Below are 57671 nucleotides of genomic sequence, written 5' to 3'. Positions count from 1 at the left end.
AGGGCTCTAATGCCCGCGACATCATCGATGAGATTCAGCTCCGGCTGGACGTGATCGAGGCGGAGCTGCCCGACGGGCTTGAGATCTTCGTCCCCTACAACACCAACAACTTCCTAAATGCCTCCATCGAGAAGGTCGTCGAGACCCTGGCCGAGGCCTTTCTGCTCGTCTTCATCGTAGTGTTCATCTTTTTGCAGGACTTCCGCTCGACGCTCATCCCCGCCATTGCGGTGCCGGTATCGATCATCGGCACCTTCTTTTTCCTCAACCTCTTCGGCTACTCCATCAACCTGCTGACGCTTTTCGCCCTGGTGCTCGCCATCGGAATCGTGGTCGACGACGCGATCGTGGTCGTAGAAGCCGTGCACGCCAAGATCGACGAGGGCGAGAACGACCCCCGCAGGGCGACCGAGCACGCCATGGAGGAGATTTCCGGCGCCATCATTTCGATCACTCTGGTGATGGCCGCGGTATTCATCCCCGTCACCTTCGTGCAGGGGCCGACCGGTGTTTTCTACCAGCAATTCGGCATTACCCTGATCGTGGCCATTATGATCTCGGCCGTGAATGCGCTTACGCTGAGCCCGGCCCTCTGTGCCCTCTTCCTGAAGGGGCACGAGCAGAAGGAGGGGGTAAATAAGAAAAAATTTAGCCAGCGTTTCTTTGCCGCCTTCAACCGGGGCTTCGACGCGACGGTCAACCGCTACGGCCGTTCGGTGCACTTTTTGTTCCGCCACAAGTGGATCACGGTGGTCATCCTGCTGGCGGCCGTCGGCGGCATCTGGTGGTCGGCCGGCCAGGTTAAGACCGGTTTCGTCCCGAATGAGGACCGGGGCATCATCTTCGTCAACGTCGAGCTGCCCGCCGGGGCCTCCATCGACCGTACCCACCAAGTCAACGTGGAGCTGTACGAAAAGATCAGCAAGATTCCGGGCGTCCTGCGGGGCTCGCTGGTGGAAGGGCGAAGTTTTCTGGGCGGCGCCGGCAGCAACTACGGGCTGGGCTTTATCCGACTAAGGGACTGGGACGAGCGGACGGCCGATTCGGTGTCCATCAAGACCATCACGGGCAAGATGTTTGCTGCGGCGGCTACGATTCCGGAGGCGAGTATTGTCTTCTTCGCACCACCGAGCATCCCCGGCTTCGGCCAGGCGGCGGGTGCGGAGGTGAACCTGCTGGACCGCACCGGCGGCAGCTTCGAGGAACTCGACCGGGTGAATCAGGACTTCATCGCCAAGCTTACGGAGCGGCCGGAGATTCAGTACGCCCAGTCGTCGTTCAATACCGTCTACCCCCAGTACGAACTCGAGATAAATACCGCGTTGGCGAAGGAAACGGGGGTGTCGATTAGTAGTATTTTCTCTACCCTGCAGGGGTACATCGGTAGTCTGTTTGCCTCCGATTTTTCCCGCTTCGGAAAGCAGTACCGCGTATACATTCAGGCCCTGCCGGAGGATCGCGCAGACGTATCCGACCTGGATAAAATCTACATCCGCACCGGTAACGGCGAGATGGCCCCGATCACGGCCTTCGTATCGCTGAAGCGGGTGTACGGTCCGCAGTTCGTTTCCCGCTTCAACCTTTTTAATTCGGCCAAGATCACGGCGGCCACCAATCCCGGCTACAGCTCCGGTGATGCCATCGCGGCGGTGCAGGAAGTGGCCACTACCCTACCCGCCAACTACACCACCGCCTTTTCCGGGCTTACCCGCGAGGAGGTGAACGCGGGCGATCAGACCACGACCATCTTTCTCCTCTCCCTGGTATTCGTGTACTTCTTGCTGGCGGCCCAGTACGAAAGTTACCTCACGCCCTTCTCGGTACTGCTGTCGCTGCCACTCGGGGTGTTCGGTGCCTACATGACCACCCAGCTCATGGGGCTGGAGAACAACATTTACTTCCAGATCGCCCTCATCATGTTGCTGGGATTGCTGGCCAAGAATGCCATTCTGATTGTCGAATTCGCCGTACAGCGACGACGACAAGGTGAATCGATCGTCGACGCCGCCATCGACGGAGCGGAGGCCCGACTACGCCCCATCCTGATGACCTCCTTTGCCTTTATCCTCGGACTTACGCCCCTGGTCCTGGCCAGCGGTGTCGGTGCGGAGGGCAACCGATCGATCGGGACCGGCGCGGTCGGCGGGCTCCTGGTGGGCACCATCGTGGGCGTCTTCGTGATCCCCATCCTGTTCATCTTGTTCCAGTGGCTACAGGAGAAGATCATGGGCTCGCCCTTCCCGGTTCCCGCCACCGAAGCTGTTGTTGAAATTGAAGAAGAGTAGGCCAATGTCCGATACATCCCATTTGAAGTTCCTGCTCCTTCTGAGCTTTCCCATCCTCCTGACCTCCTGTTACACCGCTAAGGAGTACGCGCGGCCGGAAGCCGAGGTGCTTACGGCCGGCTACTACCGTACGGACAGTTTGGTACGGGACAGCCAATCGCTCGCCCTGGTCTCCTGGCGGGAGTTGTTTACCGATCCTTATCTGCAGTCCTATATTCAGGAGGGGCTCGATAGCAACATCGACATCCGCACGGCCGTCCGGCAGATTGCCATCGCCCAGGCGTATGTTGACCAGGTTAGGTTGAGCAACCGGCCCACCCTCGACGGAACGCTACAGTACACCCGCTCCCAGCTTTCGAAGAATAGTCAGTTCGGTGGATTTTTCAGTTCGCTCGATCAGTACCAGCTCAGCGGTACGCTGTCGTGGGAGGCGGACATTTGGGACAGGATCAAGAGTTCCCAGCGCGCGCAGGCCGCCCGGTATTTGCAATCCGTGGCCGCCCACCGGGCCGTAAAGAGTCGCCTGGTGGCTAGCATTGCGTCTACTTATTACGACCTGCTCGCGGTCGACGAGCAGCGGCGGATCACCGAACGGACCATCGCCAACCGGAAGAACAGCCTCGAAACCACCCGGGCCCTTAAAGATGCCGGCAGTGTCACCGAAGTGGGCGTGAAGCAGACCGAAGCACAGATCTACACCGCCCGCGCCATCCTGATCGACCTGAATTTGCGCGCCCACCTATTGGAGAATACGCTATCGCTACTTTTAGGGACTGATCCCCGGGAGTTTCCCCGGTCCTCCCTGGAGAGCCAGCTTCTTCCCGATGAACTTCGCACCGGCGTCCCCGCCCAACTGCTCGCCAACCGTCCCGACGTGGCGGCCACGGAGTATGCCCTCGTCGAAGCCTTCGAGCTGACCAACGTGGCGAAGGCTGATTTCTATCCCGCGCTTCGCCTATCGGCTACGGCCGGACTGCAGAGCCTGACCCTGGGCGATTTTTTTAACCCAACATCCTTCTTCGCTACGCTGGTGGGTGGGCTTACCCGTCCGCTCATCGACGGTCGGAACATTAAAACGCAGTACGCCGTATCCCAACTTCAGCGGGAGCAGGCCGTGCTGGACTTTCGCTCCGCCGTACTCAGTGCCGGCAGGGAAGTGACGGACGCCCTGTACTCCTACGAGGCCGCCGACGAAAAAATCGGGGTGAAGCAACAAGAATTAGAGGCATACGATCTCGCCACCGCGTATTCCGAGGAGCTTCTGGCTAACGGTTACGCTAATTACCTCGAGGTACTGCGGGCGCGGGAGAATGCTCTGGGCACCAGCCTCGACCTGGTAAATGCGAAGAACAACCGGCTACAGGCCATCGTGGATCTGTACGGAGCGCTGGGGGGTGGTTGGCGGTAAATCTTACATCTGAAATTTTAAATGTAAAATTTAACGGGCCGCTCAACTTTTAAACGTTAATTTTTATTGCGTGGCAATGTGAAAAATAAATCCCCGTTTTGAAGACAGTTATCAAGGTAGAACAACTTGTTAACGAGGCCCGGATTACGCCGCTTTTGCGGATGCAATCCAACGTTTTATTCAATTTCATCTCAAGACATCACCGGAGTTTTCCTTTTGGTCTTTCCGTTGCGGCTACTGGCTAGGTAGCAGACTGTTTTTGCTTTTAAAGAGACATTAGCAATACACATTACATCCGCTCCCCGGGAGTGGTGTACGCAATTTTGGCACAAGGTGGCTAGGTGGCAAAATTTTCAGCATGGTAAGATTTTACCTGATCTTCCTCCTTATTCAGGGGTGGACTGTCCTGTGTGGCAACAACATCCAGTTTGCGAATCTGATTGTCGAATACGAGGACGGCAATCCGGGTTCTGCCCTCCTTACCTTCGATCTTTCCTGGGAAAATTCCTGGCGAACCACTGCGGACCCCGCCAACTGGGACGCGGCATGGGTCTTCGCTAAGTACCGGACGCAGGGCGATACCGTATGGCACCACATCCTCCTTTCGAGCCCGCCGGCGGCTCCCACGGGCGCGGTGATCGACGTGCTGGACAACACGGGAGCGATGATCTACGCGACGGCTAGTAAGTCGGGCAACGCCAGTTACCAACAAACGCAACTGCGGTGGAACCTGACGGCCAATGGCTTAGAGAACATTGAAGGCCTGGACTTCAGAGTGTTCGGCGTCGAGATGGTCTACGTTCCCGCAGGTAAATTCAAGCTCGGGGGCATGAATACTGGAACAGAAGTGAACATGTTCCATGAGATTGCTCCAAGTTGGAAGCGTCCGGCTTACTCCGTTATCTCATCCGACGAGATTCCGGTAGGGAACGCCAGGGGACAATTTAATTTCGGCGTAGACAACCCGATTAGCGTACCGACGACAATCCCCGCCGCTTTTCCTAAAGGCTTTCGGGCATTTTACGCCATGAAGTACGAGTTGTCGCAGCAGCAATACGTCGACTTTTTCAATACACTGACCCCGTCCCAAAAGGCCCTGCGCGACATCACCGGCAGCACCGGAAAAGATACCGACGAAGTCCTTAACCGCAATGCCATCTCGTACGACGATCTCGCCGGGGGGGATGCCACTACCACCGCTCCCCACGTGCCGGTCGGCTACGTTTCCATCAGCGATATGCTGGCCTATCTGGACTGGTCCGGTCTGCGGCCCATGACGGAAATGGAATTTGAAAAGCTCTGCCGCGGACCCAACGGCCCCATTTTTGGAGAGTATGCCTGGGGTACCGACAAGATCGCGAATTGGGAGTTTACGCCTACCCTTCTAAACGGTTCCGGTGAATCACTCGTCAACCTCAACATAATCACCTTCGACGCGGGCAATGCCGGGTATAGCGCTACCACCAAATTGACGACGTCCGGTACTGGCCCGCTGCGGTCCGGCATCTATTCCGCCAGCCTTACGCTGGGCAGTACCCGAGTACTGAGCGGGGCCGGCTACTACGGTCATATGGAGCTTTCCGGCAACCAGGCCGAAGGAGTGATCAGTGTGAGCCATACCGATGGAACGGCTTTTGAAAATATCCACGGCAACGGCCACCTCCCCGCGAACGGATACGCCGACGTGCTCACGTGGCCACAGTCCCAGCACGGCGTTGGTACCCGGGGTGGTCACTACAACTCCTCCGCAAATCATTTACGGGTAGCCGATCGCAGCACGGTGGTCATTACGGACGACACCCCCGACGTCCGCTACGCCTGGCTGCAATTCCGCGGCGTACGCGGACTTTAATTTTTAACCATACACTATCAACATCATGTCACACATTTCCCCAATGGCGAAGTGCCTTCGCCCCTACGCATTCTTATTCATCCTTTTGATCTCCGCTCCCTCCCGGGCGCAGTATGTCGGCGGCTCCGGCAGTGGGGCCTCCTCCGGCGATTACAGCTCGAGTGCCGCAATGCCGCTTACGCTCCTCCAATTCATCGCGGAGGCAGAAGCTGATCGGGTCACCCTGCGGTGGTCTACGGCCAACGAAGTCGGTACCGACTACTTTATCGTCGAGCGCACTTCCGATGGCCGCAGCTACACCACCGTCGGGCAAGTTGACGCTGCGGGAATGTCCTCCTGGGGCGCATCCCTCGACTACCGCCTCTACGACCCCGCTCCGCTGCCGGGCAGCTCCCTGTACCGGCTCAAGTCGGTGGATCTGGATGGTTCCTTCACCTACTCCGAACTGGTTGAGATCGAGCGGGATGCAGAGATGCTTCCGCTGGCTTTTTCCATCCACCCCAATCCCAGCACCGGAAGTACCATCGGCATCGGCTTGACGGAGCTTTCGGACGGTGAGCCCATCCGCGTCGAGGTGCTGGACGCTGCCGGCCGTCGACTGGTCACCCGGAGTTTGCAGGGCAGTCCCGGCGAGTACCTGCAACTGCAACTGAGGGATCGCCTGCCCGCCGGCACGTACTTCCTGCGCCTGAGCCAACCCTCGTCCGGTGCACACACCAGCCGCCTGGTCGTGACACCGTTCGGGTAAACACGAATACCTATATTTTCACTGAGAGAGTTTGAGGAAAGGGAGAGTGTCACCACTTTCTCTTTCCATTTTTTTGCTCAGATCGCGCCGGCTCCGGCCTCCGCCACGGTCTGGTCGTCTTCCACCGTACTGCCGGATACACCAAGGGCACCGATGATCTCATCTCCCTGCTTGAGCACCACGCCGCCGGGGAAGGTGATAAGGCCGCCGTTGCTGTGCTCGATGTTGTAGAGGCTCTGGCCGGGTTGCACCAGCGGACTCAGGTCCTGAGTCCCCATGGTAAACCAGGCGGCCGTGCGGGCTTTTTTCATGGCGATGTCGATGGAGCCGAGCCAGGCACCGTCCATGCGGGCGAAGGCAACTAGATTGGCACCGGCGTCGACGACGCAGATATCCATTTTGGTATTGATCTCGGCGGCCTTTTTCTTGGCGGCGGCGATGACGGTTTCCGCCTGGGCGAGGGTGATGTTCATACTGACTACGGGTTATAAGGGTAATAATCGGGCACTTAAGGTACCACGAATTACCACCAACCCGGAAGGGGCAGTCGGTATTTTCCTAGTTGGCAGGGTTAATCGTGCGGTGCTTACAGCCGGAAGAGGGCGCACTGGTCCATCATCCCATCGAAGCTCAGGTCGCTGAGTTGTTCCAGCAGTTCGCTGCGGGTGGCGGCGACGGCGACAACGGAGTTGTTGTACACGGCGAAGTGGCGTTCCCGCACGCCGTTGGCCTTCAGTTCTTTCTTGATGGCGCGGGCGCTCAGCTTGGAGTACATCTGCATGTAAACGTCGTAGAGCTCGGGGTGCTTATCGAGGATTTTTTTGGTGTCGTCCTGGTGCTTGTCGCGGGTGGCGGCTGACTTCAGGTACTGCCGCAGCTGCTTTTCGGCGCGCTGGGTGGCGGGGCTGGCCTGTTTTTCCAGCATCCGGGGGTCTAGGGTTTCGGTAATTCCGCGCACGTCTTTGATCTGTTTAAATTCGTATTCAATATCGCTCCGGCTGGGGAGGTTGCCGTTCGCTTCGGCGACGGTGAGCTCCTGTACCACAATGCGGTCGTCGAAGGGCCGCAGTACGGCTTCCACGAGCACGGGCAATTCGGCTTCGACCGCGGCTTCGGGAGACTTGCAGGTGCCCACTACACCGTAGAGGGTGTAATCATCCATCAGCACGGCGTACTTCTTGTACTGCTTGACCAGGAAAAACTTCCCCTGCTTCACCGTACTGAAGTTGCGCACTTTGCGGCGTTGCTTTTCGCTGAGCCCGTCACCGGCCTCGCTGGCGAGAAAACGTTCGATCAGCTCCGGGTTACCGTACACCGATTGCCGACCGGCGAAGGCCAGCAGTCGCTCGTTGAGGTGCGTAAACTCCTCGCACGCGGCGGGACTAAGGTGCATAGGTAAAGTCATTAAACGGTCGATGCGGGCGGGGCCGCAGGTGCAATATTGAATAAACGGATAGCCGGCCCATTTGGTTAAGAACCGCGAAATTACGGTTTGGTGCACGCTATTCCTACGTCTTTTGGCCTATTTGGCGGGGAAATGGCCGAAGTAAGCGGTCAGTAGCCTCACCTGACACCCGATGGGGGGGGGGTAGCGGTTCGTGGCATCTTGCCGCGGTCATCATCTAGAACTAGAGCTCACCATCACCCATAAAGACCCCGGCAAGATGCCGGGAACCGCTAGTTCGTGGCATCCTGCCGGGGTCACGGTTCGTGGCTTCTAGCCGCGGTCATCATCGAGAATTAGCGTTCACCACCACCCGTAAAAACCCCGGCAAGATGCCGGGAACCGCTCACACCCGTAAACACCCCGGCAGGATGCCGGGAACCACTCCGCCCCGGCAGCATGCCGGGAACCACCCTACACTTACCGCTTCACCGCCACCACTTCGTACGCAACATCCGGTCCGGGAGTCACGCCAAAACGTGCGTTGACGGCATAGAGCGTAGCGCCTTTGCTGGTGACGGTGGTTGGAATGCGGAAGTCGGGGTCGGTAATCACATCCGTTATCCGACCGGAGCGATAATCTGGCTGCAGCCGTATTTCGGCAATCTTATTCTGAAAATTCTGGACGACGTACAGCGTTTTTCCCAGCAGCAGGATACCGTCTCCATTAGCGACATCACCGCCGTTAAGGTCGATACGGATGGCCGCACCGGTGGCGGGATCGACCTTGTACAGCGTGCCTAAAGAGGTGTTGACGACAATCAGGGCATCGCCATTGGGGGTAGCCTCGATCCCGTTGGCGTTAAACCCACCCGGCTGAAAATCGAATTCACCACCTAGCGTCAGGGCAGACGTTTGACCGGTCGGGCGGCCACGCTTATCGAGATCGACGACGTAGAGTACGGGCTTGAAGGAATCGGTAAAGTAGGCGGCGTCTTTCGTGACGATCACATCATTAACGAATCCACCAGTGAAGTCAAACCGTGCTACTTCGGTCTTGGTGCGGGTATCGAGCACGTAGGCGCCACCGTTCCCCCCTCCCGCTACGTAAAGGTATTTCGTCGACTGGTCAAATGCGAGCCCGACTGCCGGTCCACCGGCAGCGGGCGTATAGATGACCTCGCCTTCCCCGCTCTGGAAATTGCCCTGGTAAATGGACCCGTCCGCCAGGGATCCAACGAAATAGTCATTGCCGTCTCCGGCCACAATGCCTTCGGGTGCAAATCCGTCGGGCAGGGGAAGGAGATCGCTGAAGGCCTTCCGGAATTCCACCGATTGGTTCGTTAGATCGGCCTCCGCTTCGTGGTTACAGGCGGTCAGCAAAAAACAGGAAGCCAAAAGGAAAAGGGTGTACTTGAGTGTGTTCATGATCGGTAGTTGTTATAATATCGACGCCTCCGAATGGAGTCGATTAGTCCAAACGGGTGGAGTGAGTGATGGTTCGTGGCGGTTCGCGGCATCTTGCCGCGGTCACGGTTCGTGGCATCCTGCCGCAGTCACAGTTCGTGGCATCTTGCCGCGGTATCGGTTCGTGGCATCCTGCCGCGGTCACCATCGAGAATTAGCGCTCACCACCACCCGTAAAAACCCCGGCAGGATGCCGGGAACCATCACCACCCGTAAACACCCCGGCAAGATGCCGGGAACCACTACCACCCGTAGAGAGCCCGGCAGGATGCCGGGAACCGCTACCACCCGTAACAACCCCAGCAGGATGCCAGGAACCAGACACCAACCGTTAAACTCTCCTTAAATCACATCCCTCGCGCCGCGGTGGTGTTTTTGGGGTATGTCCCGTAGATCGAGCACCCTGACCCCCCTTTTATTACTGGCCGGTTTTTTGGTGGTGATCGGTGCGTGTAACCGTTTTTTCGGCGGGGTGACGGATGCGGTCGAGAACATCCTTACACCGCGAACGCCCAGGGAAGCCTTCGCCCACGACAGCCTGGAAATCGACCTCCCGGGCGAGCCCTTGGTCACAGGTTGGGATACGGCGTACCGCCGGGCCCTAACCGATACCCTCACCGTAGACCTGCCCTACCGCGAGCGGCTCCGCTATCCGGCTGCGGTTGAATTGTCGGCGATCTCCGTTCGCTTTTACCTTCCGCCGGGACGGCGGCTTACCGTAGCCGCGCGCCCGGATAGCCTGGGTGGTCCCGTATTCGGTGAATTGTTTGCGGTTGGGGAGGACGATGCCCCCGAACCCCGTGACGCGCTCCTCCGGTGGAAGGCGGATGCGCCGCAATTTTCCTTTGAAACTACCGCCCGCGGCGGCCAGCAGTTGCTGCTGGTGGTGCAGGCGGCACCCGGCGAACGGGGCACTTACGAGCTTACGTTGCGGTCCGACCCCGTGCTGACCTTCCCGGTCGCCGGAGCCAGTACACGCAACATTAAATCGTTTTGGGGGGACAGCCGCTCCGGTGGCCGGCGTACGCACCAGGGCAACGACATTTTCGCGCCCCGCGGTACACCCCTACTCGCGGTAGCCGACGGACGGGTATCCTCCACCAAAGTCGGGGGGCTGGGCGGCAAAACCGTGTGGTTACGCGACGGCGAGGGCCGGGGACTTACCTACTACTACGCCCACCTCGATAGCCAGCTGGTGCGAACCGGACAGTCCGTCCGCCGCGGCGATACCGTGGGCTTAGTCGGTAATACCGGCAACGCGCGCACCACCCCGCCCCACCTGCACTTCGGCATCTACCGCAACGGAGCGCGCGATCCCTACTCCTACCTCACCGGACCGGACGAAGCTGCCGGCACGGTCAGCTACCCCCTCACCGAAGCGCCGGACGCCGTTCCGGAACGGGGAAAGCACTACCTGCGGCGCAGCCCCGAACGGGATCGCTCAGTGGTGGTCCGCGAGCTTCGAAACACCGAACCCGTCACCGTGCTCGGAGCTACCGATCGGTACTACCGCATCAGGACGCTGGCGGGTGAAACGGGCTTTGCTAATTTCGATTGAGCCTGCACCTGCGTACCCGCCCAAAAAAAAACGCCGGCAGCTGCAACAGCTACCGGCTCCGGGGTCAAGTGGCTTTAAGGGAATTATTCGATTGACAAGGTGGTCTCCGTGCCCGTGAGCGAGAGCACCGTGGGTAGCGTGCCCGGTGTGAGGTAGGGCGAAAGATCGAAGGTGTAGGTCTCGGTGATGTAGGCCGCGCAAGTGAAGTCCCCGTCGGCGACCCCATCGTCGAAAAGCAGCCGGGCCGAGGTCTGGGTGGGATAACTTTCGGCCACCTCTCCGAAGGTAATCAGGTCGAGGGTCCAGCCCTGGCTGCCGCAACCGGAAGCGGAGATGGTTACTTCCAGACAGAGGTCGGTCACGCGGGCGGAATCCAGGTGAAAATCATCAAATTCCCGCTCTACAATTACGTCTACGATCTGAATGTCCGGTCCGCAGGCGAGGCGGAAGGCATTGTCATCGTCGTCGTTGCAGGCCGTGAGGAGAACTGCCGGAAGCAGCAAAAATGAGAGGAAAGGGTTCATGGCGATACATTTGGTTTTGTACCGAAGCCAGACGCCGATCCGGGCCCGGGCGTTGGGCCTTCATTCGTTAAAAAAACGCTAATGCGCGTCGTAGCTTTTTTTTACAGGCTATCCAGGATGCCCTTCTGCCGCTGTCCGAAGCTCAGGGCTTCCATCAATGTAGCGCTCATGACCTCCTCGAGGTTGCCGTAGGCGGCGGCGTAGTCCTGTTGGCTGCGGCGAACCACTTCCTGGGCTTCTTCGCGGCCGTAGGTGTGGGTGATCTCGCACTTCGGCTGCTTGCTGGGCAGTTGCTTGTAGGTCAAAAAGTAGTGGCGCAGGCGGTCGAGGATGGAGGGGGGAAGGTCGGTCACGTCGTTCCAGTTGCCGTAGACCTCGTCGTTTTCCAGTACGGCGATGATCTTGTCGTCGGCCTCGCCGCCGTCGAGCATGCGGAATCCGCCGATGGGTTTGGCCTTGACGATGATGTTTCCGTGGGTCACTTCCCGCTCGGTGAGCACGCAGATGTCCAGCGGGTCATCATCGCCCTCGATCCCCTCACGGCCGGTCTGTTCCATACAGAACTTGGCCACTTCGTCCTTACAGTACGTCTGGGGAATAAAGCCGTACAGCGCCGGCACGATATTGGAAAACTTCTGGGGCCGGTCGATGATCAGGTAGCCCGATTTCTTATCGACCTCGTACTTCACCGTATCGGAGGGGATGACCTCAATGAAGGCACTCACGATGCGGGGTGCCCGGCTGCTGATGTCGATGCCGTGCCAGGGATGGCTCTTGTACCGTAAACCGATCAGTTTCCAGAGTTTGTCGTAAGCATCAGGCACCATGGTAGGGTCATTTAGGATTTGTGCCGCAAAGGTACAACTTGGCGGGGGCGCGGGAGCAACGAACTGACCCCATTCCTCCCCCACGGTCTTTTCTCCCCTACGGTGACGGGTGCGGGGCTAGGCACCAGCCACGGGGAATTCCAAAAGCAATGCCTTCCATTTAAGCCACGGCTCCTGCGGCCCCGCAAAATATTTTTTTTGGTCTCGCGTAACGGATAAATGTTTAAACACATTAACCCATGATAACTGCCTTCCTCATCCTTTAATACCCATAGATCATGGCATCTCAACTTGAAGACGTGTTCACCGATGTTAAAACCAACGAAAACGGCGACGCGACCGCCGCGGCCGAAACTACCGCCACCCCCTTCGCCGAACCCGGTAGCGCCGGCCAGGAATTCGAACGCCTGATGGAGCTCGGCCTGGAACCCATCGCGGAAAACAGCGAACTTGACGAACTCGCAACGGAAGCGGACTTCGAAGAAAGCGCACCGGAGTACGACGACGTCAGCTCCGAAGAATCCGCCGGGAACGTACAACTGCCCGAAACCACCCAGGAAGAGAACCTCCTCGATGCCTACTACGGCAGCTACGATGCCTCGCCTACCGAGGCAATGCAGGGAATCGACGAAGTTGTGATCGGCGCCGACGACCGCATCCGCATCAACAACACGGCCAGCTTCCCCTGGCGGGTCCACTGCTCGCTGCGCATCGAGACGCGCACCGGCAAGTTCTACATCGGTACCGGCTGGTTCATCAGCCCGCGCACCATCATGACCGCGGGGCACTGCGTCTACCTCCACAACGAGGGCGGCTGGGCCAAGTCGATCACCGTAATGCCCGGACGTAACGGCGCAGCGATGCCCTACGGCGCCCACAAGGCCACGCACTTCCGTAGCGTCACCGGCTGGACCAGCAGTCGCCAGCGCGCCAACGATTTCGGCTGCATCATTCTGCCCAAGAACAACCGCGTGGGAGCCCGCACCGGCTACCTCGGCTTCGCGTACATGGGCGATTCTTCGCTGAAGAGCAAGTACGTCAACCTGAGTGGCTACCCCGGCGATAAGCCCGCCGGAACCCAGTGGTACCACGGACGCAGGGTGAAGGCCGTCAGCAGCCGCACCATTACGTACGAGATCGACACTGCCGGCGGACAGAGCGGCTCGGCCGTTTACCACATCAAGAGCGGTAAGCGCTATGCCGTAGGCATCCATACCAACGGACACAGCTCCGGCAACTCCGCTACCCGCATCACCAAGGGGGTATTCAACTTCATGAAGAGTTGGAAGTCCATGGGGAGCTGAGCAGGCGCATGAAACCTTTTCTGATCCTCTGGCTGGCGGTCGGTGGGTGGTGGGGCTGCACGCAGTCCGCCACTCCCCGGCCTCCGGTCGTTAACGAACCCACGATGGAATACTCCTTTGAAGGCCGCGTGGTCAATGGTGGGGGTGAGCCCCTGCCCGAAGTGGCGGTCACCATTCGCGACGCCCCGGCCAGCGTGCCGGACCTGGCCACCCTGACCGGTACCGACGGGCGCTTTACCCTGAATAACCTGCCGGCGGGCGATTACGTCCTGCGACTGGTGCCCCCTACCGGTAATACGGTCACCGCTGCCGTAAAGGTGGACGGCCGCGGGGGAGTCACGGATCTGCGGGTCGAGAAGTGAGGGTAGGCATAAGCGGAATTTTTCCGAAATTACCCCTATTCCACCGCCCGCACACGCTGTCCTATGTCTTCCGAACAATTCCGCAACCCCATCCGGGACGTCAACGAATCTCCCAACGATGATTTCGAAGGACTGAGCCCGAGGCAGGTGCATTTCCTGCTGAACGATTTCCTCGGCCGCGGCAGCGTAGTGAAGATCCGGGTCGATATGCCGTCCGACACGGTTGACCGGATGCCCCTGCCCGAGATGGTGCGTAGGCTGCTGTCTCAGCTTCAGCAAAAGGAGATCAACCTGACCCAGAAGGGCAACCTACCGGGCAAGCTGGTTAAGGAAATGTACGCTACCGGACTCCTTCCCGACCGGTATATTGAACAGGGGATTACCATTCTCCGGGGCGAAGACGACTACCTGGCCGCCCAGGTGGCGAAGCACCTGCCCCTGGTCCTGGGGTGGACCAAAAAACGCAACGGCAAGCTGAGTCTGACGAAGAAGGGAGAAAAGGCGCTGACCCTGCCCCGGGGAACGTTTTTCCAGCAGCTTTTCCAGGCGCACCTGCGCCGGTTCAATCTCGGCTGGTCGGACGGCTATCCGGAAAGCGGAGAACTGCAGTACCTCTTTCCCTACCTGGCGTACCTCCTGCTGATTTTGGGTCGAAAGGCTCGATTCGTCACCGAGTACGCGGAGCGCATGTCGCGGGCCTTCCCCATGCTGGAAGAAGCGTACGGCGACCTCACCTCCGTCATGGAGCTTCGTTTTTTCGATCGTTTCCTGTACTACTACGGACTAGTCCCGGAGCGCAACACCATTTTATCCAGGGAGCCGGCGCAACCCTTCCAACCCACGGATCTGTACCGGGCAGTTTTTTACCTCGACGGCGACGCGCGCCCCGCCCCGCCTTCGGAGGAGCAGGTGTACGAAAATCAGCTGAAGGTGGCCCTCTTCGACGCCGAGCGGGGCAGCCATACGCACATCTCCGACGATATGCCGCCGGAATTGCTCGACCAGTTCCAGGCCCAGATCCGCAGTTTTGAAGCGCAACAGGCGTCGGGCAACTTCGTGCCGGTACGCAAGCTCCTCGGTGACGCACCCCTCGTTGCGCCCCGGGACATTCCGGACGATGCCACCGCCCGCCGGGAAACGGTCCGTTTGCTGAAACTTCTCGAATCGGTAGGCGTGCTTACCGACGAGGTACCCGATCTCGAACCACTGCCCTACTATACTTTTCTGCACGACGTGCTGCTGGAGCACGAAGTAGTGCCCCCGCAAAAGGGCCAGCGCGTAATGCTCCCCTTCGAGCAGGTGTTCATGGAAGACTTCGACCCCATCGAGTCCATCACGGAATTCTTTTTGCTGCGGCTATTTGATCTGGAACAAGTCTTTCCGGCTGACATCCTGAACGGGGAGATGCGCCTCGACAATCAGGTAGTCGGTCCCGAACAGGCGCTGGCCCACTTAAGTGGCTGGCGGGCACAGTTCAGCGAGATCACCCCGATCGGTTTCGAACCCTTCGACGATCCCCGCCTTCCGCCACGTACCGCAACGGACGCCGTACAGTTGTTTGTCGTGGAGTACGAGGCCACTTATCCGGATGGACGCACCGAAAAATTTGTCGGCCCCGGCGTAGTAGAATTGGTCTACGATGGCGAGGAGTGGCGGGTATCGGGAGCGCAGTTCGCCGGCTTTCAGTTTTGATCGAGCCGCTGCGCTAGTTTTTTCAGGTAAGCCGCGGCGTTCCGCATGGCATCGTCCAGGTTTACGGCCACGCTACTAATTGATTCAATGGACCGCAGGGTCGGATGGATGGGATGGCCGGCGGGCAGGGCGTTGTTGCCGACCAGCAAAGCACAGGGTAGTTGGCGATCGGAACAACGATTCAGAATGCCACCTACTACTTTCCCCTGTAGCGACTGCCCGTCCAGTTGTCCTTCGCCGCTGATCACGTAATCGGCCCAGTCTAGATCTTTTTCCAGGCCAGTCAAATTCGCTATCGTTTTAAAGCCCGGCTGGAGGTTGGCCCCGAGGAGGGCAACCAGTCCGGCGGCAATCCCCCCGGCGGCCCCGCCGCCGGGCAGGTCAAGCACGGGAGTTGATGCATAAGTTTCCAGCAACCGGCCGAAGGAGCGCGTCCCCGCTTCGAGGGTTTCCACCGCGGTGGGGTCGGCACCTTTCTGGGTGGCGTACACGCGGGCGGCGCCGTTGTCTCCGCACAGGGTGTTCTCGACGTCGCACAGCAGAATGATGGATTTGCCCGGCCAGGGCCGTTCGACTGGAGGAACGATCTCGCGGATGGCTCCGAGGTTCGCGCCGATCGGTGGCAGCTCTCTATCCCGTCCATCTTTAAACCGGAAGCCCAAAGCATGGGCGCAACCTACTCCGACGTCGTGGGTGGCGCTTCCTCCAATGAGTAAATACACTTGCTCGACGGGTTGCCGCAGGGCGTGGGCCAGCAGTATTCCGGTGCCCTTCGTCGTGGTACGTGCCGGGTCTCGCTCGTCATCCTTCAGTAGGACCAGTCCGCTGGCCGTCGCCATTTCGATAAAGGCGGCTTCTTTGCCTAGTAGGTAATGACCGTTCATCGGACGGTCCAGCGGATCGGTGGTGGGGCACGGTACCTTCCGTAAATCCAGGTGCTCACCCAGAATCTCCAGCGTACCGTCGCCGCCGTCGGCCAGCGGGTGAAAGCGAACCTTGGCTTCCGGCCACTTCACCCTTATTCCTTCTCCGATGGCCGTGCAGACGGCGTGGGCGGAAAGGGAACCCTTGAATTTGTCGGGGGCGATGAGGATGTTCATGGGCTATGTTTAGTGGTGGCGTGTACGGCCACCCCTGCGAGTGTACGCAACTTTACGCCTTTTTCCGGAGGTACGGCTTGGGCGGGCGCGCGGGTGCCAAGTTGGAAGGAATAAAAGCCATCAAGTCAGCGAAATTTGGAATAGCATATGAAAAACCCTAACTTATTCGTGCTGCGACACGGATCACCGTATATACATGTATTTAATCTTAGTATTTCTATACTCCATAAAATCCTACGGTTCTTAGGTAAGGAAGCAAATTGAAGTCTACCCAGTTGTAAAGTGAGTCACCCTATTCACCCATTAAAACACGACTACTATGAAACGCTTATTACTTATCCCAGCCATCTGCTGCCTGTCCATGCTCCTGTGGCAGTGCGAAAAGGCGGAAATCGTACTACCAGAGGAGGCGGCGACCCCGGCGTCGCTCTCCCTCGATACACGCGCCAGTGCCGGAGCGACGCAAATTTCCGGCATAGGATTCTTTGCCGAACCCACCGACTGCGATATTGCCAGTGAGGGCGCGGATTACGCAATACAGCTAACCGGAGACCTCGAAGGGTGCCTCTTCGTCTTCGTCGAGAATTTTGCCTGCTCCCCGAGCGGAACCTACCGGGAAAGTGGAAGGGAATATTTCGTGGGCACGTACAACGGAGAGGAGGGCACCTTCTGGACCAACTATAAGTTTTCGGGCAAATACGAGGGATGCAACGACGACGGCACCTTCTCGGGCGCGGAGATATTCGGACGTTGCCAGCATCCCATCGAGCGCGGCACCGGCACCGGCGTCTTCGCGGGCGTCAGGGGCCGACTGGACTTTAAGGATGACGTTGAAGCGGGGAACTTTCCGTTTCGGGGGCACCTTAAGTATTGATCCCACCCCCCGCAGTGGGGACGGAGACCTGAAACATGCACCACCATTTGCTTCGCCCGATTGCTGCGGTAATCGGGCGTTTGCTTTTAGTATCCGCCTAAAACGCTTCACTACCAGTATGTGCGGCAGGCGGAGGAATTATGAGAGGCAGTAACTCAGCAGCGGCGACAGGGCAGTGGGTTGTACCCCAGAGATGCAGGGCGGTCCATCCATCATGGCAGTTGTAGCTTTGATGCTATCGAAGCGGGTTTAGACAGAATGGTTCCCAACAAGTCGCCCCGTCTACCGCCCCGCTTATTAACTCACCACTGCGTGTCACGCCTCAACTTACACATCATCAGTCTAGCTATCCCCTACCCCCCGGATTACGGAGGGGCCATAGACATTTTCTACAAAATCAGGGCGTTACACAAGCTGGGGATCGGTATTCATCTGCACTGCTTTGAGTATGGGTCGAGGGCGCGCAGAAAGGAACTCGAGGAATACTGTACGGCGGTGCACTACTACGCCCGAAAGACCGGAATAGTCAGCCAATTGTCCCTACTGCCCTACATTACTTATTCGCGTAGAAGTGGGGAACTTCTGGATCGCTTAAAGACCAACGACTACCCCATCCTGTTCGAAGGCATTCATTCGGCCTACCTGCTACTCACCCAGGAACTTCGCGGTAGAATGGTATCACTGCGTTCCCACAACATCGAGCACGACTACTACCAGTACCTGGCGAAGCGAGAAAAAAACCTGTTTAAAAAACTGTTTTTTTACATTGAAGCTTACCGCCTCAGGCGACTGCTGGCACGGCTGCCTGCGGATCTGCCGATTGCGGCCATTTCGCCGGCGGATACCGACTACCTAAAGGGACGATTTACTAACGCCTTCTGGTTGCCGCCCTTCCACTCCAATGAGGAAGTCGAAACCCTTACCGGCACGGGAAATTACGCCCTCTACCACGGCAATCTATCCGTTTCCGAAAACCACGAAGTAGCGGAGGCACTGATTGCTTCGTTCAGAGATAAGGAGATTAAGTTAGTTATCGCCGGCAAGGCCCCCTCTGAAAAACTGCACACCCTTGCCGGTATAGCCACCAACATCCAAATCGTCGCCGACCCCGATGAGCCTGCGATGAAAGAACTGGTGCGACACGCTCACGTAATTCTGCTCCCCACCCACCAACCTACGGGCATCAAACTAAAGCTGATCGAATCGCTCTACCGGGGAAGATTCTGCGTCGCCAACCACGCCATGGTCGCCAATACCACGCTGGAGGAATTGGTCACGATCGAGGAAACCGACTTCTACGCATGCACGAAAACATTGATGGGCAGGCCGATTTTAAATACAGATATCGAGCGGAGAAAGCAAGCACTTGAAGCCCGCTTTAATAACCTAAGAAACGCCCGTCTGATAGTGGAGAAAGTAAACAAATAATGATAGTTTTAGGTGAACGCATTCATAAATAACTATACTTATTCGTGAATTTTATCGCGTAATCCGCCTTGACTTTCCATATTCCATTGCTCTTTTCCAGTTGCCCCGCACCCGCGTCCCCGCCGCTCGTCTCACGGCTTTAAACACCTTTCAAAAAGACAACTAACCCACACCCATAGGCGTTTACATAAGCTTGCTCCGTACCCAACGGATGAGGTATTTTTCACCCATATTCCCGCTATGCCGCAACTGAAACGCCAACGCACTAAAACCCTGACGGTCAAGGACAACGGACGGTCCGCCGACTACGTAACGCCCAACTTTATTTACGGATGCCTGGGGGGCTGCCGCGACAGCTACTGTTACGTGATGCGCTATAATCACGACAAGGTTTTCATCAACGAAAATACCGAGCAGATCCTCGGTCGCATCGATGCCCACGCCGGTAAACTGGCCTGGCCGAAAGCACCCAATCAGACCGATCCTACGTATTACACCTACGACATTGGTTGCAGCACCGATATCGGCCTGCACTGGAAGCATTACGACTGGGAGCAGGTATTCACTTTCTTCCGCGATCACCCGACGGCAAAGGCCACCTTCGCAACGAAGTACGTCAACCCTAAAATGCTCGATTTCGATCCCCTGGGCAAGGTGCGCATCCGGTTCAGCCTAATGCCGCAGAATATGAGCGACCTGGTGGAGCCCAAGACCAGCAAGATTGCCGACCGCATCGCCGCCATTCCCCACTTCATCGCGGCCGGCTATGACGTGCACGTTAATTTCAGCCCCATCATCTTCTGCGAGGGCTGGCTGGACGACTACCGCACCCTCTTCGAGCAACTCGATGCCGCAATCACCGACCCCGCCCACCGTGCCATGGTGCAGGCCGAGGCCATCATGGTCACCCACAACCCCTGGCAGCACCAGCGCAACCTGGCCGCCGGTATGACCGAAAGCGAAGCCCTCCTCTGGCGACCCGATATTCAGGAACACAAGCGCTCCGGCTACGGCTCCAGCGCGGTACGTTACAGACGCGACTTCAAGGCCCAACTCTGCGAAGAATGGCTGGCGGTCCACGACGAAGTGGTTCCCTGGAATACGGTCCGCTACCTGTTTTAGCACCTCCGTGTGTATATAATTGCGTATTATCAGTTGGCTCGTCAAAATTAAATTGCCGTATTTTCATTGTTGGCCAGTTAATACCCATATTTGGTATTGACAATGCCAACACATGTACCCTATATTATAGTAAGAACAGAATTTTTATCACCGGTAGCTTCATTTAAATTTCACGATACACCGGGATATAGTATTTGGAACCACACCTATCACAAACCCATACGCAGCCATGCAACACTTTGCCTGTCTGTTCTTACTCGCATTCCTCTTCACGAATTGCCAGAAGGAACCAATCGAAACAACCGCCGCCGCCCGGGATGTGCCGAACATCCAAGAGGCAGTCGACGCCCTACTTGCCCCGGAGATGCTGGCGGAGCTGTCCGCTTCGCTAGCAACCATCCCGGGAAAAGTGACCCGCGACAAAGTGGAACGACAACTCGCGAAGCTGCCCGATGTCCAACGAGTTGCTAGCACACTTACCGCTGCGGTCGAGATGGCAAGGGAAAGAGGACACACGGAGGAGCGCTTGCGGGACGACATCCAGCTTGCCTTTGCCGGGGCCGCTTCGCAGAGCAATGGCGTAGGCAGCAAGGCGGCCGTGCGTGACCCGGGAGATCTTCCCTGCTACGAAGCGCTCGACGCTACGCTAGCCTTAGAGGCAGTAGGTATGGTCATTTGCTTGGCTGGTGGTGGAGGCCCCTGGTGCGGAGTCTATCTCGTCGTTGCCGTAGCCTATGCCTTCAATGAATATGAGATCTGTCTGGGGTCCACCTACTCGGGTTGACCCTACAAGTGGCCAGCGGCACTGACCCCCCTTATACCCTATGACATTATAAACATCGCCTCATGGTACGAATCCTGCTCTCCGTTGTTCTCCTGCTCGCCTCCCTGGCGGCCTGTACTTCCCAGGAAGTCGAACTATCCGAAGACGAAACCCTGATCTCTATCCTAAAGACCGAGGAGTATCGCGCGTACCGAATCGCCAATCGAACGCTAAGCGACTTTCTCGCCTCCCAAAGTATCGATCTGCAGGCACTGGAAAGAAACATTCAGGCATCGGGCCATAACGACCCCCAAACAGCTCCGACTCGGGTGGTTTTTACGCAAGTAGCCGGCGGCGGCGAGTATTACGATCTGCACCAAAAGGTCGCTCAGGCCCGCGCAGCACTCCACGACAAGACCGGATACAACAACCTCCCACAATCCGACCGACAGCGACTGTACCGCCTGTATCAGCAAGTGGAGGGACAACGATTCAGCACCCTGCAACTACTGGAGATCCTCAACGCCAACCGCACACCGAACCCCCAACGCTAGCACGCCATGAAACCCGTACTACTCACCCTGTTCACCAGCCTAACGCTGTTCTCGATGGCAAAGCAGGAAGACTGCCTGAAGCAATTCCAAAAGGATATAAGCACGCTCTACGAAACCCGCGAAATGCGAGCCGAATGGTGCGACGGGGCCAGCCTGCCCACCTACTGTCACCGCGAAAACGACCGAAAGTTCCAGCACGGAGTCGGACAAGCCGCCGACGCCTACGACATCTGCGAAGACGCCGTTTAAGCCCCGTCCTTCAATCCCTCACCCCTTCATTCCCTCACCCCTTCATTCCCTTCACCCCCTCACCTCCCTCAACAATCAACACCGACTGCGAAATCAACCGCTGACTCGGTATCACCAGTTTCTCCCGCGCATTGATCTGTAGGGTGACGGACAGACTCGTAATCGCAACCACCTCCCCGCGCTGCCCGTCCACTTCAATGGTCTGTCCGATCTTGACGACACGGCGGTTGAAGAAGCCGGCCAGTATATTGGCCATCACCTCCCGGGAAGCAAAGCCGTAGGAAATGGCGGCGGCCAGCATGATGGCACCGACGATGACGAGCATGTTCGAGGTGATGATGCTGGTATCGACACCGGCCTGTTCGAGGGCGGTGAGGGAGACGATCAGCAGCAGCAGGTAGTAAATAACCGAACTGATGATGCGGCCGGCACTGATGCCCAGGCTCCCCGTCGCCCCCCGAATCGCATTGCGGATGAAGGTGACGATGTAAAAGCCGATAATAAAAAACACGATGGCGGCCAGCAACTGCGGCAGGTAGGACAGCAGCTTGGAGATCTCGGTGGAGACGGCCGTCCAGCCCACGGTATCGGCGGCGGTGATGATCACGACCAGTATGAGCACCCAGTAGATGAAGCGGGCGATCAGGTTGGAAGGTGTTTCCTTTACGTTGGCCCGGGCAATCATGTCATCGGCCCCTACCCGCTGGGCAAGTACGTCAAATTTAGCCACCGTGAGTACGCGCTCCACTACCCGCGAGATAAGTCGGGCAATCAGCCAACCGAGCAACAGCACGACAATCGCCGCAAATATCCGGGGCAGGGCCATCATGAAGGTGCGCCCCATAGCCTGCAGGCTGTCCAGAAAGAGGAGGGAATAATCGGTTGCTTCGTTCATGATAGTAAAGAGTGAGTGGAGTGAGTATTTCTAAAAGGGGGGGGGTAATGCGATTTGCCGGCAGCAGCAGATGGATCAGCTCCCGAAGTCGTCGTCGCCTTCCGGATCGGTGAGCAGATCGAGAAATTCCGTGGTGGCCTCGCCGAATTTTCCGGTAAACAGGTCCCCGACCTCCCCCACCAGGTCAATCAGGTCGAGGGTGCGAAACACCTCCTCCCGCAACTGGGGTGCCGGCCCCGCCGACGCTTCGGCTTCCTCCTCGGCGAGTTGCTGAAACCGGGCCTCCAGGAGGAGCTGCATGGTCGTCTTGTCACTCATAGGGTAAGTGTTGGGGTGATCCGGTCATGACTAAAAGAGTCGGGTGCGGGCAATGCGTCACCCGCAGGGTGAATATAATATTCGTTGCTCCGCCGATCTGCCGTTCTCATTCGCTCTCCATTTGTCGGTACAGCTCCGCCAGGTGGGTCCGGCTACGCTTCAACCGCATTTTCACCGCGCTCTCCCCAATATCCAGCAGTCGACCGATCTGCAGGACGGAAAGCCCTTCCTGGTACTTCAGCAACAGGATGATCTGCTCCTCCTCCTTCAACTGATCGAGCATCCGGGCAAGCTGAGAAATCCGCAATTCGCCCAGCATCTTCTCGGTAAACTCTTCTTCCCCGGTATCCGCCGGATCGCGATCGACCTGGATCTCCTCGAAGCGCAGCCGCCTGGCCTGCCGCAGGTAAGTCACGCAGTGGTTGTAAGTGATCGAAAAGATCCAACTCCCCAACCCCTCCGGATTTTTAAGTTTATCCAGATTTGTAAACACCTTGATGAATACGTCGTGCGCCAGATCATGGGCTACCGTCTCGTTCTTTACGATCGACCGGCACTTAAAGTACACCCGATCCGCAAAGCGCGTATAGATCTCATTCAGGCAATCCTTATCCCCGGACCGCCCCCCCAGCACCAGCTCTTCACTCGAGCGCTCGATATCACTTGCTATAGGTCGTTCCAAATCTATGCTAAACCAAGTAAGGCCAGGTAATCGACAGACCACTCGCCGGCCCACCATCGAACCAAGGTAGCATTTTCTCAATCCTTCACCCCCCTCAATCCCTCAATCCCTCACCCCTTCAATCCTTCACCCCCTCACCCCCTTCACCCCCCAAAACACCTCCCCCCCAATCTCCCTCACCCGCTCATCGTACCGCGCCTCTTCCTCCGGCGTACCGTCAGCCTCCTTGGGATCATCGTACGTAAGTGCCAGCCGCAGTTCCGCTCCCGGTATAAAGGGGCAATTCTCATCCGCATGGGAGCAGGTCATCACGGCCGCGAAATCCTTTCCCGGATTGGCCGGATTGTCGAACGTCTTAGACCAGCATTCCAGCGGTTCCGCCTCGTCGGAGAAGCGCACCCTGTACCTGGGGTTGTCTCCTTCCGGTGCATCGATCACGAAACCAGCCCTGCGCAGGGCGGCTACCGCACGTGGGTTGAAGGCCGTCGCTTCCGTGCCGCCGGAGTAAGTTTCCACGTGGTCGAGCCCGTAATATGCCGCCGCCACCGCAGTCCAAATTTGGGCGAGGTGACTCCTCCGCGAGTTGTGGGTACAGATAAAATTTAGCGCTGCCGTATCCCCCGATTTTTCCGCTACGTATCGCCGCAATTTCCTCAGCAGCTTCTTTCTTTCGGGATCGATTCGTTCACCCCCTTCGATTAATTCGGCAACGTACTTCGCCAGGGACGGGTATAACTTTACGGGCATAACATCTTTTTTTTGCGGCGGGGCGCGGGAGCAGGGTAATTCCTTAAAGCAAAGCTAAACCGCTCCGGGCACTGAGCCTTTTGGTTCTTACTGACGTCTTATAAATAATGCAGTTGCTTTACGCCTTTCTAATCATTCTATTGCACCTCGGCCTCACCGGCCAGACCGACGCTCTCCTGCAGGCCTCCACCTGGCAGGAAGCCGCAAGCGGGTATTCCCTGCGCTTCACCCCCGACGGCACCTTCGAACAGGATTACGGCGAAAACGCCCGCGGCGGCCGCTACCTCATGGGCCGCTACGCCGTCGACAGCACCGGCCATATGCTCACCCTTTCGGTCGATTACTTCCTCGGCAAGAGCCGCCTCCCCGGTCGCTACCGCCGTGGTCAGGATTTCTACCTTGACTTTACCATCGACACCCTCACCGCCACCCGGCTGGTCCTCATCGATCGCCTTACCGATGAGCTCCGCACCTTCACCGCCGTCCCCCATGACCGCGAAGATCCCGCCCGCCGTCGCATTCCCAAACCCGAGCTCGGCAAACTTAAATTACCCGAAGGCTGGGGCCAGTAGCGACGGCCTTCAGCCGTCACGCTGCCTGTAAAAAACAGCTGGCCACACCACAGCCAGACGGCTAAAGGCCGTCGCTACTCGTGACTCATCAGTAGCGACGGCCTTCAGCCGTCACGCTGCCCGAAAAAAATAGCTACCCGCACCACAGCCAGACGGCTCAAGCCGTCGCTACTGGCCACGCTTGCGCACTTCCCTTACGGATGGTAACTTGTATTAATACCCCTGAGATACTTTGCCAACACATCCCGTTATTCTCTTTTTAGTATGCATGCTCCTGCTCAACGGCTGCGCCGCTGACCCGGTTTCCGACGCACCCGACTCGCCGGAAAACCTTGCCTATCGTCAATCGCTGGATGTCATAAAGAGCAAATACAACGTCCTGAACCTCCCCGAAGCCATGCTTCGGGCCCGGAGTTTACGCGCCGCGCTCGACTCGACCACCCACTCCGTTAATCCCGCATTACGGGCAGAACTGTACCAGTATTTGGCGATGCTGCACTTCGATCACGCGTCATTTTCAGATTCCGTTGCCTACTATACCGAAGCGGCAAAGAACCTCCCGGTTGACCTCCAGGGCCCGGAATTCGTCGCGCGGCAACTGTTGTGCGCTGCGTACACGGGCTTCTTTAACCGGGCCTGGATCGAAATTCAGATGATGGCCCATCTCGGTCGGGAAAGCCTGCGGGAAGAAAACCAAATCGACGAAACCCTCTACGGAAGATTGCTGCTCATCCAGGCAGTCGCGGCCAAGAAGTACGGCGATGGGTCCTCCTCAAATGAACTACGCGATCAGTACTACGCGGAGGCGGAACAGCTCTTGCGCGAAGCGATAGATCGCCTTAACCGGAAAGAGAATCCCCTCGAGCGGCGGGTGTGGGAAGAACTCGTCATCCTGAATACCCGGTTTCCGTCACGGGGCGCCCATACCGTGAACCTGATCGACACCGTTGGCCAGCAGTGCGCGCCGAATGGAGAAGTAGTGGGTTTTACCGATTGGTTACTAGGGTACTGGCATCAGCGCCGCGGTCGAGCGGACAGCTCACAAGTCTACTTCCGGCGTCACCTGGAGCGTGGACCCCAGTTCTGTACCGGTTACGCCGACGAAGCGCGGTTCTTGCTCCAATTCGCAGCAGTGGAGCGACAGGACTACCCGGAAGCCAAGGCACTGAATCTCGCAAGCATGGGGTCGTACGGATGCTGTCCGGACCAGCGTGCACCCCACCCTAGTGATCTCTCCACCTGCCTGGAGCGCCCCAGTTGTGTCTTCTTCCTGGCAGCCCAGGCCGGCATCTACCTCCACCGCTACCGTAAGCAGGGGGATCGGGCCGATCTGGACACCGCAGTCAACCTGAGCAATCTGGCCCTGCAATCCTACCAATCGTCCTTTCCGAGTATGATGGAGGAGGCCGTTCTGAACCGCATCAATGTAATCGGCAACCGACTACTGGACGTTGCGCTGTCCGCCGCGGTGGAGCACGCGCGGGTCGATCAGCGGATCGAGTCGTACAACGCCATCCTGCGGGCCATGGAGCTCGGCAAGACATTTCTGCTCCTCGGAGAGCAAATTGCCCTGCAACAGGCGGGAGAAGTGGGCCACCAATTGGCCATTTCGGAGATTAACTCCAGTATTAAACTCCTAAAACAAGCCTACGCAGATCGATCTGACCGTTCTGAGTCCGCACTGGCCCAGTACCGACAAGCCTCCAGCAACCTGAATGACCTCGAGCGAAGGGCAAATACCAAGCCCTTTTTCCTTCCCGAAGTACACCGAACGGGCGATCGGTTGCGCATCGCGTCGGTACGGGAGACGCTGGCTCCGAACGAAGCATTTGTCGAGTTTGCCGAAACCGACGGTGGTATCTACGGATTGTTTATCGACCGCGATACCGTCGTAGTCTACGACGTAGCACCGGCTGCACTAGAAAAGATCGATCCGCTGATCCGGCAACTGATGGACCACAACCAACCACCGATCGCCGCCTTCGCCCAGTTGTCTTTCGGTTTATTCAATGATGTATTCGGCCCGGTAAAGGAGTGTCTAACAAAAAATTCCATGCTGTCTATTGTACCGAGCACCTCCCTGGAGGGGATACCCTTCCCGGCACTGCTCTACGAACGCGACACTCTAGCACAGTCCTACGCCGGCTTGCCCTACCTGGTCAAACGTCACGAAGTCCGGCAACTTGGCAGTTGGCGTACCGATCGGGAACTCCACAAGCGCAGACAGCCCCTCGGCAAAACGCTACGGATCGGCAGCTGGACCCACCCCGAACTCGACGGCTACCTCGCGGAGGTATCCACCTTCGTACTGGCCCACCCGCTCACTACCGGAGACCATCACCGGGGCAGCGACTGCAATCGCAACAGCTTCCTTGCCCACAAGCAGGAATACGACCTGATCCACCTTTCGGTACACGCCCGCGGTAATCCCGCCCGGCTCCACGACAATTACCTCTACCTCTCCACCCGGGACAGCATCAACGGCCTTACCGTCGGGCAGGCTCCCCTCCGGGCCCGGCTGGTCGTACTGGCCGCCTGTTCGACGGCGAGCGGCTTTGGAAGCCGGGGGGAGGGCACCTTTAGTTTGCGGCGCAGTTTCCACCTGGCCGGGGTGCCGGACGTCGTATCGTCCGTCTTCGACGTCCCGGCGGCGGCAACGGCAACCCTCCTAGATCGCTTTTACACCCACTTGCTTGCGGGCAAGCCGCCGGCTGCCGCCCTTTCGCTCGCGCAACGGGCCAGTATAGACGGACAATTCGGACCCAGATATTCCTTTCCGGGATACTGGGCGGGACTTATTCTTGGCTAGCGGCCAGCGAAACAGGCTCCAGGGATAAATCGAAGGCAATGTACATTTGGGGTTTATCCAAATAATAAATGCCCCGTAGGTAAAAGAAAGTACTCTCGTTCGAAGCGGTGAGCTTTTCGTGAACGGAGCGGCGGATCGCCTCGTCGTTCACCACGGGATACCAGATGATGGTTCGGTTTTCGGTGACCATCGGTACGATGCGCAACGCTTCGGTAGTCTGGAGCATCTGGTATATCCAATCTCCCGTACGCTTTTTGTTGTCCGGAACGGATCCTTCCGCAGTAATAGCGTACGCCTCGATCCAATCCCATTCGATACAAATGTATGCCCCCTCGTCAAGCCCCGCAACCAGCGGATAGGCGAAGGCGCTGAAGGGCTTGATTTCCGCATAGGAGATCTCTTCACCTTCCGGTAATGGCTCGTATTCGTCATTGGGCCGCCGACTTCTTTCAATATACCGGTCCTTAAAATTAATTCGGTCCAGGATATTTAACCTCGATACCCCTCCCCTGTCGGTATCCAGGATTAAATCTTGCCCGAAGGCACCTTCGGTAGGTGCCAGCAGATCGCGGACCCTGCGGGCACCGCCCGGAATATCCACCGGAATGAGTCGCGCCTTTCCCTCGAAGTTCGTCGTGGAAAGGATGTCCTCCGCAATGGGAGTAAACGCGTAACACTGGACGGACCCTGCCGTTAGGGCGACAAGGGCCTTGCTGTCGTATGCGGTCTGGACGGATTCCTCGGCTTCCGGTAAATCGTCCCCGAAGAGCAGCGCATTCGATTCCGCTTCGCCGGCGGACACTGACTGGTTAGACCTGGATAGCCCATCCATTTGCACCACCACGCACATATTAAGCCCCTTTAGTCTTTGTGGGCTGTGCAGTCCATACACTTCATCCTTGTCGGTGTTCCAGACATGCTCGTGGTACTGCTCCCTTTCCTGTAAATCGGTGGAGTGCGCGAACCAAATAATCTCACAGGAGGGGGAAACGGTTCCTACCATCGGTACCGGGTCGGTCCCACCGAAAAATTTCTCCAGATACCGCCGTACGTGGCGAAAGCGGGTAGCGGCGTAACCGCGGTGCCAGTCCCATAGTACGGCGATATAGCCGGTGTCTTCGTGTATATTCTCCCTTACCGCCGAGTTTAGGGTGTCGTACCGCGAACTGGCTAACTTAATCGAACAGGGGTTTACGGTGCGGCCGTACAGAAGTAAAGGTTCGGCCTCACCAAGTATCGTTTTCTTATCCCCCTCCTGCGGTAGTGTTTCATGTTCGCAGAAGTGGCTGCTTTCGAAGCGTTGCGTGGAGGGCGCTGCGATTGGGCCGTGGATACGATCCAGCAAATTCGTTTGAAAGGATAGCTGACTGAACCGTGGATCGAGCATATCGGTGCCGTACGGGCTCCGGTAATTGGGATTCTCAAAATCGTCCGAGATACACTCCATTCGCATCATACCCCGTGGTATGACGATAGGGATCAACTGTGCGGCATAAGCCGCTCCGGCTTCGGGGTGAATAAGATCGACTCCCGCCCCGGGTCGAAAACCGACATACTGCAGGCCCCGATCCCGAAACCCCTGAAAACACCGGGGATCGATCGTATGGGGACTCAGGTGTCGGTGGACGGGTTTTACGGTATGAAAATGAATGTCCGGGTGTGGCATAATGGGTGGTTGTGAAAGGTGTGATAAATAATGCATACAGCTTCGCTACTAATATACTTTCAATACCCAGAGGAAGGGCGGCCAAACTCCGGCGGCCGTTTCCCCGTTCCAGTTAGGCATTCGCTTCACCCCATGCTCAAAAAGATCCTGCTCTGGACCGCCGCGCTCTTCACCCTGATTCTGCTCGTGGCGGTCGGACTGGTCTTTGCCCTCGATCGATACCTCAACACCCACGAGGAAAAGTTGCTCCACGACCTGCTTCCCACGGCCGGCCTCGAAATAGCCTTTCGGAAAGTGGACGTGCGGTTGTGGGATTCCTTCCCCCTGGTTCACGTAACGGTCGATAGCCTGGTGGTGCGCGACTCCCTGCGACCGACGCAAGTACCGCCCCTAATCTCGTTGAAGAGCTTTCGCACTGAATTTTCTGTCGCCCAATTGCTTCACGATACGGTGGAACTACAGCACCTTGAACTAAGCCACGGAACATTCCACCTGGAAACCGACTCACTGGGCAATACCAATTCAGGCCTGCTCTTTTCCCGAGAATCTACTGCCCCGATAGCTATCGGGGCGTCCCCGCCCAAATTTCACCTGAAGTGGGACGGACTGACGCTACGACTGGAGGACCTCGCCGTGACCTACCTACACGCCCCACGCCGAAAACATCTGGAAGCCCACCTTAACTCCGTACAAGGAATCGGCCGGCGTGCCCCCCGGGGCGGCGTAGATCTGTGTACCGATATTGACCTGCACGTGGCCGGTCTGGCCTTCAACACCGATAAAGGTGCCTATCTGACCGACAGCCGGGTGAGCGGTGACCTGGACGTACGTGTTGATGACCGCGGATGGGACGTGGCCCCCACCCGACTGAAGCTCGGGGATCAGTACTTTAACGTCGAAGCGTCGATTGCCCCCCGCAAGGGTGAGCCGAACCGCATCTTACTGAGCAACGACTCGACGGACTATGCCGTGTCGCGCACCCTCCTCCCCACCGAACTGCAGGAAAAGCTGAGTGAATACACTATTGCCGGACGCTTTCCGGTCCGCGCCGAGATCGTCAGCACCTTCGAGCGGGGCGAGAACCCGGAGGTCAACATCGATTTTCGCCTCACGGGGCAGGACGTGCAGCTGAAACAGTATGCCTTTACCCGGGCCACCGCAACGGGCCACTTCGTAAACCGGCTGGACGAGGCCTACGGCGGCACCCCCGGCAGCCGCAAGAACCTGCGCTTCGACATCGATAGCGTCAGTGCCTACCAGGGCCGTCTACACATCACCATGCCCCATGCCCTGGTCACGTCCAGCGACGTGGACACCCGCCTGCTGGCTCCGGTACGGGTGACGGGACCCGCCGCGGCGGTAAGTCAGCGCCTTAAGAACCGCGACTTTTTCTTCGACCGGGGGCGGTTCGCGTTCACAACGGATGCCGACGTTTCCCTGCTGGCCTCGATGCAGGATCTCCTTTCATCCAGTGACGGACTGCTGCGGTTTAGCGACCTTGACGTGGTGTATAGGCCGGCGGACGTGCGGTTCCCCTTTGCATATATTCAGGTCGGGAAGAGCGGTCAGGATATTGGGTTTCATATTCAGAGCAGCCCACTGCCGACCGGCGTCGCCCTTGAGCTGATGGGGAACATCGATAACCTTACGCCCCTCCTCTTTGACCGGCCGGGGCAGCAGATCCGCACCGATGTGACCCTGCTGGCTCCCCGCATCAACTGGACCGACTTTCGGTCCTTCTTCGGGCAGGAGGGTTACTTCCCCACGGATACCGTAAGCCAGGAGGAACAACAGGTGGAATCGATGAAGACTGCCCTACTTGGTCTGCAGCGCACCTTCCGTCCATCGGTCGATGTCCGGCTCGACACGGTCGGGTACTACGACGTATTTACGCTTACCGACGTGCGTACCGGAATGCATTTTTCCTCCGACACCCTGGTACTCGACCGGACCAGTTTCAACTGGGCGGGCAGCGATCTGGCCTTCGGGGCACGGCTCGATCTGGGGGAGCGGCAACGGACTCCCTTCCAGCTCATGATGCAGGCCGACCACCTGAACCTGAACCGGCTGCGCCCGACGCTGGATTACTTCGGTCCCACATTGCCGGCGGAACTCGACACCTTGCCCGATGACCTGACGATTCACTTTGCCCACCAGGGCATCATCGAGGATACGGTGGGCATCTCTCCCGACCACAATTCCGGTAGCCTCATCTTTCACGACGGCCGCAACCGCCTGTTCTCCGGCGAACTCACCTACGCCCCCGGACCACTCGGGCTGGAGAGCCACACCCGCCTCCGCGGCGATCCACAGCTGGTCAACTCCCTGTTCAGGGCGGAAGATTTCTTCTTCGGTAGCGGGCGATTCACCATCGACCTTGACCTGATCGGCACCCCGGCGGATATGGAGGAACTCGTGCGAACCGGCCACATGCAGTTGCGGATCGACAGCAGCCGCATCGAGTACCGGCCGGGGAAGGTCTACGTACCGGTGCGCCACTTCGCCGTGGATATAGCGGATGAACGGGCGAGCTATTTGCTGCAATTGCAGTCGAATTCCACGCAGCGACTGGTGGAAATGAGCGGCGAGTTGGACCGGCTTACGGGTTTTCTCTACCCCGAAACCGGACGTACCTTCAGTGTACGAACCGACGCGACCGCGGGCAGCCTCTACTGGTCTGATTTGCGGAATTACGTTATCCCCGAGAACAGCGATACGGCCGCCTTCGACCTGCAATCGTGGGTATCGGCCACCGGGGGCGTCTTCAACACGTTCCGACCGAACCTCAGTTTGGCCATCGACACCTTCTGGGCGGGCGACGATACGCCGCTGCTCAAGCTCTACAGTGGGCTACGGCTCCAGGATTCAACCCGGCTTATCCTGGAGGATTCCGGATTTACCCTCGGGGAGGGGCGGGTGCAGTTTGCCGCGAGCTACGGCCTCGACGACCGTGAGCAGTCGCCATTCACCCTGGAGTTCCATACCGATTCCTTAGTAATGGAGCAGCTCATCGAGGTACTCGCCCAGTTCGATGTTGCCCTGCCGGACAACATCGGCAAGCTGCGCGGCAACCTGTCCATGAGCGGCTTTCTCGACGGCCAGCTGGATGAGGCGCAGCAACGCCTCGTGACCGACAGCACCCAGGGTACCATCAACTTTGCCCTAACCGATCTGGAATTTATCGAGTGGCCCATGCTGATGTCCATCGGCCGTAAAGCGCTGATGAAAAAACGGTTTGAAACGCTGCGGTTTGCTCCACTGACGGGTGAAATACGCATCGATAGCGCGCGGGCAACCTTCCCCCGGCTGGAGGTGCAATCGACCGGCATTCAGGCCTTCATCGAGGGCGAATACAATTTGAATACCGGGCCGGACCTGCTCATTTCCCTGCCCCTGCGCAACATCGGGCGGGGCACCATGGATACCCCACCGGATCCAACGGGATACGCCCGATCCGGCTGGAAAGTGTACCTGGTATCGACCACCGGCAAGGACGGCCAGGCCAGGATGAAATTTCGTCTCGGACGCCGCAAGTACTTCAAAAACCGGGGGCGGCTGGAGGAATTTCGCGCGTTGCGCAAGAAGTGGCGGGAGGAGCGGCGGGCGGCACGACGGCAGTGATGTACCCCTGGCCGTCCACGTGGTAAAGACACGGTTGTCCTTAATCACCTCCAATTAGTGCCCCTTATTTCAGTTCATTCATGCGCTGCAGGAGGGACTTGCGGCGAAGCAAAAATTCCGGGTCGGCGGGGGCATCGATCGCCAGTTGTTCCCGCGCGGCGACTACGTTTCCGAGGCGCAATTCGGCCAGAGCGAGATAGTACCGCACGGCGGCCTCGTCGAACGAGCTATAGTGTCCGGAGTCGAGCAACTCGCGCAGCAGGTCGCGTGCCCGCTCCGGTTCGCCGGCTCCGAAAGCGGCGACGCCGGCGTATAGGAGGTTGAGGCTATCGAGCACCCCCTCTTCTACTCCCGTGATGATCAGGGGGTACGCCGATTCGTAATCGTATCGGTCGTAGGCCCGCAGCCCCCGCTTGGCGTCTTGCTTGGGTCCGAGCGTGGCCCCTTCCCGCTTCAGCCAGACGAAATTTTCCTCGGCCAGGCGGGCTGCGGGGTCGGGACGGTCGACCAGCCACCAACCGGCGGCGAGTAGCAACAATACCGCGGCGGCGATGACCAGCCAGGAGCGCCGGGCGGGCAGCTTCCGCACGACGGATGCGGGGTGTCCGGTACCGGCTATGTCGGCTTCGTAGCCGTGGAAGAGCTTTCGCAGTTCGTCATCCGCTTCGGTGGTTCGCGGACCGGTGCCGTATAATCCATGCCGGTGTACGGCTTCCCAGTAAGCGGCTGCCCGGGACAGCGCTTCATCCTGGGCAAGTTGCGCGCGCAGCTGACCGGCGTCGGTGGCGGACAGTTCACCGTCGTAATAGGCCTCAATGTCGGCCAGCAGTTTCGGTGTTAAATTGTCCGGGGGACTCATGGACTTTGTTTTTGTCTGGTTAGGCCGTAAAGGGTACGCAATCGTACCATACACTTGGCTTTATTATTTTTTGCCGACGCCGCGTTCTTGTACCCCAGGATATCCGCGATGGATTCCCAATCAAGGTCCAGGAAGTAAAAATGTGACAGGAGCTGCCGGCAACGGTTACCGAGTTCGCGAACTCGGGCGTAGAGGATTCTGCGGACCTCGTCACCGTCAATCTCGTACTCGGGTAGTATAAGCGGCGTCGGGAGCTTGTTGGCTTCGCGATATTCCTCCCGGCCGCGGGTTTTAAGTTTTAGGTACAGGTTCCGCGCTACGGCGTTTAGATAAGTATCCAACCGCGCCGAAAGCTCGGTGAGCCGTCCGGAGCGGATGTTGTTCACCATTATGATCATGGCATCCGTAAATAATTCCACGGCCAGGTCGTCCCGGTTGGGATCTCCCTGCCTGATAATTCGCCCGCGCAGGAAAGCCAGACACGGTTCTCGATACTTTACGTACACCGCACGCAGGGCGGCGGGGTCTTCGGAACGAATATCCGCCAGGATTTGCGTGTCAGTTAGTGTAGTCACCAGTTTATACAGGATTTTAGAAGTGGTAACCCAAGTTACTAAGCTTTTAACAATTTATCTCAGCTCCCGCGCCCCGCCGCCCAAATCTCAGATACGGCAGGTTACTATCCGAAAGCAGTAGGAATGAACGGATCAAATTCACCCACACATTCTACTTCGATGAAATACATGCTCCTCCTTCTACTTTCCTGTCTCGTCACCCTCAATACACTTTTGGCTCAGGGATATCCCGGACTCAGCGTCGACAACTACTCCGGCGTCCACGGCCTGCTCCTCAACCCCGCCAGCGTAGCCGGATCGCGAACCGGCACCGAAATTAACCTGGCCAGCGTAGCCGCTTTCGCCGCCAACGATTACCTCAAGCTCAACTCCACCGACATCAAGGAGGCCATCGACAACGACCTCAACGATCAGGTGATGCTGCGCACACCCGGCGACGACCGTTCGCTGAATGCCCACGCGGATGTGCTCGGCCCTTCCCTACTGATGAGCTTCGGCAAGCACACCGGCCTGGGAATCCTCACCCGCGCCCGCTCCCTTTACACCCTGCGCAACATGAACGGGCAGCTCGTGGAGGGAACGACGATCGGGTTCGACGAACTGGGTGATTTCACCTTCGACCAGCGCGACCACCATTCCACCCTGCACACCTGGGGAGAAGTCGCACTGGTATTCGGCACCGAGATCGTACAACTGGAGGCCCACGTCCTCAAGGCCGGCGTTTCGCTCAAGTACCTGCAGGGCCTCGGGGCGGTCTACACTTACGGCGAAGCCCTGGCGGGCAGTTATGACGCCGGCAACGGGCGCATGAGCGTGGACGGCGATGTGACCTTCGGGCGGGCCCAGGAGCTCTACTACGACGACGTTTCCTTCGACGTCCGGGCCGGTGGCGTTGGTTTTGACCTCGGACTCGTCTACGAATGGCGCCCCACTTCCGGTACGGAAACCCAGGCCTACCGTCCGTACCGCCTCCGGGTAGCTGCCTCAATCATGGACCTCGGTAAGATCACCTACGACGACACCTACGCCGATACCTACCGGCTGGCGGGCACCATCCCCGTAAGTCGCATCGAGGACGCGGGCGATACAGAATCCGCACTTTACGAGAACTTTGTCGCCACCTACGCGGAAGAGTCCGTCGACATCGGGCTGCCCACCGCCCTCAACCTCCTGGTCGACTACCGACTCACCGGCAAACTTTACGTGAGTGCGCTCTACACCTCCCCAATGTCCTCCGATGAGCGGCTCTCCAACGGGGTACCCACCACCCTTACCCTGGCACCGCGGGTGGAGACGCGCGGATTCGGACTTTACCTGCCCTACAGCTTCCGGACGGAACAGCCCAATTCCCTCGGTGTAGGCATGCGCCTGGGCCCCCTCCTGCTTGGTTCCGGCTCGTTGCTCTCCTCCGTGCTTTCCGACGGCGTACAGACCGTCGATGTATACGCCGGCATCAAGTTGCCGTTTCACCGGAAAGTAAAAAAGGACAAGCGGGCGAAGGCGAAGGGCGGGGACGCAGGTGCGGAGATGGGAAAATAAGCAGCGATCACCTAGGACCGCCTTCCAAGATCGGGCATTCGCAAGATCCCGTAGTGCAGGTGCGCTACGGGATTTTTGCGCGGTAAGCGTGTCCGAGTGAATGGAACCAGGCAGTGGATTAAGGCACTCTATTTACTTACATTGTTCGGCAGTGCACCCCCTTTATCCAGTTTTATTTCTTCTTTGTGCTTTAACTTTCTATATTCGTTCGAATACCCATTAGTTTGTAATAAGAATTAATCAACTAAGCTAACTCGATCATGCGAATTTTACTTTCTCGCGGGGCGGGAGCCTACCTGCTACTGGTAGCTTCCTTCCTCTGTGCCAACCTACTATCCGCCCAGGTTACTGGCACGGTAATCGACGCCGATACCGGTGATCCGCTTATCGGTGCCTCCATTTTGATCAAGGGCACGACTTCCGGAGCGGTCACCGACTTCGACGGGAACTACACCATCGAAGCGGAACCCGGGAATACCCTGATCTTTAGTTACACCGGTTATTCGACACAGGAGGCGCTGGTCGGCAACGAATCGGTTCTGGACGTAACCATGACCTCGGGCGAGTTGCTGGAGGAAGTAGTGGTGACCGGCTACACGGCCCAGAGCAAGCGGGACATTACCGGGGCCGTTGCCACCGTAAGTTCCGAGGAACTGCTGGCCGTACCGGCCACGACCTTCGCCCAGCAGCTGCAGGGTCGCGCTTCGGGAATTACCGTAGTGAACGACGCAACTCCGGGGGGGGAAGCAACGATACGCATCCGGGGGTACGGCACGGTGGGCAACAACAGCCCCCTCTACGTAATCGATGGGGTACCGACCCGCAACCAGAACAACCTGAACCCCAACGACATCGAGTCGCTGCAGGTGCTCAAGGACGCCTCGGCCGCCTCCATTTACGGATCCCGGGCCGCCAACGGCGTGGTCATTATTACTACCAAGAAGGGGAAGCTGGGCAAGCCCACCGTTTCCTATAATACCTACTACGGACTACAGAACGCAGCCCAGGACATAGACGTACTGAACGCGCAGGAGCTGGGGCGCTACCTCTACCTCGCCGACCTGTACGCCGGTAAGGACCCCGCTCACGGACAGTACGGCTTCGGAGCGAACGGGGAGGTGACCATCCCCAATTACGTCTTCCCCAGCGGTGCCGAAACGGCCAACGAAGATGAGTACTCCCTGACGCCGGACAACATCAACGCCATCACCCGCTCGGCCGATACCTACTGGTGGGATGAGGTGACGCGCTCGAACGCCCCCATTCAGAACCACCAGATCTCCGCCACCGGAGCAACTGAATTTGCGCGTTACGCCTTCAGCATGAACTACTTCGATCAGGAAGCCATCACGCGCTTCGTGGCCTACGAGCGCATGTCGTTACGGGCCAATACGCAGTTCTCGGCCATCAGCGACCGCCTGCGGATCGGGGAGAATTTCACCGTTTCCTTCGGCAACCGCAAGGGTGGGTACAGCAACAACAGCGAACAGAACGCGGTCTCCGGTTCCTACAAGCACCACCCCCTGCTTCCCGTTTACGACATAGCGGGCAACTTCGCCGGCAGTCGGGGGGCCAACCTCGGCAACAACTTCAACCCCTACGCCGTCCTGGCGCGGGACCAGGACGACCGCAACTATAACCTGCGCGCCTTCGGTAACGTGTACGCGGAATTCGATGTCATCAACGACTTAACCTTCAAGACCAGTTTCGGCCTCGACGCCAACACCAGCCGCAGTCGCAACATCGGCCGGCCGCAGCCGGAATACGTAGAGGGTAACTTTATTAACAGCCTTAGTATCGGGGATTCGTACGAGTACGAATGGGTGTGGACCAACACGGTGAGCTACAGCCGGGAGCTTTCTTCCGATCACCAGGTTTCCGGTCTGGCCGGCGTGGAGGCGATCAGTGGCTTCGGCGAGTTCTCCAACGCCAGCCGCCAGCGCTTCCCCTCCGAAGACAATTCGATCATTTCCTACCTGAACCTCGGCGACCTGACCACGGCCGGCAACAGCGGCGGCACCTTCAAGGATTTCTCGCTGTTCGGCGTTTTCGCCCAGGCCAACTATGCCTTCCGCGACCGCTACCTTGTGCAGGTCATCGGCCGCTACGACCAGTCGTCCCGCTTCCTGACGGCCGACAATGCAGCCTTCTTTCCTTCCGTCAGTCTCGGGTGGAGAATCTCCGACGAACCCTTCTTTTCCGGACTCAGCGCCGTATTCAGCGACCTGAAACTGCGCTACGGCTGGGGCCAGACGGGCAACCAGGAGATCGGTGACTACAACAGCTTCACGACCTACCGTTCCAACATCTTCAACGCCGGCTACCCCATCGACGGCAGCCCCAACGCACCCACCATCGGTTTCGACGCCTCGAGTTTCGGCAACCCCCTGGCGCAGTGGGAAACGACCACCTCCAACAACCTGGGCTTCGACGGGAGCATGTTTAACAACCGGCTTGACGTAGAACTGGACCTGTGGACCCGGAGCACCACCGACGTTCTCCTCCAGGTGCCCATTACCTTTAGTGCCGGAGACGCTTCCCCGCCCGCCTTCAATGTCGGTGAGGTCTCTAACCGGGGCGTCGACCTCGGGCTGAACTGGACCGGCGGATCGGATCAATTTTACTACAGCATCGGCGGCAATTTCTCGACCTACCGCAATGAGGTGGTAGCTCTCAATGACCCGGACGCCCGCATCTTCGGATTCGGTTCCCGTGTACCGTCGATGACGGTTACTCAGGCCGGACAGCCCATCTCCTCCTTCTTCGGTTTCCAGACCGACGGAATCTTTCAGAGCCAGGCGGAGGCGGATGCCCACCCCGCCTACGGCAGCTACAACGCTCCCGGTAAGTTCCGCTTCGTGGACGTCAATGAAGACGGGGTGATCTCCGACGCTGATCGTACCATCATCGGCAACCCCCACCCGGACTTCACTTACGGCCTTAACCTAACCCTGGGGTACGGCAATTTCGAACTGAACGTTTTCGGAAACGGATCGCAGGGCAACGACATCTTCAACTACACCCGCTTCTTCGCCGACTTCAACACCTTCCAGGGCAACCGTTCGCAACGAGCCCTGTACGACGCCTGGCAGCCCAGTAATCCTACGGCACCCCGGGAGCAGTGGGTAGCCGCCAACCCCGGTGCCACCTCACCCATCATGGATGCCAACGACCAGATCAGCTCCCAGGTATCGGATTACCTCATCGAGGACGGCAGTTTTTTCCGTATCCGAAACATCCAGCTTACCTACAGCCTACCAACCGAACTGGGCTCCCGGCTCGGACTATCGAACGCCCAGGTATACCTGCAGGGGCAAAATATGGTCACCATCACCAAGTACAACGGCCTCAATCCGGAGATACAGTCTAACACCGATACGACCATAGGTTTTGACGGTGGCTACATGCCGGCGGCCAGAACGGTGCTTTTCGGGCTTAACATCAGTTTCCAATAAGCCCATCTCTCGTTCAGGCGCTGTCCAGTACCTGAACCCAATCAACCACGATATAAACACAATAGTAATGAATAGCTTCCGCGCAATATTCACCCTGGTGGCACTGGCTATGGTCCTATGGACCTGTAGTGAGGAATTTCTGGAAAAAACGCCACAGGGGCAGATCAGTACTGCCTCAACCCAAACTCCCGAAGGGGTGGAAAACCTCCTCATCGGGGCCTACGCCATGGTCGACGGCACCGGGCTCGACGGTCAGGCCTCCTGGAACAATGACATCACCAACTGGGTCTTCGGCGGCATTGCCTCCGACAATGGCCTCAAGGGCACCGACGCCGGCGACCAGCCGGAGCAGTCCTTCATCGAGCGCTACGATTTTAACTCCTTCAACGGCCACATCCGCAACAAGTGGCGCGGACTGTATAAGGGGGTAGCGCGCACGAACGACGTAATCACTACGGCCCGCAACGTAGAGGGGCTGACCGAGGAACGCCGCAATCAGATCATCGCTGAGGCGCGCTTCCTCAGGGGCCTGTTCCACTTTGAGGCCCAGAAGATGTGGCGATTCCCAATCTACGTGGGCGACGACGTATACGACATCAATGACGTGGAGTCTACCAAGGTTCCCAACGGCGGAAAAATCTGGGACAAGATTGAGGCGGATTTCGAGGCCGCCGCTGCGGCCCTCCCCGAAAACCAGCCTCAGGTGGGTCGCCCCACGAGTTTTGCCGCCAAAGCCTTCCTAGCCAAGGCTAAGGTGTATCAGGGCTGGGACGATAGCGGTAACGCCGTAGTCGCAAAACTCCAGGAGGCCAAGCCTCTACTGGAGGAGATCGTAAACAGCGGCCGGTACAACCTCACTCCTCAGTTTTCCCATAACTTCCTGGTAGGAACCCGCAACAACGAGGAGTCCATCTGGGAAGTCCAGTACGCGGTAAGTAGTGCAACCGGTGACGCCGCCACCCAGGGCGTAGGACTGGCACACCCCTACATTGCCCCGTGGGGATGTTGTGGCTTCTACCAGGCTTCGCAGAATCTGGTCAACGCCTTCCGGACGGATGAGGACGGCCTGCCCTTCCTCGAGACCTTCGACCAGGAAGACGTCACCTACGAAACCGAGTACACCGACCCACTGGATCCGCGGCTGGACCATACGGTCGGCCGGCCGGGCATTCTGTATAAGAACTTTCAGATCCACCAGACCGACTTCATCCGCGACGTATCGTACGCCGGACCTTTCTCCTCCATGAAGCACGTGGCCGAGCCGGAAGGTTATGGGGTAACCGGCTGGGGTAACCTATCGGCCAACAATTACCGCATCATGCGTTACGGAATGGTTCTGCTCTGGTTAGCCGAGGTGGAAGTAGAACTCGGTAACCTGGAGCGCGCCCGCGAACTGGTCAACCTACTGCGGCAACGGGCCGGTAACAGTGAAGACTTCGTACCCAAGGTCGTTCAGGGGGAGAACAGCCGCCAGGAGTACTCCTTTGTCAACGGCCAGGTAGCGGCCAACTACAAGGTAGCAACCTACGACGACGCGTGGACCGACCAGGCCATGGCTAGGAAGGCCGTACGCTTCGAGTCTCGGCTGGAAACCGCACTGGAGGGCCACCGCTTCTTCGACCTGCAGCGCTGGGGCGTCCAGTCGGAAGTCCTCAACGCTTACCTCGACAGCGAGGAGGAGCATCGCGTCTACCTCCGTGGCGTAACCTTCGATGCGCCGCAGGATGAGTTCTACCCTATCCCTACCGAGGCCATCGACCGCTCGATCCTTAACGGGGAGGCTACGATTACACAGGATCCGAACTACTAAGCCGGAAAGCGTAAATGAAAAAACCCGCGATGCAGCTGCATCGCGGGTTTTTTTTTGCCAAGTTGGCGGAAGAGGCAAGCTATGTAAGCCCCGTCCGGCAACTACTTACGCCGAGCAGGCAATACAGTCCGGATCGTCCAAACTACACGCCTTGCCCACTTCTGCGGTCTGGGCGGCACTGAGGTCTTCGAAGCCACCGGCACTCGTAGCGACGGCTTTAGCCGTCCGGCTGTCTTTGATCTCGGGTACCACGGCCAGCTTGTCGGTTGAAGCCGACGCTACGCTGCGGCTGCCCTGTTTCACCTGTCCGTCGCCGTCGTCGCTCTGCTTGATGAGCTGGTCCTTGTCGACCGTGAACTTGATGGCGTCGCGGGCGGCTTTGGTACGGAGGTAGTACATGCCCGTCTTGAGGCCCTTCTGCCAGGCGTAGAAGTGCATGCTGGAGAGCTTACCGAAGTTGACGTTCTCGACGAAGAGATTCATCGACTGGCTCTGGCACACGAACGCGCCGCGGTCGGCCGCCATGTCGATGACAATCTTCTGGCTGATCTCCCAGACCGTCTTGTACAGGTCGCGCAGGTGCTGCGGCACGTCGTCGAATTCCTGGATGGAGCCGTTGCTCTGCATCAGGCGATTGCGCATCTGGTTGTTCCAGAGGCCAAGACCGATGAGGTCCTTGAGCAGGTGCTGGTTGATGACCACGAACTCGCCGGAGAGCGTACGCCGGGTGTACATGTTAGAGCTATAGGGCTCGAAACACTCGTTGTTGCCGAGGATCTGGCTGGTCGAAGCGGTGGGCATCGGGGCTACGAGCAGGCTATTGCGCATACCGTACTTGGCGAGGTCGGCTTTGAGGCCTTCCCAGTCCCAGCGATCGGAGGGGGTCACGCCCCACAGGTCAAACTGGAGCTGCCCCTTACTGGCGGGTGAACCCTCGTAGCTTTCGTAAGCACCGTCGCGCTTCGCCAGGGCAACGGACTCGGTACAGGCGGCGAAATAGATCGCCTCGAAGATGTCCTTGTTCAGTTGCCGTGCCTCCTCGCTATCGAAGGGCATGCGGAGCATGATGAAGGCATCGGCTAGTCCCTGCACGCCGAGGCCGATGGGGCGGTGGCGCATATTGGAGTTGCGAGCCTGCTCGATCGGGTAGTAGTTGCGATCGATGACCTTGTTCAGGTTGCGGGTGACCACGCGGGTAATCTCGTAAAGTTTCTGGAAGTCGTACTCGCGCACGTCCTCCTTCACGTACTTGGGTAGGGCCAGACTGGCAAGGTTACACACGGCTACTTCGTCGGCACTGGTGTACTCCATAATCTCGGTACAGAGGTTGGAGCTGCGTATGGTACCGAGGTTTTGCTGGTTGCTCTTCTTGTTGGCGGCATCCTTATATAGGATGTACGGCGTACCGGTTTCGATCTGACTGTCGAGAATGGCGAACCAGAGGTCCTGGGCCTTCACCGTCCTTACCGCCCGGCCTTCGGCCTCGTACTGGTGGTAGAGCGCCTCGAATTCTCCGGAGTGGAGGTCGAAGAGTCCGCCGCATTCTCCCGGATCGAACAGGCTCCAGTCGGCGCCGTCCTTCACACGTTGCATGAACAGGTCGTTCATCCACAGGGCGTAGAACAGGTCGCGGGCGCGCATTTCTTCCTTGCCGTGGTTCTTCTTCAGGTCCAGGAACTCGAAGATGTCGGCGTGCCAGGGTTCCAAGTAAACGGCGAAGGCGCCCTTGCGCTTGCCACCGCCCTGGTCTACGTAGCGGGCCGTGTCGTTGAATACCTTCAGCATCGGCACGATGCCGTTGGAGGTGCCACCGGTGCCCTTGATGTAGCTGCCTGTTGCGCGGATGTTGTGAATGCTCAGGCCAATTCCGCCAGCGCTCTGGCTGATGCGGGCGCAGCGACGGAGGGTTTCGAAAATGCCTTCGATCGAGTCGTCGGTCATGCTCAGCAGGAAGCAAGAGCTCATCTGCGGCTTGGGCGTACCCGAGTTGAACAGCGTTGGCGTGGCGTGGATGAACCACTTCTCGCTCATCAGCTGGTAGGTCTCGATGGCGGCGTCGATGTCGTCCTGGTGAATGCCGACGGCCACGCGCATGAGCATGTGCTGGGGGCGTTCCACCACGGCACCGTCGCGGCGCATGAGGTAGCTGCGTTCCAGGGTCTTGTATCCGAAGTAGTCGAATTCGAAATCGCGATCGTAGATGATGGCGGCATCCAACTTGCGCTTGTGCTTGTTGATGACGGTCATCGTGTCTTCGCCGATCAGACCGGCCGGTTCGCCAGTCTTCGGGTCCACGTAGTTGTAGAGCCCTTCCATGGTCGCGCTGAACGACTTGTCGGTCTCTTTATGCAGGTTCGAGATGGCGATGCGCGCCGCCAATTGGGCGTAATCGGGGTGGACGGTCGACATCGAGGCGGCGGTCTCCGCGGCCAGGTTGTCAAGCTCTACGGTGGTGACGCCGTCGTAAAGGCCCTGAATGACCTTCTTGCTGACGTCGATGTGGTCGACGAAGGTTTCATCGAGGCCGTAGCACAATTTCTTGATGCGGGCGGTGATTTTGTCGAAGGAGACGTCCTCGCGGCCGCCGGATCTTTTTATTACTTGCATGAGGGAGTAGATATATGATTTACGATAAACGAAGCTCGAAATGTGAGGTAGCTACCGCACGGCTCAGCTCACTTCGTTCGTGAGCCTGCACAGTCGATGGCCGGAACCGCTGTTACGCGCTACGTGATCAGGTTGGTTTTTTGATTTTAGCTTCCATGGTCCTTACGGTGCGGACGAAAATGCTAATGAGTTGATTATTTTCGTCTAGCACGTTTGCCAGACGTTCGGCTGGGTAGAGACCCGATTGTCTAATGATTTTAAGGTTGATGTACGTTTCCCGAAGTTCTTTTAGCGCGATACTACACTTATGGCGAAAATCTCTGTCCGATTCTGCCCCCCGTGCTTCTCCGTACAGTAATGCCGGAGCGCTACCCGAGCGCAACATCTGCTTGCCAAAATGCGCGCCGGCAAAGTTGCTCGGCAGATCACCGGAAAGATGTACGATACGGACCGCAAAGTCTATGAGCCGTTGCTCAAGTTGTTCAGACTTAGAATTAGGCAAAGCCATACCTCAAAACTTATTTAACCCTTTGACGAGCGAAGCGAGCTTCCTCGTGCGGCAGCCACCTCGCATATCAAGTATCAAAATTCGCGTATCGCATCTCAGTTCCTGCGGCAGCCACCTCATATATCGCATATCCGGAATCGCATATCGCACTTCAGTTCCTGCGGCAGCCACCTCATACATCGTATATCAGGAATCGCATATCGCACATCCTAAAAGTCCTCATCCAGCGAAAACACCTGCTTATCCCGCTCCGAAGTCACGCCAGCCTTCTGGTACTCCCCTACCCGCTTCTCGAAGAAGTTGGTTTTGCCCTGCAGGTTGATCATGTCCATCCAGGGGAAGGGGTTTTCGGCGTTCCAGACCTTTTCCTGGCCAAGCTCGACGAGCAGGCGGTCGGCGACGTACTCGATGTACTGGCACATCATGTCGGAGTTCATGCCGATGAGGTTGACGGGCAGTGAGTCGCTGACGAATTCCTTCTCGATCGCCACCGCGTCCTTGATAATGCCGGTGACCACGCCTTCGTCCAGCTTGTTGACAATGTGGTCGTTGTAAAGCAGACAGGCGAAGTCGCAATGCATGCCCTCGTCGCGGCTAATTAGTTCGTTGCTGAAGGTCAGTCCGGGCATCAGGCCGCGCTTCTTGAGCCAGAAGATGGAACAGAACGAGCCGCTGAAGAAAATACCCTCCACGGCGGCGAAGGCGACGATGCGTTCGGCGAAGCTGCCGTTGTCGATCCAGCGCAGGGCCCACTCGGCCTTCTTCTGCACGCAGGGCATGGTTTCGATCGCGTTGAATAGGTGGTCTTTCTCGGCCCCGTCGCTGATGTAGGTGTCGATCAGCAGGCTGTAGGTTTCGGAGTGGATGTTCTCCATCATGATCTGGAAGCCGTAGAAGAACTTTGCTTCCGTGTACTGTACTTCGGCCACGAAGTTCTCGGCCAGGTTCTCGTTCACGATGCCGTCGGAGGCGGCAAAAAAGGCCAGGACGTGCTTAATGAAGTAGCGCTCGTTGTCGGTGAGCTTGTTGTTCCAGTCGTTGAGGTCGGCGCTGAGGTCGATCTCCTCGGCCGTCCAAAAGCAGGCTTCGTTGTCCTTGTAGTAGCGCCAGATGTCGTCGTGCTGGATCGGGAAAAGGACGAAGCGGTTGGGATTTTCAACCAGGATGGGTTCGAGATTGGCGGTCATGGCAAATTTGAGTGAGGCAGCTCCGATGCTATCGGGACACTGCGGTTAGGTTATTTAATGCGCGACGGCGGCGTGTCCCCTTTCCGGTGTGGAGGATGGGGAAAAGCGGTGACAACCGTACGTTTTTGTGGTCAGTTAACTAGGGCGGCACCCGCTTTGAAGGGCGCCGCCTTAGCCTAAGTGGTATCAGCAAGCCGGAGCTCCGGGTGTTACAACCAATTTGTTGTTTTCCCCCGTATAAGTGCCAAGATAGGGGCGGTGTTGGTTGGTTTTAAACCCTATTTATCCACACTGTGTGGAAAACATTTGTTAAAATGCTGATAATCAATAAATTAACATCTTTTGCCATTTTATCCACAATGTGGAAAACCTATGCACGTATGTGGAAAACTCCAACCGTTGTCCACAAAATTCCGTGGAAAACAAGGCAGGGCGGGGCCGCAGGTGCAATGCAATGGTGGAAAACCTACAATTATTGGCATTTATTCTGGTGCATGCGAGTGACATAAATGCCTGTCCGTCAAAGGTAGAGATGAAAGAACGTGCCCGTACTGGGTAACCCTGGCGGGCGAGCAGTGTCGGATCGGCTCGGAGGTTCCAAGGATGAGCCTTTCTAAGGCGACCCTGAAAAGCGGGAAGTACGGAGAGCAGTACAGGGTCGGCTTAGAAAGCCTCAACCTCGGCGGTACAGCGTCGGCTTAGAAAGCCTCACCCTTGGAGGGGCAAACTGCTATCTTCCCGGCATGAAACCAACGTTGCTCGCTTTACTGATTTTACTCTGCACTAACGGTTGGTCACAGGACCCTGCACCCGTGACCACCGTACCCGCCCAGTACTTCCCAAATGCGACGGAATGGACGGAACGCCCCGCCACGGAAGCCGGATTCGACGCGCCTGCCCTGGATTCCGCCGTACAATTTGCGCTTGACCACGAGTACTCCGGCGCCCGCGACCTGCGGCTGGCCATCCTGGAGTCCTTCAGCCGCGAACCCGGTCACACCCTGCGCGGACCCACGAAGGAACGCGGCGCACCCGCAGGAATGATCCTGAAGGACGGCTACGTGGTGGCCAGCTGGGGCGATACGAAGCGGGTGGACATGACCTTCAGCGTGACGAAGAGTTACCTGTCGACCACCGCCGGACTGGCCCTCGACGACGGGCTCATCGGAGCGGTAACGGATACGGTGGCCCGCTACGTTTGGGACGGCACCTTCTCCGGCGACCACAACGGCGGCATCACCTGGGAACACCTGCTGCACCAAACGTCCGACTGGTCGGGTACCCTCTTCGGCCTCGATGACTGGACCGACCGCCCCGACCCCGCTGGCACCTACGACGGCTGGAAGAACCGCGAACTGCACACCCCCGGCAGTTTTTTCAAGTACAACGACGTGCGCGTGAACGTGCTCGCTTATTCCCTGCTCCAGGTATGGCGACGCCCACTCCCCCAAGTGCTGAAAGAACGCATCATGGATCCCATCGGAGCCACCACCACCTGGCGCTGGCACGGTTACGACGACAGTTGGGTAGACCTGGACGGACTGCACATGCAGTCGGTCAGCGGCGGCGGCCACCACGGCGGAGGGCTGTTCATCAACACCGAGGATCACGCCCGCCTCGGACTGCTGTTCGCCCGTCGCGGCAAATGGAACGATCGCCAGTTGATCTCCGAAAGCTGGGTCGATATGATCCGCACCCCCACCCCCGCCAACGCCAGCTACGGCTACATGTGGTGGCTCAACGCCGGCGACCGCAGCTGGGAAGGGGTGCCCGACCACGTGTACTACGCCGCCGGCTTCGGGGGCAACTTCATTGTCATCGATGAGGAGCGAGACCTGGTCATCGTGACCCGTTGGCTGGAACCTAATGAGATCGGGGAATTCGTGCGGCGGGTGTACGCGGCACTATAGTGATATGAGGGCGGTCTTCACCGGTTAAGGCCACATGGAGATTTTCGAGATGTGTATGTACGTGTAACAACTCGTATATTATAGGGCTATTCCCCCCATTCACACACACTCTTAAATCGATTCACGCGATGAAAAACGCAATACTATTCCTATTAGCCATCCTCCTGTTCGGTACTCCGGCACTCGCACAGAACGAGACAAACACCGGTACGACCTACTATCAGGTAACCAAACTGAAGAACCCCGAGGGCAACCTCATGGCGGTGGAGCGGACCATGATGCTTCCGTTCTTCCAGTCCCGCGTCAACAGCGGCAAACAACTCTGGCACGCCCTTTACCAGGTCCAGTCGCCCTCCGGTGAACAGTCGGACTTCGAATACGTGTCCGTGGACGTGTTCTCCAACCTGACCGACCTCAATCTTCCGCCCAGCGGGCAAAACGAGGTGATCGCAGAGACCTTTCCCCACACCACCCCCGAGCGATTCTGGGGGCGGGTGGATGAAGTTTCTGACGTAGTAAGCGTCGAAACCTACACCCTGGAGGGCACGTTAGCCCCACCGGCCGCCGATGGCGCCGGCACCCGGAGCCAAATCATTTCCGTCAACTACATGCTCGTGCCCCCGGCGATGGAGAGCGATTATTTGGCCATGGAAACTGAAGTGGCCAAGCCGATCATGCAGGAACACCTGAAGCAGGGCAGGATGCAAAACTGGCTCGTAGTCCGGCGCATGTTACCCGGCGGAACGGACTTCGGCGCCAACTTCGTAACCGTCGATGCCTTCGAGGACTGGGCCCACCTGGAAGCCTACAACCAGGAATTTAACGCCACCGCCGCAAAAGTGCATCCCGGAAAGGACCTGAATAAGATGGTCCAGCGAATCAACGAATTGAGAACAATGACCCGCTCCGAAATCTGGGAACTTAAGACGGAGACCACGCCCCCGACAAGCGAGGCCGTCACCTACACCGTACTTAAGGAAGGTACCGGACCGAAGGCCATGCGCGGACAGGAAATCACCTGGTCGGGAAAGGCCATGGATGCTTCCGGTAAAACCCTTTTCCAGACCGCCGATCTGGGCGAAAACTGGCAGGATTGCGTAGGCAGCGATCCCTACGACCGAATCTGGAATACGGCCGCCATGATGGTCGGGGAGGGCGGCATCGTGCAGGTCACCGTTCCGGAGGCAGCTCAGAGCTACGCGCAGCGCCGGAATAATGGCGGCGGCGTGGCCACCTTCAAGCTGACGGTCGAGAAGATCGGCCCACCGGTAAAGTACGGACACGATAAACTGCGCGATATGCTCACTGAACAGGGGCTGGAAGCTACCAAGGCATGGTACACCGGACTGAAGCGCGACAATCCCGAAGGCTACGCGTTCCGGGAATTCCAGATGAACGCACTGGGTTACGAACTAATGAACGAGGGCATGGAGGAGGAGGCCGTATTCGTCCTGAAGACCAACTGCGAAAACTACCCGAATTCCTACAACACCTACGACAGCCTGGCCGATGCCTACAGCAACGCCGGCAACGACTACCACGCCATGAAGAACTTCGAAGTGGCACTGCAGAAGAATCCGGAATCCTCCCTTACGGCCGAAAAGTTGTCAAAATTGAAGTAAGCAGCCACCCTGGGGCGACCTTTTTGCGCCGGATCCGGTTCTGAACCGCATGGACATCCGCTTTATTCCCCAGGCCGAAATCGATAAGCAGCTCTACAACAGCTGCGTACACTTCGCTACGAACGGCAGCCTCTACGGCTACGACTGGTACCTCAATGCCACCGCCAAGGAGTGGGACCTGCTGGTGGAGGGCGACAATTACGTCTCCGCCATGCCCCTGCCCCGCACCACCAACTGGATCGGTCGTACCCAACTCACCCAACCCGTGCTGGTGCCCGATCTGGCCGTGTACAGCGTCAAACCGCTCAGCCCAAAACGCATTCAGGCCTTCTGGGACGCCGTTCCGGAGGAGTACCGCGGCGGGGGGCTCACGGTCGAACCCGCATCGGTGCCGAAAAATGCGGGGCGGTTTGAAGTAACCACCGCCGTAGGGGATGCGCTGTTTTTGAACAAGTCCTACGAGGAGATCACTGACGACTTCCCATCTACTTACTACGAGCAACTGGCCCGGGCCGAGCGTGCCGATCTCCTACCCGTACCCGCCCTCAAGCCGGAAGCCTATGCTGACTTTTGGCTGTCCGTACACGGCAAGTCCGTCGACAACGAGTGGAAGTACCACGCCATGCAGCGCCTCATGTACCAGGTCCTCCACCGCAGCTGGGGCAATGCCGCCGGCATCCAGACGCGCGACGGGCAACTGCTGGCCGTTTCCTTTAACGTATACAGCCACAACCGCATCTTCCCCCTCTTTCGTGCGGAAAGCAAGGCGGGCGGGGACGCAGGAGCAATGACCTTGCTAAACGACACCCTCCTGAGGAGTCATGCGAATCGGTCGCTAAAGATCGCTAGCGAGGCACTCTACCAGCGAAGCAGGTAAATCCCTACCTTTGCGTATTATTGTATTTCTTACACTAACTATCTAGTCAGCTATCTCCCATGACAGACCATCAGAATACCAAGATCGTTGCCACCGTAGGCCCAGCCTGTAATTCTTACGAGGGCCTGCTCGGTCTGGTTGAAGCCGGCGTGGATGTCTTCCGCCTCAATTTCAGTCACGGCAGCCACGAAGATCACAAGAAGGTCGTGGACCTCGTCGTCCGGATCAACAAGGAGAAGGGGACGCACGTCAGCCTCCTGGCCGACCTTCAGGGACCGAAACTCCGCGTCGGCAAAATGGAGGGCGACGGACTCGAGCTCGAAGCCGGACAGATCGTCACCTTCACCAACACCGAGTGCATCGGCAACGCCGAACGGGTGTACATGAGCTACCCCCAGTTCGCCCAGGACGTAACCGTTGGTGAACGCGTACTTGTCGACGACGGCACCCTCGTATTCGAAGTAGTTGACACCAACGCAAAGGATACCGTAAAGCTCAAGGCGCTGTACGCCGGGACCCTTAAGTCCAACAAGGGAGTCAACCTACCCAATACCAAGATCAGCCTGCCTAGTCTCACGGAAAAGGACCTCGAAGACTTACAGTACATCCTTACTATTCCCGAGATCAACTGGATCGCCCTGAGCTTCGTGCGCCAGGCCCAGGACTGTAAGGAGCTACGTTCCCATATCGATCGGGCCGGCCACCAGGCCAAGATCATCTCCAAGATCGAAAAGCCGGAGGCGATCGAGAACATCGACAAGATCATCAAGCACTCCAATGCCATCATGGTGGCTCGCGGTGACCTCGGCATCGAGATGCCCATGGAACGCTTGCCCATCATCCAGAAGGAGATCATCAAGAAGTGCATCCAGCGGGCCCGCCCGGTGATCGTCGCGACCCAGATGATGGACTCCATGATCACCAACCCCGGTCCCACCCGCGCCGAAGTGACCGACGTAGCCAACGCCGTACTCGACGGTACCGACGCCGTGATGCTTAGCGGGGAGACCAGCGTAGGTCGCCACCCAGCCCTCGTAGTCAAGTGGATGAACAGCATCATCGAGGAGGCGGAGAAGATCTACGAGATCGGTCCCAAGCGTCCCAAGTCGAACTCCAAGAGCGGTACCTTCATCAGCGACGTAGTGACCTCCGCCGCCGCCTGGGCCGCCCAGAACGTGGGCGCACGCGCCATCACCGGCATGACCCGCACCGGCTACACTGCCTTTAAGCTCAGCAGCTTCCGGCCCAGCTCCAAGATCTACATCTTTAGCGACCTGCCCGAGATCCTCAACACCCTCAACCTCTGCTGGGGGGTGCGGTGCTACCACTACGACCGGTTCCGCAGCACGGACGAAACTGTCGAGGACGTCACCAACATTCTCAAAAAGAACAACCACGTACAGGAGGGCGACATGATCCTCAATACCGGTAGTATGCCGCTGGAGAAGCGGGGTATGCTGAATATGCTGAAGATTACGGTAGTGGAGTAAGGGAAGGAAGGATTGAGGTAGTGAGGGAATGAAGGGGTGAAGGATTAAGGGGGGGTGAGGGGTGTCCGCACTAGTTTGGAACCGACGGCGTTATTATACCGTTAGCTTACTTTCTACGACACCATGCGCAATCTCCTTCTCCTTGCTTTCGTGAGTTTACTGAACTCCCTCGGTGCCCAGGGCGAGGTCAGTGAAAAGCAGGTGGGGCTGGAGGGCCAGTTCATCGAAGCAAAACAGGAAGCACTGCTGGGCAAGACCGACGAGGCCATCGCCAAGTTCCGTATGATCCTGGAGGTAGAACCGAAGAACGATCCGGCCCTCTTCGAGCTGGGAAGGCTGGAATACGCGGCGGGGAATACGGTGGGGGCGATCGAAGCACTCAGGTCCGCCTACGCTATTCGACCCAATGACGTATATGTGGCTTTTCTTGCGGAGCTGTATCAGTCTGCGGGACGCTACCGCGATGGAGCCGAACTCTACGCCGAGCGGATCAGGGTCAACCCCGCCGAAACGGAGAACTACCTGGAGCGCGCCGCCTTTCTCGTACGCGATCAGGACATCAAAGGGGCCATCAAGACTTACGACGAACTGGAGGAGCGAATCGGGGTGAATCCCGAGGTAATCCGGCGCAAGCATGCCCTTTACCTGGGTACCGGCGATCTTAAGCGGGCCGAGCGCGAACTGACAAACTTAGTCGACGCCTATCCCGATCATATTGGTTTCCGTCATTTGCTGGCCGGCTACTATTCCAGTCAGAACGACGATAAGAAAGCGCGGGAGGCATACCAAGAAATTCTGCGCCTTGAACCCAGTGACGTGCGCGCCCAACTGGCACTGCAGGATGCCGCGCCGCGGACCAATAATTCGGACGATACCGAGCTAATGACGCTGCTGGGCCGTACCGACGTTGACCTCGATCTGAAGATCGGCAAGTTGTTGCCGCAAATCCAGCAGGTTGCTACCACCCAGGACCGGGCGCTTGCCGACCGCCTGCTTCCCCTCGTAGCCGAGCTACAGCGCGTGCATCCCGATGAGGCGAAAGCTACGGCTATTGAGGGTGACCTTTATTTTCACTCCGATCGTCCCGGTGAAGCCGCCGCCGCTTACCGAACTACGCTTAAACTGGACGATACCGTCTACCCCGTCTGGGAACAACTTATGGGTAGCCTCTACCTGAGTAACCAAATGGCCGACCTCCGGAAATATGGAGAGGAGGCGCTCGATATTTTTCCGAACCGGCCATCGATCTATGTGCATTACGCACTGGGTGAGGCCTTTCGGGGAGACTTCGGTGCCGCTAACAGTTTGCTGCAGCAGGCGCAATTGATGGTGAGTGGAAGCCCCGAATCCGCCGCCGCCCTGCAGGAAATTACCGCGGCGATCGCTTTGCTGGAAGATCCCGCCGCCAGCGCCGAGGTGAACATGGACCGTCTCCCCGGGGGGAACGACGGTCCCCTCTCCTTCTACCTGCAACAGCAAAATTCGCCGGATGCTTCCATACTTTCCGCCGCAGACAACCCCGACAACACCAATGCCCTCCTTCTCGAACTGATGGGCGACCTGAGCAGCAAAGCTGGCGACAAGGAAACGGCCGCCGCGCTGTACGCCAGGGCCCGGGCCGCCGGCAGTAAATCCCCTACCCTGCCCGAGAAGATCTCCCGGCTAAAAAGCTAATCCCCGTATGCGTTTAACTCTACTGGCCCTCCTGGCCGTACTCCTGCTCGCCAACTGCAACCGCAAAGTGGCCGGGCCCGGCAACAATGCCAACGTACCGACCGGTAAACTTCGCCTGGCCCAGGTTCTACGTACCATCGACGACAACCGCACCACCGCCGAGTGGCTGGATGCCAAAGCTAAGGTCGACCTGGAGAGCGAGAAACTCAATATTGGCGGCACCGCTTACATCCGCATTCACCGCGACGAAGCGATCTGGATGAGCGTCAAGAAGTTCGGTTTCGAGGGTGCGCGGGCGCTGATTCGGCCGGATTCCTTCTTCCTCTACAATCGCCTGGAGAACGAGTACATCGCCGAGCCCCTCAGCTATATCGAGGAGAAGTACAAAATCCCCGCCCGCTTCGATTTACTCCAGGAGATCTTCTTCGGCAACGCCGTCTTCCTCACCGACGACCTCGCCGTCGACCGCGCCGACAACGCCATCCGCCTCACCGGCCGCAGCCGCGACTTCGCCACCGATTACCGCATCGATCCCCTTACCTACCGCCCCCTCACCATGGAGCTCCAGGAGCTCGGCCAGGACCGCACCCTCACCGTCACCAACGCCGACTACGCTACTGCGGACGGCCTCACCCAGACCTTCCCCCGCTCCCGCACCATCGTCGTCGACGGCGGCAGCGAAGGCATGGCTGGCATGCAGATCGACTTCACCGACCTAAAATTCGGCAAACCAGTCGCCATGCCCTTCGAAACAAAGTAAAAAGCGGCCTCAGGCCGCGCAGTACGATGCTGGCTCCCCCGATAGCTATCGGGGCGATAGTACGATGCTGCCTCCGGCAGCGATGTACGAAGCTGTCTCCGACAGCGCTATAAAGGAGCGATTTTCAGCACCAACAATCCCTCTCTGTCTTCATCAAAAGCTCCGATATCCATACGCGCAGCAACGAAAACCCCGTCGCCGAATTGATCGCGAGTTGTTGCGAGAGCCGTCGGAGATGCCCCCTTCACAGCCTCGTTGCCTAAGGATGGCCCCGCTGGAGCCAGTACACCTCGCCATCTAAACCCGCTCAATAATCAATGAATCTCCGTGCTGGAAACAATTAGCGAGGTGCTGCACTGGATTTATTGAGAAACATGATAGCGCCCATTCGCGGCACGCAGGGCTCCTACAACTATAAGTTCAACGCCAAGGAAGGAGCATTCTTGTCGCAGTGCCCGTTTGCTGCGCAGCTGCCTGCGGCGGTCGTGGCACGCATGAGTCTTACTACTTCGATCAACATTACGACCAGTACAACTACATGTCGCAGTGCCCGTTTGCTGCGCAGCTGCCTGCGGCGGTCGTGGCACGCATGACTCCTACCTATTAGCTGCGAAAAGCCCGAGGAGGTATATAACAGTCGCAATGCCCTTTTGCTGCGCAGCTGCCTGCGGCGGTCGTGGCACGCATGAGTCCTACGCGAACTTTGCAAGCTTATGGAGAGCTGCAGGACGTGTCGCAGTGCCCTTTTGCTGCGCAGCTGCCTGCGGCGGTCGTGGCACGCATGAGTCCTACCGCAAGAGCTGGCCAAACTCAGAATTGAAGCTTGTCGCAGTGCCCTTTCATGGCACGCATGAGTCCTACCACTTTTTAAATTCCGACATAATGAAATTAAGTCGCAGTGCCCTTTCGTGGCACGCATGAGTCCTACTCGGTATTTCCGAACTGCTTGCGTGGCGTTTAGGTCGCAGTGCCCTTTCGTGGCACGCATGACTCCTACCGTTAATGCCACCGCAATCGGCGGAAGCGAAACGTCGCAGTGCCCTTTCGTGGCACGCATGACTCCTACAACCTTCTCGGGTGCCGTTTTCAGCTTTATCGTGTCGCAGTGCCCTTTCGTGGCACGCATGACTCCTACTACAAGATGCTGAGAATGCTCTAAGGGAAGCTAAGTCGCAGTGCCCTTTCGTGGCACGCATGAGTCCTACTTGAGGTTCATCATCGTGAGGTCACCGACTATATGTCGCAGTGCCCTTTCGTGGCACGCATGACTCCTACTTGGAGATCTTGCGAATGTGAATCTCACCGAAGATCGTCGCAGTGCCCTTTCGTGGCACGCATGACTCCTACCACTATTCCACCGGCCCTAAGGTCGAATTGGAAGTGTCGCAGTGCCCTTTCGTGGCACGCATGACTCCTACAATGACAAAGGCGGAGCTAATTATCTTCTGTTTGTCGCAGTGCCCTTTCGTGGCACGCATGACTCCTACTTTTTTTGGGCGCTTCACAAAGCGAACAAGATTGTCGCAGTGCCCTTTCGTGGCACGCATGACTCCTACTGATGAGCACCCTCATTGCTCTGGTGCTGGTTGGTCGCAGTGCCCTTTCGTGGCACGCATGAGTCCTACCTTCTGGACGATCTGGGAGTTTGCGCAACAAAGTCGCAGTGCCCTTTCGTGGCACGCATGAGTCCTACACGTATTTAACGTCGGTCGGGGGTACCTCGAATTTACGTCGCAGTGCCCTTTCGTGGCACGCATGAGTCCTACGCAGCAATCGCTTCAATTATGGCGAGGGATTGTTGTCGCAGTGCCCTTTCGTGGCACGCATGACTCCTACTTCGAGTGCGAAGAAGAGGGCACCGACACTACTACTGGTCGCAGTGCCCTTTCGTGGCACGCATGACTCCTACGGTAAACTTGGAGGGTGACGAATTTAGCGTGTGTCGCAGTGCCCTTTCGTGGCACGCATGACTCCTACTACGATAGAATGAATCTAGATTTTATACTTTTTGTCGCAGTGCCCTTTCGTGGCACGCATGACTCCTACCCCGCCGGTACAGGACAAATACTGTCATTTTCAGACGTCGCAGTGCCCTTTCGTGGCACGCATGACTCCTACCCGTTAGTTTCGTATAGTGCTGACATACAGCAGTTTACGTGAGCAAAACTTGTTGACAACTCGTCTGGGAAGCGTTCCAAATTTTATAGCCCTTTCGTTTATAGTACTAAAGTATGAATTTCTCGGTTGATGAGCCCCCAATCTTCAGGTACTTTACCAATGATGGATAGCTCCCTTTTGCTGTATTCATGGAGGGGAAGCAGGAGAAGACTGTCGTCGGGCGTCCACCGGGGCAGGTTGCTAATCAGCAGTAGTTCTTCTTCTAGTTTCAGTAGAATAGATTTTGAAAAGGTGCCCATGAATACGGAATGCTGGATACGGTAACCGCCGGCCCGCAGGATAAATTTAGCCGCTTTCAGGCGCAGGTTGTTGTCGGAAATATCGTAGCTGATCAGGTGGGTTTGCATTACACGGGACGTTTTTCGATCAAATCGATCAAGCGAGCCAGCCCAGCGGCGTGGCGAAATATATGAGCGTCACGGCTCATTTGTCTACCCTCCCACCGGCGGGGCGTTCGCATCCATTCGTTGAAGGCCGGGATGAGTGTTCGCTTTGCCGTTGAGTTCAGCCAGAAGCCAGCGTCTTTCGGCTCGACTACGTCAGCAAGTAGCTTTTGAACAAACAATTGCTCCAGGATAAAGCGGTCGACCCAGGGACGGAATGGCTCGATGAGGTCATATGCCAGCGTGGGTCGGTCGTACTCATCGGCGTGCAACACACCCAGGTGGGGATCGAGACCGGCATTAAAAAGGGCGCGTTCAACGGTTGCGTAAAGCATACCGTAGAAGTAGTTTGTAAGTGCATTGTAAGCATCCAGGGCTGGCCGGCGGGATCGACCGGAAAATTGCCAGGCTTCCGGTACCGCTTGTCCCACTTCCCCCCAGTATATGCGGGCGGTATTTCCCTCCCATCCCATGATCGAGGCCGACCAAGCATCGGTTGGCGGGCCGTCGTGTTCATGCTGAAGCACTTTAAGACGATCATCGATCCATTTGATTGCAGCATGCAATTCTTCCTCCCTTTTCCGCCTGCGGTTAGCCAGGTACTTAAGATTCTCTAACTGACCCGCCGTTTTAAGTCCGAATTGGCGGATCACCCAGGCCGTCCCCGCCTTGCTATCGCTAAAGTAAACCTGCTTCCGTCGTAGGGTAGCCAGGCTCTCGAAGTAGGGGCTGCGGAGACAGGCATCCGCATCACCGAAACGATCAAAAAAGTATATGGGTACTTCGCTCTCCGCCGCCAGCCGGATAGCGGCGGAAGAAAGCAGACACGGGCTGGTAACGGAAATGCTGCTCAACTGCTCGGGGCTGATGTCACGCACCTCGTCCTCGTGGCTTACCCGGAACAATCCGTCCTTAACTTTAAGACTTAGACCGTGAGTGTTCAGTACAAGTTGCATGTCAGTTGGCATTGCTCTAAAGGATTCGCTTCGCACCCGCGGCCCCGCCCACGAAATTTCAGAGGCGGGGCTGGTTAAATAGGGTGTATCCAAAGTCGAGCCAGCTGACGGGCTCGTAGGTTGTCGGTGGCTCAAGTGCGGCCGCAAAGGCGGTTTCCAGGTCGATGCGCTGGGGGTCGTGTTCATCCATCGCCTGAGCAGCAAAAGCCAGACGCCCCCGTAATCTTTCGGCAATCTCCTCTACCCACTTCGAATTGGTGAGCCGACCGGTAGGTACGCAGTACTTTGCATTGACCACATCGTCAAGCTTAAAGATGCCCGTGCGGAGCGATTTAAGGTAGTCTTCGGAGAGGCTTACCTAGTCTTCGCCTACAATTCAGCAGTTCCCCGGGTAAGGTGTACACGTAAGGTGAATAAAGAATCTTCTTCCGCGCTGTAAGCTCATTTCCCTACGTGGAGTAGTTTAGTTG

Annotated in this window: 45 protein-coding genes and 1 CRISPR repeat array (1 of these 46 running past the window's edge); of the genes, 26 read left to right on the top strand and 19 right to left on the bottom strand. The window is 57.8% G+C overall.

All coding sequences use genetic code 11. The annotated features are described in order from the left end of the window. The 4 genes from GGR28_RS11965 to GGR28_RS11950 form a co-directional block, all read left to right on the top strand. A protein-coding gene (locus GGR28_RS11965) for an efflux RND transporter permease subunit (RefSeq protein WP_183496039.1) crosses the window boundary here: on the top strand, window positions 1–2285 show its 3' portion. Its footprint begins 877 nt before the window's first position; 2285 of the gene's 3162 nt are visible here — the last part of the coding sequence; its start codon lies beyond the left edge, outside the window; its stop codon occupies window positions 2283–2285. Window positions 2286–2289: 4 nt separating this feature from the next. Further along, window positions 2290–3693, top strand: a complete 1404-nt coding sequence (locus tag GGR28_RS11960) for an efflux transporter outer membrane subunit (RefSeq protein ID WP_183496038.1) — start codon at window positions 2290–2292, stop codon at window positions 3691–3693. Window positions 3694–4051: 358 nt separating this feature from the next. After that, window positions 4052–5545, top strand: coding sequence for an SUMF1/EgtB/PvdO family nonheme iron enzyme (locus tag GGR28_RS11955; protein ID WP_183496037.1), 1494 nt, complete (start codon window positions 4052–4054; stop codon window positions 5543–5545). A 25-nt stretch (window positions 5546–5570) separates the two neighbouring features. Next, window positions 5571–6293, top strand: coding sequence for a T9SS type A sorting domain-containing protein (locus GGR28_RS11950; RefSeq protein ID WP_183496036.1), 723 nt, complete (start codon window positions 5571–5573; stop codon window positions 6291–6293). A gap of 77 nt (window positions 6294–6370) precedes the next feature. Here GGR28_RS11950 and GGR28_RS11945 read toward each other — a convergent pair whose 3' ends face one another. The 3 genes from GGR28_RS11945 to GGR28_RS11935 all read right to left on the bottom strand — a co-directional run bounded on the left by GGR28_RS11945 (window position 6371) and on the right by GGR28_RS11935 (window position 9105). Then, window positions 6371–6766, bottom strand: coding sequence for a GlcG/HbpS family heme-binding protein (locus GGR28_RS11945; RefSeq protein ID WP_183496035.1), 396 nt, complete (start codon window positions 6764–6766; stop codon window positions 6371–6373). 113 nt (window positions 6767–6879) lie between these two features. Beyond that, entirely contained in the window at window positions 6880–7686 is an 807-nt protein-coding gene (locus GGR28_RS11940) for a hypothetical protein (protein WP_183496034.1), read from the bottom strand. Between the two features lie 471 nt (window positions 7687–8157). After that, entirely contained in the window at window positions 8158–9105 is a 948-nt protein-coding gene (locus tag GGR28_RS11935; protein ID WP_183496033.1) for an SMP-30/gluconolactonase/LRE family protein, read from the bottom strand. Between the two features lie 421 nt (window positions 9106–9526). Here GGR28_RS11935 and GGR28_RS11930 point away from each other — a divergent pair, with 421 nt between their 5' ends. Further along, the gene (locus GGR28_RS11930; RefSeq protein WP_183496032.1) at window positions 9527–10702 is read left to right on the top strand and encodes a M23 family metallopeptidase; all 1176 of its coding nucleotides are present in this window, start codon (window positions 9527–9529) and stop codon (window positions 10700–10702) included. Window positions 10703–10785: 83 nt separating this feature from the next. Here the strand turns inward: GGR28_RS11930 and GGR28_RS11925 are convergent, their stop codons facing one another. Together GGR28_RS11925 and GGR28_RS11920 are read right to left on the bottom strand one after the other, a co-directional pair. Then, window positions 10786–11226, bottom strand: coding sequence for a hypothetical protein (locus tag GGR28_RS11925; RefSeq protein WP_183496031.1), 441 nt, complete (start codon window positions 11224–11226; stop codon window positions 10786–10788). A gap of 101 nt (window positions 11227–11327) precedes the next feature. After that, on the bottom strand, window positions 11328–12053 hold the full coding sequence (locus GGR28_RS11920) for an inorganic pyrophosphatase (RefSeq protein ID WP_183496030.1): 726 nt from the start codon (window positions 12051–12053) through the stop codon (window positions 11328–11330). A 278-nt stretch (window positions 12054–12331) separates the two neighbouring features. Here GGR28_RS11920 and GGR28_RS11915 point away from each other — a divergent pair, with 278 nt between their 5' ends. The 3 genes from GGR28_RS11915 (at window position 12332) to GGR28_RS11905 (ending at window position 15411) form a co-directional block, all read left to right on the top strand. Continuing rightward, window positions 12332–13357, top strand: coding sequence for a trypsin-like serine peptidase (locus GGR28_RS11915; RefSeq protein ID WP_221233878.1), 1026 nt, complete (start codon window positions 12332–12334; stop codon window positions 13355–13357). A gap of 8 nt (window positions 13358–13365) precedes the next feature. Then, the gene (locus GGR28_RS11910) at window positions 13366–13719 is read left to right on the top strand and encodes a carboxypeptidase-like regulatory domain-containing protein (protein ID WP_183496029.1); all 354 of its coding nucleotides are present in this window, start codon (window positions 13366–13368) and stop codon (window positions 13717–13719) included. A 63-nt stretch (window positions 13720–13782) separates the two neighbouring features. Next, window positions 13783–15411 carry a hypothetical protein gene (locus GGR28_RS11905; RefSeq protein ID WP_183496028.1) on the top strand — a complete coding sequence of 543 codons (1629 nt, stop codon included), beginning with the start codon at window positions 13783–13785 and terminating at the stop codon, window positions 15409–15411. On the opposite strand, the gene GGR28_RS11900 is transcribed toward GGR28_RS11905, so the two are convergent. Next, window positions 15402–16511 carry a glycerate kinase family protein gene (locus tag GGR28_RS11900; RefSeq protein WP_183496027.1) on the bottom strand — a complete coding sequence of 370 codons (1110 nt, stop codon included), beginning with the start codon at window positions 16509–16511 and terminating at the stop codon, window positions 15402–15404. The two genes, GGR28_RS11905 and GGR28_RS11900, sit on opposite strands and share 10 nt — an antisense overlap. A 319-nt stretch (window positions 16512–16830) precedes the next feature. Here GGR28_RS11900 and GGR28_RS11895 point away from each other — a divergent pair, with 319 nt between their 5' ends. From GGR28_RS11895 to GGR28_RS11870, 6 genes are all read left to right on the top strand, one after another. Beyond that, on the top strand, window positions 16831–17385 hold the full coding sequence (locus tag GGR28_RS11895; RefSeq protein ID WP_183496026.1) for a hypothetical protein: 555 nt from the start codon (window positions 16831–16833) through the stop codon (window positions 17383–17385). Window positions 17386–17697: 312 nt separating this feature from the next. Next, complete coding sequence (locus GGR28_RS11890; RefSeq protein ID WP_183496025.1) at window positions 17698–18813, top strand: glycosyltransferase; 1116 nt, start codon at window positions 17698–17700, stop codon at window positions 18811–18813. Between the two features lie 240 nt (window positions 18814–19053). Then, entirely contained in the window at window positions 19054–19935 is an 882-nt protein-coding gene (locus tag GGR28_RS11885) for an SPL family radical SAM protein (RefSeq protein WP_183496024.1), read from the top strand. Between the two features lie 229 nt (window positions 19936–20164). Beyond that, a complete protein-coding gene (locus tag GGR28_RS11880; protein WP_183496023.1) occupies window positions 20165–20719 on the top strand; it encodes a hypothetical protein in 555 nt (184 codons plus the stop codon). 62 nt (window positions 20720–20781) lie between these two features. Further along, a complete protein-coding gene (locus tag GGR28_RS11875; protein WP_183496022.1) occupies window positions 20782–21252 on the top strand; it encodes a hypothetical protein in 471 nt (156 codons plus the stop codon). 6 nt (window positions 21253–21258) lie between these two features. Next, complete coding sequence (locus tag GGR28_RS11870) at window positions 21259–21501, top strand: hypothetical protein (RefSeq protein ID WP_183496021.1); 243 nt, start codon at window positions 21259–21261, stop codon at window positions 21499–21501. Between the two features lie 34 nt (window positions 21502–21535). Here GGR28_RS11870 and GGR28_RS11865 read toward each other — a convergent pair whose 3' ends face one another. The 4 genes from GGR28_RS11865 to GGR28_RS11850 form a co-directional block, all read right to left on the bottom strand. Continuing rightward, window positions 21536–22396: a mechanosensitive ion channel family protein gene (locus tag GGR28_RS11865; protein ID WP_183496020.1), complete on the bottom strand. Its 861-nt coding sequence runs from the start codon at window positions 22394–22396 to the stop codon at window positions 21536–21538. 75 nt (window positions 22397–22471) lie between these two features. Then, complete coding sequence (locus GGR28_RS11860; protein ID WP_183496019.1) at window positions 22472–22714, bottom strand: hypothetical protein; 243 nt, start codon at window positions 22712–22714, stop codon at window positions 22472–22474. Window positions 22715–22820: 106 nt separating this feature from the next. Then, the gene (locus GGR28_RS11855) at window positions 22821–23396 is read right to left on the bottom strand and encodes an RNA polymerase sigma factor (RefSeq protein ID WP_183496018.1); all 576 of its coding nucleotides are present in this window, start codon (window positions 23394–23396) and stop codon (window positions 22821–22823) included. 126 nt (window positions 23397–23522) lie between these two features. Continuing rightward, window positions 23523–24143, bottom strand: coding sequence for a low molecular weight phosphatase family protein (locus GGR28_RS11850; protein WP_183496017.1), 621 nt, complete (start codon window positions 24141–24143; stop codon window positions 23523–23525). 107 nt (window positions 24144–24250) lie between these two features. Between GGR28_RS11850 and GGR28_RS11845 the strand changes: the two genes are divergently transcribed. Beyond that, window positions 24251–24715: a hypothetical protein gene (locus GGR28_RS11845; RefSeq protein ID WP_183496016.1), complete on the top strand. Its 465-nt coding sequence runs from the start codon at window positions 24251–24253 to the stop codon at window positions 24713–24715. A 268-nt stretch (window positions 24716–24983) separates the two neighbouring features. Beyond that, window positions 24984–27524: a CHAT domain-containing protein gene (locus GGR28_RS11840; protein WP_183496015.1), complete on the top strand. Its 2541-nt coding sequence runs from the start codon at window positions 24984–24986 to the stop codon at window positions 27522–27524. On the opposite strand, the gene GGR28_RS11835 is transcribed toward GGR28_RS11840, so the two are convergent. After that, window positions 27511–29190 (bottom strand): hypothetical protein, encoded by a 1680-nt coding sequence (locus GGR28_RS11835; RefSeq protein WP_183496014.1) that lies wholly within the window; start codon window positions 29188–29190, stop codon window positions 27511–27513. The genes GGR28_RS11840 and GGR28_RS11835 overlap by 14 nt on opposite strands. Before the next feature lie 132 nt (window positions 29191–29322). On the opposite strand from GGR28_RS11835, the gene GGR28_RS11830 reads away from it, so the two are divergent. Further along, window positions 29323–32811 carry an AsmA family protein gene (locus tag GGR28_RS11830; RefSeq protein WP_183496013.1) on the top strand — a complete coding sequence of 1163 codons (3489 nt, stop codon included), beginning with the start codon at window positions 29323–29325 and terminating at the stop codon, window positions 32809–32811. 64 nt (window positions 32812–32875) lie between these two features. Here the strand turns inward: GGR28_RS11830 and GGR28_RS11825 are convergent, their stop codons facing one another. After that, entirely contained in the window at window positions 32876–33670 is a 795-nt protein-coding gene (locus tag GGR28_RS11825) for a hypothetical protein (protein WP_183496012.1), read from the bottom strand. After that, on the bottom strand, window positions 33667–34245 hold the full coding sequence (locus tag GGR28_RS11820) for an RNA polymerase sigma factor (RefSeq protein ID WP_183496011.1): 579 nt from the start codon (window positions 34243–34245) through the stop codon (window positions 33667–33669). Before GGR28_RS11820 ends, GGR28_RS11825 begins: the two co-directional genes overlap by 4 nt. Window positions 34246–34413: 168 nt before the next feature. On the opposite strand from GGR28_RS11820, the gene GGR28_RS11815 reads away from it, so the two are divergent. From GGR28_RS11815 to GGR28_RS11805, 3 genes are all read left to right on the top strand, one after another. Continuing rightward, complete coding sequence (locus GGR28_RS11815; protein WP_183496010.1) at window positions 34414–35784, top strand: DUF5723 family protein; 1371 nt, start codon at window positions 34414–34416, stop codon at window positions 35782–35784. Between the two features lie 260 nt (window positions 35785–36044). Further along, window positions 36045–39239, top strand: coding sequence for a SusC/RagA family TonB-linked outer membrane protein (locus GGR28_RS11810; protein ID WP_183496009.1), 3195 nt, complete (start codon window positions 36045–36047; stop codon window positions 39237–39239). A 67-nt stretch (window positions 39240–39306) separates the two neighbouring features. Beyond that, window positions 39307–41049 carry a RagB/SusD family nutrient uptake outer membrane protein gene (locus GGR28_RS11805; RefSeq protein WP_183496008.1) on the top strand — a complete coding sequence of 581 codons (1743 nt, stop codon included), beginning with the start codon at window positions 39307–39309 and terminating at the stop codon, window positions 41047–41049. 105 nt (window positions 41050–41154) lie between these two features. On the opposite strand, the gene GGR28_RS11800 is transcribed toward GGR28_RS11805, so the two are convergent. The 3 genes from GGR28_RS11800 to GGR28_RS11790 form a co-directional block, all read right to left on the bottom strand. Beyond that, window positions 41155–43656: a ribonucleoside-diphosphate reductase subunit alpha gene (locus GGR28_RS11800; protein ID WP_183496007.1), complete on the bottom strand. Its 2502-nt coding sequence runs from the start codon at window positions 43654–43656 to the stop codon at window positions 41155–41157. 127 nt (window positions 43657–43783) lie between these two features. After that, entirely contained in the window at window positions 43784–44164 is a 381-nt protein-coding gene (locus GGR28_RS11795) for a four helix bundle protein (RefSeq protein WP_183496006.1), read from the bottom strand. 209 nt (window positions 44165–44373) lie between these two features. Beyond that, a complete protein-coding gene (locus GGR28_RS11790) occupies window positions 44374–45351 on the bottom strand; it encodes a ribonucleotide-diphosphate reductase subunit beta (protein ID WP_183496005.1) in 978 nt (325 codons plus the stop codon). A gap of 743 nt (window positions 45352–46094) precedes the next feature. Between GGR28_RS11790 and GGR28_RS11785 the strand changes: the two genes are divergently transcribed. The 6 genes from GGR28_RS11785 (at window position 46095) to GGR28_RS11760 (ending at window position 53684) form a co-directional block, all read left to right on the top strand. Further along, a complete protein-coding gene (locus tag GGR28_RS11785; RefSeq protein ID WP_183496004.1) occupies window positions 46095–47261 on the top strand; it encodes a serine hydrolase domain-containing protein in 1167 nt (388 codons plus the stop codon). 128 nt (window positions 47262–47389) lie between these two features. Continuing rightward, window positions 47390–48883, top strand: a complete 1494-nt coding sequence (locus GGR28_RS11780) for a tetratricopeptide repeat protein (RefSeq protein ID WP_183496003.1) — start codon at window positions 47390–47392, stop codon at window positions 48881–48883. 49 nt (window positions 48884–48932) lie between these two features. Further along, the gene (locus tag GGR28_RS11775) at window positions 48933–49760 is read left to right on the top strand and encodes a hypothetical protein (protein ID WP_183496002.1); all 828 of its coding nucleotides are present in this window, start codon (window positions 48933–48935) and stop codon (window positions 49758–49760) included. Window positions 49761–49819: 59 nt separating this feature from the next. Then, window positions 49820–51250 (top strand): pyruvate kinase, encoded by a 1431-nt coding sequence (gene pyk / locus GGR28_RS11770; protein ID WP_183496001.1) that lies wholly within the window; start codon window positions 49820–49822, stop codon window positions 51248–51250. Between the two features lie 123 nt (window positions 51251–51373). Continuing rightward, entirely contained in the window at window positions 51374–52924 is a 1551-nt protein-coding gene (locus GGR28_RS11765; RefSeq protein ID WP_183496000.1) for a tetratricopeptide repeat protein, read from the top strand. Window positions 52925–52931: 7 nt separating this feature from the next. Beyond that, window positions 52932–53684: a DUF4292 domain-containing protein gene (locus GGR28_RS11760; protein WP_183495999.1), complete on the top strand. Its 753-nt coding sequence runs from the start codon at window positions 52932–52934 to the stop codon at window positions 53682–53684. An 825-nt stretch (window positions 53685–54509) separates the two neighbouring features. After that, a CRISPR array of direct repeats spans window positions 54510–55802; the repeat unit is 36 nt; unit sequence GTCGCAGTGCCCTTTCGTGGCACGCATGACTCCTAC. Window positions 55803–55900: 98 nt separating this feature from the next. On the opposite strand, the gene cas2 is transcribed toward GGR28_RS11760, so the two are convergent. Genes cas2 through GGR28_RS11745 form a run of 3 tightly spaced genes read right to left on the bottom strand, consistent with a single transcriptional unit; the run spans window position 55901 to window position 57499 of the window. After that, on the bottom strand, window positions 55901–56209 hold the full coding sequence (cas2, locus tag GGR28_RS11755) for a CRISPR-associated endonuclease Cas2 (protein ID WP_183495998.1): 309 nt from the start codon (window positions 56207–56209) through the stop codon (window positions 55901–55903). Next, window positions 56209–57201: a CRISPR-associated endonuclease Cas1 gene (gene cas1 / locus GGR28_RS11750; RefSeq protein ID WP_183495997.1), complete on the bottom strand. Its 993-nt coding sequence runs from the start codon at window positions 57199–57201 to the stop codon at window positions 56209–56211. Before cas1 ends, cas2 begins: the two co-directional genes overlap by 1 nt. Window positions 57202–57259: 58 nt before the next feature. Beyond that, window positions 57260–57499, bottom strand: coding sequence for a hypothetical protein (locus GGR28_RS11745; protein WP_183495996.1), 240 nt, complete (start codon window positions 57497–57499; stop codon window positions 57260–57262). Window positions 57500–57671 lie beyond the last annotated feature (172 nt).

The sequence above is a fragment of the Neolewinella aquimaris genome (genome assembly GCF_014197245.1).
GTDB classification, from domain to species: domain Bacteria; phylum Bacteroidota; class Bacteroidia; order Chitinophagales; family Saprospiraceae; genus Neolewinella; species Neolewinella aquimaris.
Note: the sequence above shows the minus strand (reverse complement) of the source record. Positions and strands in the feature narration are given on the sequence as shown.

Bases quoted from the DNA above. Each gene is read 5' to 3' on its own strand.
- GGR28_RS11960 (WP_183496038.1), top strand. From the start codon at position 2,290: ATGTCCGATACATCCCATTTGAAGTTCCTGCTCCTTCTGAGCTTTCCC.
- GGR28_RS11955 (WP_183496037.1), top strand. From the start codon at position 4,052: ATGGTAAGATTTTACCTGATCTTCCTCCTTATTCAGGGGTGGACTGTC.
- GGR28_RS11950 (WP_183496036.1), top strand. From the start codon at position 5,571: ATGTCACACATTTCCCCAATGGCGAAGTGCCTTCGCCCCTACGCATTC.
- GGR28_RS11945 (WP_183496035.1), bottom strand. From the start codon at position 6,766: ATGAACATCACCCTCGCCCAGGCGGAAACCGTCATCGCCGCCGCCAAG.
- GGR28_RS11940 (WP_183496034.1), bottom strand. From the start codon at position 7,686: ATGCACCTTAGTCCCGCCGCGTGCGAGGAGTTTACGCACCTCAACGAG.
- GGR28_RS11935 (WP_183496033.1), bottom strand. From the start codon at position 9,105: ATGAACACACTCAAGTACACCCTTTTCCTTTTGGCTTCCTGTTTTTTG.
- GGR28_RS11930 (WP_183496032.1), top strand. From the start codon at position 9,527: ATGTCCCGTAGATCGAGCACCCTGACCCCCCTTTTATTACTGGCCGGT.
- GGR28_RS11925 (WP_183496031.1), bottom strand. From the start codon at position 11,226: ATGAACCCTTTCCTCTCATTTTTGCTGCTTCCGGCAGTTCTCCTCACG.
- GGR28_RS11920 (WP_183496030.1), bottom strand. From the start codon at position 12,053: ATGGTGCCTGATGCTTACGACAAACTCTGGAAACTGATCGGTTTACGG.
- GGR28_RS11915 (WP_221233878.1), top strand. From the start codon at position 12,332: ATGGCATCTCAACTTGAAGACGTGTTCACCGATGTTAAAACCAACGAA.
- GGR28_RS11910 (WP_183496029.1), top strand. From the start codon at position 13,366: ATGAAACCTTTTCTGATCCTCTGGCTGGCGGTCGGTGGGTGGTGGGGC.
- GGR28_RS11905 (WP_183496028.1), top strand. From the start codon at position 13,783: ATGTCTTCCGAACAATTCCGCAACCCCATCCGGGACGTCAACGAATCT.
- GGR28_RS11900 (WP_183496027.1), bottom strand. From the start codon at position 16,511: ATGAACATCCTCATCGCCCCCGACAAATTCAAGGGTTCCCTTTCCGCC.
- GGR28_RS11895 (WP_183496026.1), top strand. From the start codon at position 16,831: ATGAAACGCTTATTACTTATCCCAGCCATCTGCTGCCTGTCCATGCTC.
- GGR28_RS11885 (WP_183496024.1), top strand. From the start codon at position 19,054: ATGCCGCAACTGAAACGCCAACGCACTAAAACCCTGACGGTCAAGGAC.
- GGR28_RS11880 (WP_183496023.1), top strand. From the start codon at position 20,165: ATGCAACACTTTGCCTGTCTGTTCTTACTCGCATTCCTCTTCACGAAT.
- GGR28_RS11875 (WP_183496022.1), top strand. From the start codon at position 20,782: ATGGTACGAATCCTGCTCTCCGTTGTTCTCCTGCTCGCCTCCCTGGCG.
- GGR28_RS11870 (WP_183496021.1), top strand. From the start codon at position 21,259: ATGAAACCCGTACTACTCACCCTGTTCACCAGCCTAACGCTGTTCTCG.
- GGR28_RS11865 (WP_183496020.1), bottom strand. From the start codon at position 22,396: ATGAACGAAGCAACCGATTATTCCCTCCTCTTTCTGGACAGCCTGCAG.
- GGR28_RS11860 (WP_183496019.1), bottom strand. From the start codon at position 22,714: ATGAGTGACAAGACGACCATGCAGCTCCTCCTGGAGGCCCGGTTTCAG.
- GGR28_RS11850 (WP_183496017.1), bottom strand. From the start codon at position 24,143: ATGCCCGTAAAGTTATACCCGTCCCTGGCGAAGTACGTTGCCGAATTA.
- GGR28_RS11845 (WP_183496016.1), top strand. From the start codon at position 24,251: ATGCAGTTGCTTTACGCCTTTCTAATCATTCTATTGCACCTCGGCCTC.
- GGR28_RS11840 (WP_183496015.1), top strand. From the start codon at position 24,984: ATGCTCCTGCTCAACGGCTGCGCCGCTGACCCGGTTTCCGACGCACCC.
- GGR28_RS11835 (WP_183496014.1), bottom strand. From the start codon at position 29,190: ATGCCACACCCGGACATTCATTTTCATACCGTAAAACCCGTCCACCGA.
- GGR28_RS11830 (WP_183496013.1), top strand. From the start codon at position 29,323: ATGCTCAAAAAGATCCTGCTCTGGACCGCCGCGCTCTTCACCCTGATT.
- GGR28_RS11825 (WP_183496012.1), bottom strand. From the start codon at position 33,670: ATGAGTCCCCCGGACAATTTAACACCGAAACTGCTGGCCGACATTGAG.
- GGR28_RS11815 (WP_183496010.1), top strand. From the start codon at position 34,414: ATGCTCCTCCTTCTACTTTCCTGTCTCGTCACCCTCAATACACTTTTG.
- GGR28_RS11810 (WP_183496009.1), top strand. From the start codon at position 36,045: ATGCGAATTTTACTTTCTCGCGGGGCGGGAGCCTACCTGCTACTGGTA.
- GGR28_RS11805 (WP_183496008.1), top strand. From the start codon at position 39,307: ATGAATAGCTTCCGCGCAATATTCACCCTGGTGGCACTGGCTATGGTC.
- GGR28_RS11800 (WP_183496007.1), bottom strand. From the start codon at position 43,656: ATGCAAGTAATAAAAAGATCCGGCGGCCGCGAGGACGTCTCCTTCGAC.
- GGR28_RS11795 (WP_183496006.1), bottom strand. From the start codon at position 44,164: ATGGCTTTGCCTAATTCTAAGTCTGAACAACTTGAGCAACGGCTCATA.
- GGR28_RS11790 (WP_183496005.1), bottom strand. From the start codon at position 45,351: ATGACCGCCAATCTCGAACCCATCCTGGTTGAAAATCCCAACCGCTTC.
- GGR28_RS11785 (WP_183496004.1), top strand. From the start codon at position 46,095: ATGAAACCAACGTTGCTCGCTTTACTGATTTTACTCTGCACTAACGGT.
- GGR28_RS11780 (WP_183496003.1), top strand. From the start codon at position 47,390: ATGAAAAACGCAATACTATTCCTATTAGCCATCCTCCTGTTCGGTACT.
- GGR28_RS11775 (WP_183496002.1), top strand. From the start codon at position 48,933: ATGGACATCCGCTTTATTCCCCAGGCCGAAATCGATAAGCAGCTCTAC.
- pyk (WP_183496001.1), top strand. From the start codon at position 49,820: ATGACAGACCATCAGAATACCAAGATCGTTGCCACCGTAGGCCCAGCC.
- GGR28_RS11765 (WP_183496000.1), top strand. From the start codon at position 51,374: ATGCGCAATCTCCTTCTCCTTGCTTTCGTGAGTTTACTGAACTCCCTC.
- GGR28_RS11760 (WP_183495999.1), top strand. From the start codon at position 52,932: ATGCGTTTAACTCTACTGGCCCTCCTGGCCGTACTCCTGCTCGCCAAC.
- cas2 (WP_183495998.1), bottom strand. From the start codon at position 56,209: ATGCAAACCCACCTGATCAGCTACGATATTTCCGACAACAACCTGCGC.
- cas1 (WP_183495997.1), bottom strand. From the start codon at position 57,201: ATGCAACTTGTACTGAACACTCACGGTCTAAGTCTTAAAGTTAAGGAC.